Genomic DNA, 57,671 nt, shown 5'->3' on the forward strand with positions numbered 1-57,671 from the left:
GGAGCGGATTTGAACGTTGCGCAGCAACGGCCCGGAGGGTGGCGGGCAGGACGCCCGCCATAAACTGCCAGGCATCAAATCAGCAAAAAGGCCATCCATTAGGGTGGCCTTTTTGCTTTCAGTTCGTTGAAATTTAATGGATAACCTGCGACAAGAAGGCGCGTGTGCGTTCAGATTTGGGATGAGCAAAAAACTCATCCGGTGGTGCCTGTTCCACAATCTCGCCAAGATCCATAAAGATCACCCGGTCAGCTACTGTGCGGGCAAAGCCCATTTCATGGGTTACACATAGCATGGTCATGCCCGATTGTGCCAGACCTATCATGGTATCCAGCACTTCTTTTACCATTTCAGGATCTAACGCTGATGTGGGTTCATCAAATAACATGATTTTGGGTTTCATACACAGCGAGCGTGCAATGGCCACGCGCTGTTGTTGCCCGCCAGAGATTTGCCCGGGATATTTATGCGCATGTTCAGCAATGCGGACCCGCTCAAGATAGTGCATTGCCAAAGCCTCTGCCTCTTTTTTCGGCATCTTTTGCACCCAGACAGGTGCCAGCGTGCAGTTCTGCAGGACCGTCAAATGGGGAAAAAGATTAAAGTGCTGAAAGACCATGCCGACTTCTTGCCTGACGCGCTCAATATTGCGGATGTCCTCATTGAGTTCAATTCCATCCACCACAATACGTCCTTGCTGATGCTCTTCCAGATGGTTAATGCAGCGGATGGTTGTCGATTTACCCGAACCGGAAGGCCCGCATAATACGATGCGCTCTCCCTGTTTTACTTTCAGGTTGATGTTCTTCAGGACGTGAAATTGCCCGTACCATTTGTTGACGTTTTCCAGCGTAATCATCGCGTCGGTAGACGGCATTAATAATTGGCTCATAAATTCCTCAGTGCGGTGTACGCCCGGTGTTAAAACGTTTTTCCAGATGTTGGCTGTAACGCGACATACTGAAACAGAAGATCCAGTAAATCAGTGCAGCGAAAACATATCCCTCTGTCGACATCCCCAGCCACGCAGGGTCCACAGTTGCCTGCTGCACGCTACTGAAGAGATCAAATAGACCGATGATAATGACCAGACTGGTATCCTTGAACAGGGCGATAATCGTGTTAACCAGGCCAGGGATAACCAGCTTGAGGGCTTGCGGAAGAATGACCAGCCCTTGCGTTTTCCAGTACCCTAGCGCCAGTGATTCGGCGGCTTCATACTGACCTTTTGGCAGGGCTTGTAGCCCCCCGCGAACCACTTCTGCGACATAAGCCGACTGGAAAAGAATAACGCCGACCAGCGCTCGGATAAGCTTGTCGATACTGGTTCCTTCGGACATAAACAGAGGAAGCATGACCGAGGACATAAACAGAACGGTAATCAACGGCACACCGCGCCAGAACTCAATGAAAATGACGGATAAAACCCGCACGACTGGCATATGGGAACGACGTCCCAGCGCCAGTAAAATGCCCCATGGAAGCGCGCCTGCAATCCCCACGGATGCGATAATTAGCGTCAGTGTTAATCCACCCCACTGCCGGGTTTCTACGCGCTCCAGCCCGAAAAAAACCCCGTACATCAGCCACCAAACCACCACTGGATAAACGACGGCCCAGACGGCGATATAGCGGCCACGATGCGGGATTGTTTTCAAGAACATGGGAACGATAGACAGCAAACCAATTATCAGGGCCAGATTTACGCGCCAGCGCTGATCGTGGGGATAAAGTCCATACATGAATTGCCCGAAGCGTTCATGAATGAACACCCAGCAGGCTCCGGCTTTGGTGCAGTCTGCTCGGGTTGAACCGACCCAGTTGGCCTGAAAGAATACCCAGTTCAACAGTGGCGGAAGAAATGACCAAATCAGCCATATGCATAGTAGGGTGAGCAGGCTATTTGACCAACTGGAGAACAGGTTTTTACGCACCCAGAGTAGGCTGCGGCTTGCCGGATTACTGCGCTGGCGTGAGGGGTGAGACAGCAGGGCTTTTGTCATCATGGCTCCTTAGCGCTCAATCAGTGCAATACGGCGGTTATAAATATTCATCAGCAAAGAAATACTCAGACTAATGATCAGGTATACCGACATGGTGATGGCGATCGTTTCAATGGCTTGCCCTGTTTGATTGAGTACCGTGCCGGCAAACAGTGAAACCATGTCCGGATAGCCAATGGCGGCCGCAAGAGAAGAATTCTTGACGATATTCAGGTACTGGCTGGTCAGTGGGGGAATGATGACGCGTAGCGCCTGTGGGATGATTACCTGGCGTAGCGTCACCGGATTTGGCAGACCCAGCGAGCGTGCGGCTTCATGTTGGCCATAAGGAACGGCCTGAATTCCCGCCCGAATAATTTCTGCAATAAATGCCGAGGTGTACACCGAAAGCGCCAGAGTCAGTGCCGCCAGTTCGGGAATAAGCACCATACCACCACGGAAGTTAAAACCGCGAAGCGCGGGGATATCCCAGTGAAGGGCTGCGCCAAACAGCCACTGTGAAATCACCGGTAAAAGCACGATTAGCACCAGAGCCGTGGGCCAGGTCCGGCGTAGCTGACCGGTTTTGGTTTGGTGCATTCTGTTGTAGCGAAATAGCCCGATAGTGACGGTGATAGCGATAATAACAGCGGCGCAAAAAGCAAAGAAACCTTCTCCCATTTGCGGTGCCGGAATATACAGTCCCCGGTTACTCAGAAACACTAAATCCAGCGCGTTAACGGCCTGACGTGGGCCGGGCAGGTTACGTAATACGGCGAAATACCAGAAGAAGATCTGCAGCAGCGGCGGTATATTGCGGAACGTTTCGATGTAGATCGTCGAGAGTTTTCGCAATAACCAGTTATCTGACAGGCGTGCCAGTCCGAGAAAGAAACCGAGAATTGATGCGAAAACAATACACAATGCAGAAACTAACAGCGTATTGAGCAGGCCGACCACAAAGACACGACCATACGTATCGCCTTGCTCATAATCAATCAGATGCTGGACAATACCAAATCCGGCGCTGCGATCGAGAAAAGAAAACCCCGAGGTAATACCGCTATTGTTCAGGTTATTTATCGTGTTATGAATGAGATAGACCGCAATGCTGATAACCGCAATGACGGCGAGTATTTGAAATAACCAGGCGCGGACCGCAGGGTTAGAAAAGGATAACGATCCTTTTACGGTTGAGCGGCGATGGAACATAAGAAAACCTCAGTAACTATGACTCTGGGCTGAGCGCCGCAGTTGCGGCGCCCGTTACATCACTACGCGTTAGCGCACCGGTGGCGCATATTGGATGCCACCGTTATTCCAGAGGTTGTTCTGTCCACGTTTGATCTTCAGCGGACTTTCCGATCCTACGTTACGTTCAAAGATCTCCGAATAGTTACCAACCTGCTTGATAATGTTGTAGGCCCATTTGTTATCAAGCTTCAGATCCTTGCCATAATCACCTTCTTTACCCAACAGGTGAGCCATATCCGGAGTTGCTGGATTAGCCGCTTTTTCATCGACGTTTTTCGAGTTAACACCCATTTCTTCCGCATTCAGCATGGCGAACAGCGTCCAGCGAACAATGGAGAACCACTCATCGTCCCCACGACGTACGACAGGTCCCAGCGGTTCTTTAGAAATAACTTCTGGCAGGACGATCCACTCCGCAGGATTGCTCAGCTTGATGCGTAGGGCATACAGCTGAGACTGGTCGGAAGCCAGCGTATCGCAACGTCCAGATTCCAGAGCTTTGGCTGATTCATCCGAGCGGTCAAAGGTGACGGGGGTGTACTTCATATTGTTGGCTTTAAAGTAGTCGGCCACGTTCAGTTCGGTATCGGTTCCCGCCTGAATACAGACCGTTGCGCCATCCAGCTCTTTAGCGCTCTTCAGACCTGCTTTATTGTGGGTAAGAAAACCAATGCCGTCATAATACGTTACGCCAGTGAAGGACATACCCATACCGGCATCACGAGAGGAGGTCCACGTGGTATTACGAGAGAGCATGTCGACTTCACCAGACTGTAATGCAGTAAAGCGTTCCTTGGCGGTGAGCGGGGTATATTTTACTTTGCTATCATCGCCAAATACGGCGGAGGCAACGCCACGACATATATCAACATCAATACCCGAGAACTTGCCGCTTGCATCGGCATAAGAAAAGCCAGGCAAGCCGTCGCTGATCCCACATTGCACAAACCCTTTTTTCTTTACGGCATCAAGTGTTGCGCCGGCATGCGCCTGATTTGCAACAGCAAGCAGCACGCCGGCCGCAGCCAGGCTGGCGATTATCATCTTTTTCATAGAGCATCCTGTGTGGAGGAATTATTGTTATGGAAACGTTCTGAAAACGTCTTTTACCTGTCTGTGGCTTTGGCCATACTCTTTTAAGCAAAGGTAGTGCCAGTTTTTTGCGCCTGATTATTCGACGCAATATGCAGAGTGTAGACAGGAAAAAATAAATGTAGCGCCCTGAAGTGGTGCAAAATTGAAACGTAAGCCACATTTCGGCGCAAAAAATTTAAAAATCAGACAGGACGCGTGATAACGATTTCTGGCGTTAATATTAATGGCGTGAGAATAATGAAAAGAAACTGTGGTGTAACGAAAAACAGAAAAAATGCTAATTTTAAATCGTGGATGTGTGAGGGAAATCTATAATAATTTTATTATATGTCAGTCGCTATTAAGCAACGTTTTGTCTTATATGTAGATTTTATGCTTAGTGCTCAAAGCGCGGTAATAACCGCGCTTTTGAGATGATTTATTTGGTCAGGGCGACAATCCCAAGTGTCAGTCCGGCAACGGCTGCAGCACCACCGGCGATGGCTCCGGCTGTTTCCCAGTTATCCTGGGTAGTGCCTTTCATACAGGTATTGGTATGAACCAGGCGCCCCTGATCGTCGTATACAGGTACGCAAGGAGAATCGTGTGCACAGCCAGCCAGGAATGCGGTAAGCAATGCAACGGATATTAATCTTTTCATGGTGTTACCTCAAAATAAGCGTTTCGCTAATTAAGCAAAGACAAACGCTAAGCCATCTGCGAACTCGGTGATTATTTTACCACTTCTTAAAAAAGGACTGACATGAGGAATAATCTCAATTCATGTGGATTGTAAAAATAATGGATAAAAAGAAAGGTCGTAGGCGAGTTTAGAGGGATAGTTTAAATGAAATAAATGGCTATCTTACTAATAAATAAAGAGGAGCATCGTAGGTAAAAAAGGCGTCCGTAGACGCCTTTATTTTACAAATTAATCGTTGTGCCGACTAAAACGCCGTCTCACGACAACAAAGAAGACGGGGACGAAGAAGATAGCCAACAATGTTGCGGTCAGCATTCCTCCCATAACACCTGTACCGACCGCATTCTGTGCACCACTACCTGCTCCGTGACTGATAACCAGAGGCATAACCCCCAGAATAAAGGCCAGGGATGTCATCAGGATAGGACGAAGACGCATACGCGATGCCTCCAGCGTCGCTTCAATCAACCCCTTGCCTTCTTTATCCATCAGGTCTTTGGCAAACTCGACGATCAGGATGGCGTTCTTAGCCGAGAGGCCGATAGTGGTTAGTAAGCCAACCTGGAAATAAACATCGTTATTCATCCCGCGCAGTGATGCTGCTAACAATGCGCCTACAACACCGAGCGGTACAACCAGCATCACCGAGAACGGAATAGACCAGCTTTCATACAATGCGGCAAGGCAAAGGAATACTACGATTAACGAGATGGCATACAGCGCAGGCGCCTGGTTACCCGACAGCCTTTCCTGATAAGACATACCCGTCCAGTCATGACCAATACCATTCGGCAGTTTTTCCGCCAGACTTTCCATCAGCGCCATTGCTTCACCAGTGCTTCGCCCTGGTGCCGCTTCGCCCAATATTTCCATGGATGGCATACCGTTGTAACGTTCCAGTCGCGGTGAACCATAAATCCAATGTGATGCACTGAACGCAGAGAACGGAACCATTTCGCCATTGGAGCTGCGGATATACAGATTATTGATGTCCGCTGGCAGCATGCGGTATTTTGCATCCCCCTGAACGTACACTTTTTTCACACGACCGCGGTCAATAAAGTCATTGACGTAATAGCCGCCCAGTGATGCGGAGATAGTTTCGTTGATATCAGACAGCGATACCCCCAGTGCCTGTGCTTTCTCCTGATCAACATCCAGCTTAAACTGCGGAGTATCTTCCAGGCCGTTCGGGCGCACGCGGACTAACAAGTCTGGGTGTTTAGCCACCATACCCAGCAGTTGGTTACGTGCTTGCGTTAATGCCGTATGTCCCAGACCGCCCTGATCGATCAGCTCAAAATCGAAGCCGGTTGCGGTACCCAGTTCAACAATAGCCGGCATGTTGAAAGGGAAGACTAACCCATCGCGGATCTGGCTGAACGCGCGTGTGGCGCGTGCAATGACCGCTTCAACACTATTTTCCTCGCCGCTACGTTCATCCCAGGGCTTGAGGCTAACGAATGCCAGACCTGAGTTTTGCCCCTGACCGCTGAAGCTAAAACCGTTAACCGTGAAGACGCTTTCGACGTTAGCTTTCTCATTAGTCAGGTAGTACTGAGTAACCTGATCCAGTACTTTCTGGGTGCGCTCTTGCGTAGCTCCTGCCGGAAGTTGAATCATTGTCATAAACACACCCTGATCCTCCTCTGGCAGGAAGGAGGTCGGCAGGCGCATAAACAGAACCGCCATTCCGATCACGATGATCAGATAGACGACAAGGTAACGCCCTGTTTTACGCACAATACCGCTGACGCTATTAGTATAGTGATTGACGCTGTGATCGAATTTGGCATTAAACCAGCCAAAGAAACCGTTTTTTTTCTCGTGATGCTCAGCCGATACCGGCTTCAACAATGTTGCACAAAGCGCAGGAGTCAGGATCAGCGCTACCAGTACAGAAAGCGCCATGGCGGAAACGATGGTAATGGAGAACTGCCGATAGATAGCCCCAGTTGAACCACCAAAGAAGGCCATCGGGATAAATACCGCAGACAGCACCATGGCAATACCAACCAATGCCCCCTGTATTTGTGACATGGACTTTTCCGTCGCCTCTTTGGGCGGCAGATTATCTTCCATCATCACGCGTTCCACGTTTTCCACCACCACTATCGCATCATCGACCAATAGACCGATGGCGAGCACCATGCCGAACATCGTCAGGGTGTTTATCGAGTAGCCAAACGCGGCAAGTACGGCGAATGTGCCCAACAATACGACGGGGACAGCGATGGTTGGAATGAGCGTTGCCCGGATGTTTTGCAGGAACAAATACATGACCAGGAACACCAGCACAATCGCTTCAAACAGCGTTTTTACCACTTCATGAATGGAGATGGTCACAAACGGCGTCGTGTCGTACGGGTAGACCACCTTCATTCCCTGCGGGAAGAATGGTTGCAGTTCAACCAGCTTGGCTTTGATGGCGTTAGCGGTATCCAGCGCGTTTGCCCCGGTTGCCAGCTTGATTCCAAGGCCGGATGCAGGCTTACCGTTAATACGCGCCACGACGTTGTAGTTTTCCCCACCCAACTCGATGCGCGCGATGTCTTTCAGGTGAACAACCGAACCATCGCTGTTCACACGTAAAGTCACTTTTCCGAACTCTTCAGGGTCTTTCAGTCGCGTTTGCGCAATGATAGAGGCGTTCAACTGCTGGTTAGGTAATGCAGGCGTCCCCCCTAACTGACCTGCGGCAATCTGATCGTTCTGTACCTTCAACTGATTGATCACATCAACCGGCGTGAGCTGATATTTGTTCAATAAGTTTGCATCCAGCCAGATGCGCATGGCGTATTGTGCACCAAACAGCTGCACGTCACCCACGCCATTCAGACGGCTGATTGAGTCTTTAACGTTCGAAGCGACGTAGTCGGAAATGTCATCCTGTGTGGTTTGTGGGTTGTCAGAAACAAAACCCGCGACCATCAAAAAGCTGCTACTCGATTTCTCGACGCTGATCCCTTGCTGCTGAACTTCTTGCGGCAGTAACGGAGTGGCGAGCTGCAGTTTATTTTGCACCTGTACTTGCGCGATATCGGGATCGGTACCGGACTGGAAAGTCAGCGTAATAGTCACACTCCCGGCTGAGTCGCTGGTGGAGGACATATACATCAGGTTATCGATACCATTCATATTCTGTTCGATAACCTGTGTGACTGTATCCTGAACCGTCTGCGCATCTGCACCAGGATAGGTGGCAGAAATGGCGACCGCAGGAGGCGCAATGGTCGGGTACTGTGCCACGGGCAGTTGCATGATTGCCAGAGCACCCGCCATCATCAGAATGATAGCCAGTACCCAGGCAAAGATAGGACGCCTGATAAAAAAGTTAGCCATGTCCGGTTACCTTATTGGGCTTTCATGGCAGGAGTTTCGGTATCGGCGGTTGCTTTAACCTGAACGCCTGGACGTGCTTTCTGTAAACCGCTCACGATAACTTTGTCACCCGGTTGCAGGCCTTCGCTGATAAGCCATTTGTCGCCAATGGCTTGTGCGGCAACGACTGCGCGAGACTCAACCTGACTCTTGTTATTGACGACCATTACGGTGGCATCGCCGCGAGGCGTACGCGTTACCCCCTGCTGCGGAACGAGAATGGCATTTGGCTGAACACCTTCATCAATGCGTGCGCGCACAAACATGCCCGGCAACAGCGTATGCTCTGGGTTTGGGAACACGGCTCTGAGGGTGATTGATCCGGTGCTTTCATCAACCGTCACATCAGAAAACTGCAAAGAGCCTTTTAGCGGGTATGACTGACCATTTTCCATCACCAGTTCGACTGTACTGCTGGCGCTGTCTTTATGCAGACTCCCTTGTTCAACAGACTGTTTGAGGCGCATAAAGTCGTTACTGGACTGTGTTACGTCGACGTAAATGGGATCGAGCTGTTGAACGGTAGCAAGCTCTGTAGCCTGGCCATTCGTGACTAATGCGCCTTCGGTGACGTTAGATTTACCGATGCGTCCGCTAATCGGCGATGTCACTTTTGTGTAGGCCAGATTGATACGCGCGCCTTCGACCGCCGCTTTTGCCGCGATCACGGAGGCATCGGCCTGACGAGCATCAGCAATTGCCTGATCGTACTCTTGCTGGCTGATGTACTTGGTGCCAACCAATGGCACATAGCGTTTTACCGTTAAATGCGCGATTGCAGCCGCCGCTTCACTCTTCGCCAGTTCACCTTTGGCGCTGTCATAGTCGGCCTGGTAAGTCGCGGGATCGATCTGATAAAGCGACTGTCCGGCTTCAATATCGCTTCCCTCAGTGAAATTTCGTTTAAGCACTATCCCGCTGACCTGGGGACGGACTTCTGCAATTCGGAATGCCGTTGTGCGCCCGGGTAATTCGGTCGTTACGGCTAAAGGAGCCTTTTCGACGACATGGACAGTCACCTGCGGTTCTGCGGGATGAGCTTGTGTTTCTCCCTGATCGTTACAACCGGCGAGTAATGCAGCGGAGACGATGATGAATGAGGGCAGGAGTGAAAACCTGGCATTTTTCGTCATTTTAATTCCTTAAAAAACCGAACGCTCGTTATTAACCGGGTAACGCAGGGGCGATAACGCGCACAAGAGAAAATAATAGTTGGCTATCCTACAAATTATTAGCTAGCGATGTAAGTAATACTTATTTATGGGGGCGATTCACGGCACGTAAAAGCAAAAAGAGATTAATCGACTGTTGTTTCATTGAGGTGTTAATAGCAATGCTATGATGCGTATAAACACAAATTGAAATAAGCATTTGGTTTATGAATGTATTTATTGTTGGTATTTGTTTTATTTATTTGTGTGCAAAGTCAGTAATAATATTTTTTAGGGCTCGTTTAAATAAATGCTAAGTGATACATTTATTGCGTTTAGCAAATATTAGATAAGAAAGTTAATCATTCTCTACCTTACCCTTACCTCAGACAGCTGAAACCATGGCCAGAAAAACGAAAGCTGATGCCCTCAAAACGCGGCAGCACCTGATAGAAACAGCGATTGTACAGTTTGCCGCACGTGGCGTAAGCAATACGACGCTAAACGACATTGCAGATGCCGCCAGTGTGACGCGGGGGGCGCTGTATTGGCATTTTGAAAACAAGACGCAATTGTTTAATGAACTATGGTTACAACAACCGCCATTGCGCGATCTTATTCAGGACCAGCTTATTGGCCGTTGGGGAGATAATCCTTTACAGCGACTGCGTGAAAAGTTAGTTGTGGGTTTGCAATATATTGCGCAGAATCCTCGCCAGCAGGCATTAATGCAAATTTTATATCATAAATGTGAATTCCATAACGATATGATATCGGAACAGGCTATTCGTGAAAAAATTGGTATCAATCATCTGGGTATGCGCATTGCCTTGCAGAAATGTATGGATGACGGACTTATCGCAACCAGCCTTGATTTAGACGTTATAATAATTATTCTTCATGGGAGTTTTAGTGGCATTGTTAAAAACTGGCTCATTAATCCAATGAGTTATGATCTTTATAAACAAGCGCCAGTATTAGTTGATAATGTATTAAAAATGTTAAGCCCAGATGGTAGCGTAAGGCAATTAGCGCAGAGTGAGAGTCAGGTGGGGTAGTTTTAGCCGCCAGGCCTGACGGCTGCTGAAGTGGGGTTGGTGGCGCTATTCGAGGTCGACGCAGTTGACCAGCTTAAGGGGATTCACTGAGTTCATATTCCGGCACTTATCGTGCTCTGTTGTCATCAGCTCTATCCATTGGATGAGCAGCGCATCAAAAAGAAAAACGAATACTGCAAAAACAACCAGCCACCAATACTTGCGAATCATTACCAAACCCTATGTATTCATGCCTAAGCGTGCAGGGAATATACACGAAATCTGTAACCTGAAAAGCAGACTTACAATGCCTTTACTTTGTTGAAAGATCGCCGCTCTTTGCCGTCAATCGACTCTTTTTAGACAGGTTTTTTGTCTTACGTTTTTTCACCTTGGCAAGCTCAATTTCTGAAAAATGAGAACCGATACTCAGTCTTCTGAGCCCCATTTTTACGTATTCAACATTGATCTCAATCCCGACAAACTTGCGACCCAATTCCACGGCGGTGGCACCGGTGGTGAAGCTGCCGGCAAACGGATCCAGTACCCTGTCATCTGGGTTCGAGGATGCAAGAATTATACGCTCCAGGAGGGCTTTGGGTTTCTGGGTGGGGTGGTTTTCGTATTCGTCCATCAGATAGCGAACGCGTGGGAACTCCCAGACATTTCCCGGCACTTTTTTCTGATTGTATGGCTGCGGCGGGTTTTTTCTGTAGTCTATTAGCGCGCGTTGAGCCCCGGTTTTGGCTTCAACCAGAATATCGTCACGATTAAATGTGTAGTTTTTCTGATCTTTTACCATCATCAGGATCGGTTCATACATCGAACCAAAGTAATTTTTGGCCTGTACCCCTGAACTATCGTATGACCACACGATACGGCTCTTGATAGTAAAGAGCTGGCGGCATTTGAGGTCAATATACGGCATGTTCTCCGTACTGTTCATGATGTACATGGTGCCGTGCGGTTTGAGAATGCGATGGCACTCGTCGATGCACTCAAACAACCACGCCAGAAAGGCTTCCTCATCCCAGGATTCCACCATTCCGTCAAAGTCTTTCCCGATGTTATAAGGAGGGTCGGCAAAAATGAGCTCAACGCTTTCAGATGGTAGTTTTTTCAGTTCAGTTAGCGCATCACCCAGGATTATCTTTTTAGATTCATCGCCAAAATAGACAGGTTCACATCTCGCGTTCATCGCCAAAGCCTCCCGTGTGACGTCAATAAAAAAGGCGCTTCCCCATGCCGAGTAGCGCCTTTTAAAACAAACATTTCGCTGATTAGTATCAGTTCATGCCGTATTTTTTCAGTTTTTTACGCAGCGTACCACGGTTGATGCCCATCATCAGGGCAGCACGGGTCTGGTTACCGCGGGTGTATTGCATCACCATGTCCAACAGGGGCTGTTCTACTTCAGCCAGTACCAGCTCATAGAGATCGTTAACATCCTGACCATTCAATTGAGCAAAATAGTTCTTCAGTGCCTGTTTAACCGAGTCACGCAGGGGCTTTTGAGTTACCTGGTCCTGAGAGTTAACGGTAGAAACGGTCAGTACGTCAGAATTTACGCGTTGTTCGAACATAGTTCTGTCAGCTCTTTATTTCTGTTTACGCAAAATTTTCGAAGTATGCCTCCAACGCCGCCAGCTGTTCGCTGGAATCTTCAATGGCGTTGAATGTGCGCCGAAACTGGTCATCCGGAGCGTGTTCCTGGAGATACCAGGATACGTGTTTACGCGCAATTCGGTACCCTTTTGCCTGACCATAAAAGTCGTGCAGTTCCCGAACGTGCGCACAAAGCAAGCGCTTCACCTCTGCCAGAGGCAGCGGGGGCAGCAGCTCCCCAGTGTCCAGATAATGCTGGATTTCCCGAAAGATCCAGGGTCTTCCCTGAGCTGCACGTCCTATCATCAGGGCATCCGCCCCCGTATAGTCGAGTACAGCTCTGGCTTTATGCGGGTCAGTAATGTCGCCATTCGCGATAATCGGAATGGAAACTTTCTGCTTAACTGCCCGAATACTGTCGTACTCAGCATCTCCATTGAACAAACAGGCGCGGGTGCGTCCATGAATGGTCAGAGCCTGAATGCCACAATCTTCAGCCAGTTGGGCAATCTCTACGCAGTTACGGTGTTCCGGAGCCCAGCCGGTGCGAATCTTGAGTGTGACAGGAACGTCCACTGCATTGACGACCTCGGTTAGTATCGACTTCACTAAATCCGGGTACTGCAAGAGGGCTGAACCTGCGAGCTTGCGATTCACTTTTTTAGCCGGACACCCCATATTGATATCAATAATCTGGGCGCCGCTTTCCACGTTAATACGTGCGGCATCGGCCATCTCAACAGGGTCGCTACCGGCAATTTGCACCGTGCGAATTCCTGGCTCATCAACGTGCACCATCCGTAAACGAGACTTGTCACTTTCCCAAACCTGCGGGTTAGAAGACATCATCTCGGATACCGTCAATCCTGCCCCCATCTCATAGCACAGCGTCCTGAATGGTCTGTCAGTGATGCCAGCCATAGGTGCTGCGATCAGGCGATTTCTGAGCTGATATTGTCCGATGCGCATGAGTTAAGAAATGACCATACTGTGACTGCAAGGCGGCGTATATTACGCATTTTTCGCACGAGATGAAAGGCCAAACTTTGACCAATCCACTGAGGTGGATCAATGAATTGCTGACTAAGTACGCAGTTTTAAATTAAAAGCTTTAATAATCATTTAGATACGTGGTTGTGCTAATTTATCATCTGTTTATAAATTCCGAAAACTTCTCTTTTTTTATTGCGGTCAGGCTCAGAACATCAGAATAAAAAGCTGTTTTTATGAACAAACAGTGACGTTGTAATGCGATCTCGCTCTCATTTCCGCAAATCATTTTGCGAAAACGAAAGCGAGTTTGGGTTTAGCGATAGTAACGCGTGACGATTATTTTTTCTGGCCGGTAATTCGACACCACTCTTCTTTCTCGATAACCGGATCGAGCGTAAAGAGATCTGCATAGGCCTCACAGACGCTTTCCGCCTGGCTGGCAAGAATGCCAGAAAGGCCCAGTAAACCGCCCTCAACGGGCAGTACGCTGATTAACGGCGCCAGTTCACGTAATGGGCCAGCAAGGATGTTGGCGACCACCACGTCGGCTTTCATCGCTTGTGGCTGGTCTTTCGGTAGATAAAGCTCCAGACGCTCAGAAACACCATTACGCTGGGCGTTATCACGGCTGGCCTGAATCGCTTGCGGATCGATATCCACGCCAATGGCTTTCGCCGCACCTAGCTTCAGTGCTGCAATGGCGAGAATACCGGAGCCGCAGCCAAAGTCGATAACCGTTTTACCGTTAAGATCGAGACCGTCCAGCCATTGCAGGCACAGGGAAGTGGTGGGGTGCGTGCCTGTACCAAACGCCAGACCCGGGTCCAGCATCACGTTGACAGCATTCTCATCCGGGACATCGCGCCAGCTCGGGCAAATCCACAGACGTTCGCCAAAGCGCATCGGGTGGAAGTTATCCATCCATTCGCGTTCCCAGTCTTTGTCTTCGAGCTGTTCGATTTTATGCACGAAGCCTTCACCCAGCAGCGGATGCTGTTCCAGGATGGCAACAACTTCTTTCATGTCGGTTTCTGCATCGAACAAGCCGATAACGTCGGTATCACCCCACAGGCGAGTCTCGCCCGGCAGGGGTTCAAATACCGGCGTATCATGTGTATCCTGGAAAGTAATGGAAACGGAGCCCGCTTCCATCAGCGCATCGCTCAACTCTTCAGCGTTGGCACCGGTCGTGTTCAGTTTCAGTTGGATCCATGGCATGGCAAAACTCTTTATTTATCAGTAGTCAATATGGCGACTTGCGGGACGGCGGAACCGAAACGGTTGCCGATCAGGAAAGCCAGCAAGCTTATCAGTAACGAAGGCACGATCGGATGGAAGCCCAGGAACTGAACGTTAAAGGTGGCGAGTAAAGCATAAAGCACGCCGCCGACAATCATCGCGCTCAATGCGCCTGACGCGTTTGCCCGCTCCCAGTAGAGGCCCAGCACCAGCGGCCACAGGAAGACGGCTTCCAGCCCGCCAAACGCCAGCAGGTTAAGCCAGATAATCATCTCAGGCGGTTTCCAGGCTGCCAGCAGCAGTAACGCGCCGAGCAGCAGGGTAATCACGGCTGACATGCGCTTCAGCCGGGTTTCGTTTTTCAGCTGTTCCGGGCGAAGGTTCAGGTACAGATCCTTAATGATCGTAGCGGAACTTTGCAGCAATTGGGCATTGATCGTCGACATGATCGCAGCCATAGGGGCGGCGAGGAAAATCCCGGCAGCGACCGGCGGCAAGACTTTGACCATCAGCGTAGGGATAACCAGATCCGGTACCGTCAGGTCAGGGATTACCGCCCGTCCCAGAGCACCCGCCAGATGCATACCAAACATCAGGATCGCCACCACTATGGTGCCGATGATAATGCCGCGGTGTACCGCTTTACTGTCTTTATAAGAGATGCAGCGTACCGCCGTATGCGGCAGGCCAATCACGCCAAAGCATACCAGCACCCAGAATGAGGTCATAAACGTGGGTGACAAAATATCATCCGCGCCCTGCGGCGAGACCAGTTTCGGGTCGATGGTTTGCAGGGTTACCACTGCATTGCTAAGGCCACCGGCGGCATGAACGACGCCGACCAACAAAACGATAGTACCAATCAGCATTACCATGCCTTGCATGGTGTCGTTCAGTACGCTGGCGCGAAATCCGCCGAACGCTGTATACAATGCGATACTGACGCCAAAGATCAGCAGACCGGTTTCGTAAGGAATGCCCGCGGCGGTTTCCAGCAAACGTGCGCCGCCAATAAACTGTACGGTCATTGCTCCGACAAACGCGACCAGCAGGCTAAGGCTCGCCAGCCACACCAGCAGGCGGCTCTGGTAGCGCGCAAACAGCATATCGTTGAGGGTAACAGCATTATAACGACGCGCCAGAATCGCGAATTTCTTACCAAGAATCCCCAATGAGAGCCAGACGGCAGGCAACTGGATCATCGCCAGCAGCACCCATCCCAGTCCGTATTTGTAAGCGGCGCCAGGACCGCCAATAAACGAGCTGGCGCTAATGTAGGTTGCCGTTAGCGTCATCGCTAACACGACCCCGCCCATGGAACGGCTGCCAAGGAAATATTCATTCAGGAAGGTACCGGTCACTCTCTTACGCATGGCGTAAACAGAAAGACCGAAGACCACCAGAAGATAGGCGACCAGCGGTAAAATAACTTCAAGCTGCATCGTCATCCTCCAACGAAATGTCGCGATAGATAAACTTCACCATCGCCCAACACAGCACGATGAAAACCAGCGGCGTTAGCAGGCAGGCCATTTCGAACCAGTGCGGTAAGCCGGTAAAACCCAGCGTTGAATCAGGTAAGTAAGCGGTCACTAACCATGTAACCAGATATAAAAGGGTTAGCCACAGCGCCCAGCGCGCCTCTTTATGGGCCTGAACAAAACGAGCGTCCATTTTTTGTCCCTTGTGGATAAAGAAAGCGGGGATTGTACCTTATGGCACGTGCGGGAGGGGAGAAAAACAAAAGGCCGGAATTACCGGCCTTTTTGGTTAACGCACGCTTACTTTTCCTGAAGTCCGAGCTTTTTCTCCAGATAGTGGATATTGGTTCCACCGTGCTGGAAGTGCTCGTCATTCATGATACGGATCTGCAGGTCAACGTTGGTTTTGATACCGTCGATGATCAGTTCCTGCAAGGCGTTTTTCATACGGGCGATAGCGACGTCGCGGTTTTCGCCATAGCAGATCAGCTTACCGATCATTGAGTCATAGTACGGAGGTACGGTGTAGCCTGCGTAAATATGAGACTCCCAACGCACACCAAAACCACCCGGCGCGTGGAAACGCGTGATTTTACCCGGGCTTGGCAGGAAGGTGTTCGGGTCTTCGGCATTGATACGGCATTCTACCGCATGGCCTTTAACCACAACTTCGTCCTGCTTGATGGACAGCGGTTGACCCGCTGCGATGCGCAGTTGCTCTTTGATCAGGTCAACGCCGGTGATCATTTCGGTTACCGGGTGTTCAACCTGAATACGGGTGTTCATCTCAATGAAGTAGAACTCGCCGTTTTCGAACAGGAACTCGAAAGTACCCGCCCCGCGATAGCCGATATCAACACAGGCTTTGGCGCAACGCTCACCGATGTAGCGACGCAGTTCCGGAGTAATGCCCGGTGCTGGTGCTTCTTCGACAACTTTCTGGTGACGACGCTGCATGGAGCAGTCACGCTCTGCCAGATAAATTGCGTTACCCTGACCGTCTGCCAGCACCTGAATCTCAATGTGGCGTGGGTTTTCCAGGTACTTTTCCATGTAAACCATGTCGTTGTTGAAAGCCGCTTTCGCTTCCGCTTTGGTCATGGAGATGGATTGTGCCAGTTCGGCATCGCTGCGCACGACGCGCATACCGCGACCGCCGCCGCCGCCGGAGGCTTTGATGATAACCGGATAACCGATGCGTTTAGCATGAGCGCGGTTAGCGTCCATGTCATCACCCAGCGGGCCGTCAGAGCCTGGGACTGTTGGTACACCTGCTTTCTTCATCGCGGTGATTGCGGACACTTTGTCACCCATCAGGCGGATGGTGTCGGCTTTCGGGCCGATGAAGATAAAGCCGGAACGTTCTACCTGTTCAGCAAAGTTGGCGTTCTCAGAGAGGAAGCCATAACCCGGGTGAATTGCCACCGCGCCAGTGATTTCAGCAGCGCTAATGATAGCCGGGATGTTCAGATAGCTTTTTACGGATGCTGCCGGGCCAATACAGACCGTCTCATCCGCCAGCAATACGTGTTTTAAATCGCGATCCGCGCTTGAATGCACCGCGACAGTCTTGATGCCCAGTTCTTTACAGGCACGAAGAATACGCAAGGCAATCTCGCCGCGGTTGGCGATAACAATTTTATCCAACATGTTCGCCTCGTTATTCGATGACGACCAGCGGCTCGTCAAATTCTACCGGTTGACCGCTTTCTACCAGAATCGCTTTAACTACGCCGGATTTGTCGGCTTCGATCTGGTTCATCATTTTCATGGCTTCAACGATGCACAGGGTATCGCCCGCATTCACTTTCTGGCCGATTTCGATGAACGCTTTCGCATCCGGGCTCGGGGTGCGGTAGAACGTACCAACCATTGGGGAGCGTACGATGTGACCACTGATTTCCGCTGCTGCCGGAGCTTCCATACTTGGAGAGGCAGTTTGTGCGACAGCGTTAGACAGAGCTGGCTGCTGCATCACTGGTGCAGCATAAGCCTGTTGCATCATCGGAAAACTTGCAGCTGGCGCTGCACGGCTGATGCGTACAGATTCTTCGCCTTCAGAAATTTCCAGTTCGGAGATGCCTGATTCTTCAACCAGCTCGATCAGTTTTTTAATCTTACGAATATCCATGAGTGGGTTCCGTACTCTTTGTTTAGTGAGATTGTGACAAGCGTTTTACCGCCGTCTGTATAGCATTTTTATAACAGTGAGTGACAAGATGCCACGCATCTCAGGCGCTGCACTGGGTGCTGCTGCCATTAAATGAGATTGCCAGACTTGTTAGTCATTGTGCGGCTATCTTCTGCCATTTTCGGGTAAAAGACAAAATATACCTTCAATACGCGATTGTCACCCTTTCCGCGCTTTAAAAACGCTACCGGGGATAGCAAAGTCGCACATTATAACTATTTCGTAGCAATTGGCAGCTAAATACTGGTCTTATCAGGGAAGATAATCAACCGTTAACATGTAAAGAAAATCGGATCGTCCGTGTTTTGCAACGCACTGCACATAACGTGAAACTACCGCCACCACTGGCGAAACTTCTTGTAACGGCACGCTAACAGCACCGCCGCGAGCGCTGCATAAATAATCGGTTGAGGGGAGATAATTTTTACCGACCACAGATAATGTATGGGTGCCAGGATCGCCACAAGATAGACGAAGTTGTGCAGATACTGCCATTTTTTACCCAGCATTCTCTGTGCAGCTTGCGTAGACGTTAAGGTGAGGGCGAATAATATGACCCAGCTAGCAATGCCCAATGTTAAATAAGGTCGCGTAAGTAATTCCCGCCCTAATAACGCCAGATTATTAATGCCCAGCTCGAGTAACGCGTAGCTGGTTAAATGCAGCGTTGCCCAGGCGAAACACCATAGCCCTAACAGACGACGTGTGCGTATCAATAATGGCTGTTTAGCGTAGCGCGTGAGTGGAGAGACCAGCAAGGTCGCCAGCAAGAATTTCAGAGCTGTCCTACCGGTAAAGTGCTGGATATCTTTGGCCGGATCGGCGCTCAGGCCGCCGTGGTTTACCGCCCAAAATAGCCAGATAAACGGCAATAAACCGGCAAGATGCAGGCAAACTTTCAGAGCGATAATGTGCTTTGCGGTCAGACGCACTTAAAAATTCTCCTGCAAATTGAGTCCGCGATACAGTGACGCAACCTCTTCGGCATAGCCGTTAAACATCAGCGTGGGCTGACGCTGTACGTCCAGGATACCGCCTGCGCCAATAAAACGCTCAGTGGCCTGGGACCAGCGGGGGTGATCGACATGCGGATTCACGTTGGCATAAAATCCGTATTCATTGGGCGCGGCCAGATTCCAGGTTGTCGGAGGGCGTTCGCGCGTGAGTTTGATACTCACGATCGACTTAATGCCTTTAAATCCATATTTCCACGGCACAATTAAGCGAATGGGCGCGCCATTTTGTGGCGGAAGGGCCTTACCATAAACCCCCACAGTAAGCAGTGTGAGTGGGTGCATTGCTTCATCCAGACGCAGTCCTTCAACATAGGGATATTTTAGCCCGCCGCCAATAAAGCGATCTTTCTGTCCCGGCATATCATCCGGTGCGTACAGCGTTTCGAACGCGACATACTTTGCGTTACTGGTGGGTTCAACCTGCGCCAGCAGTTTATGTAACGGAAAGCCAATCCACGGCACGACCATTGACCAGGCTTCCACGCAGCGCATCCGATAAATCCGTTCTTCCAGCGGGAAACGGGCGGTCAGCGAATCGTGATCGAGGGTGAGTGGTTTTGCCACCTCGCCACTGATTTGCAACGTCCACGGATCGGTTTTCAGGCTGCCGGATCCGCTTTATCGAGACCGAACTCGTAGAAGTTGTTGTAGCCAGAAACCTTATCCGCAGGCGTTAAAGGAAGTGAATTTTGCCAGGCGGCGGGCTTACTGAAATCAAGCGGCTTACCTGCAGGTGCGGGCGGGCGGTCATTACCCTTAAACCAACTCAGAAGGTCAGCCTGTGCAGAGTGGGGTAAAGACAACGCGGCTGCGCTGATCCCTAGTGCTTTCAGCACCTGGCGACGCTGCATAAAAAAAGCCGACTCGTCAGTGACGTCGGCTTCTGTAAATGGACGTAATTTCTTCATAACAGACTCCCGGCTTACGCGTCATAACTGACAGGGGACGCGTAGTTAATATGGCAGGGAGTCTGTAGATGTGCCGCGAAATTTGGTTAATTAAGTGTAAATTTCTGCGCCAGGGCCTGTTACTTCACCTTCACCAGCGTACGGCCTTGCACCTGGTTATTGATGATGGCATCGGCGAACTTCGGCGCATCAGCCAGCGTAATTTCCGTTGCCGCCTGGGCATAGAAAGATTCCGGCAGATCCTTAACCAGACGCGCCCAGGCCTCTGCGCGGCGTGCCGGCGGGGTCATCACCGAGTCCACTCCTTGCAAACGAACGTTACGCAGAATGAATGGCATCACCGTGGTCGGCAGAGCGAAACCACCCGCCAGGCCGCAGGCGGCAACGCAGCCACCGTAGTTCATCTGCGCCAGAACTTTTGCCAGAACTTTGTCGCCAACGGTATCCACCGCGCCAGCCCACAGCTGTTTTTCTAGCGGACGGGACTCGGCAAACTCATCGCGGCCAAGAATACGGTTAGCGCCCAGGTTTTTCAGGTAGTCGTGGGTGCTTTCACGGCCCGAAACCGCCGCAACCTGATAACCCAGCTTATGCAGTAACGCAACGGCTGTGCTGCCCACGCCGCCGCTGGCGCCGGTGACGACAATTTCACCGTCTTGCGGGCGAATACCTGCATCTTCAAGCGCCATAACGCACAGCATAGCGGTAAAGCCGGCGGTACCGATGACCATGGCTTTACGCCCATCCAGTCCTTTTGGCAGCGCAACCAGCCAGTCGCCTTTCACGCGTGCGCGCTCTGCCAGTCCACCCCAATGATTTTCACCCACGCCCCAGCCGGTCAGTAACACTTCCTGACCCGCATGAAAACGGGGATCTTCGCTTGCACGCACGGTACCGGCGAAATCGATACCAGGAATCATCGGAAAATTACGAATGATTTTACCCTTGCCAGTGATAGCCAGAGCATCTTTATAGTTCAGGCTTGACCAGTGGATATCCACCGTAACATCGCCTTCAGGTAGCTGATTTTCGTCGAGGGGTTGAACGGATGCGAGGGTTTTTCCGTCCTGCTGTTCTAAGATCAAAGCCTGCATAACCTGTCCTCAATTCGTATAGTGGATTGGAAAATTAATAATGAAGACTATACTCGCTAATCAAAACATGATGCCGATTCTGCGCAATAAATTGCCAGATATACCTGATTTGGTAGTATGCCCTCACAGTTTGTATAAATTGACGGATTTTGCCTTCAGTTTTGCATTTTAGAGTCGATTTATTACTTTCAGGCCTGTTTCATAACTGTCGGAGTTAACACAAGGATGCGATTAACGACGAAATTTTCAGCTTTTGTCACGCTGCTTACTGGGTTAACGATCTTCGTGACTCTGATCGGCTGTTCGCTGAGTTTCTATAACGCTATTCAATATAAGTTCACCACGCGCGTGCAGGCGGTCGCGACGGCGATTGATACGCATCTGGTCTCCAGAGATGTCGTTGCGTTAACCCCGCAAATCGATGAGCTGATGGTTTCTGTTGATATCGTGCGCATCGAACTGTTGCAGGGCGAACACGTGGTGTATGACCATTCGCGCACCAGTAGCTACCGACCGGCAGGGACGAACAATCTCTACCGCGAGATTACCGTACCGTTGGTCAAGCATCCGGGCATGTCATTGCGTCTGGTTTATCAGGATCCGATGGGTAACTATTTCCATTCGCTACTGACCACCGCACCGCTCACGATAGCCATTGCTTTCATTATTCTGATGCTCTTTTTGTCTGTGCGCTGGCTTCAGCGCCAGCTTTCGGGTCAGGAGCTGCTGGAGATTCGTTCCACACGTATTCTGAACGGCGAACGTGGACCGAACGTGCGGGGAACGGTCTATGAATGGCCTGCGCGCACCAGCAGTGCGCTCGATATGCTGCTGACTGAAATTCAAAATGCTCGCGAGCAACGCAGCCGCCTGGATACGCTGATTCGTTCCTATGTCGCGCAGGATACAAAAACTGGGCTAAGCAACCGCCTGTTCTTTGATAACCAACTGGCCACGCTGCTGGAAGATCAGGAAAAAGTAGGCTCGCATGGCGTCGTGATGATGGTGCGCCTGCCGGACTTTACGCTGCTGCGCGATAGCTGGGGAATCACCCTCGCGGAAGAACAAATCTCGACGCTGATCAATTTGTTGTCGACTTTTATGACGCGCTATCCGGGCGCGTTGCTGGCGCGTTACCACCGTAGCGATTTTGCTATCCTGCTACCACACCGCACGTTGAAAGAGGCGGAAAGCATTGCCGGGCAGTTATTAAAAGCGGTAGATGCACTTCCGGCTAATAAAATGATCGATCGTGCCGATATGGTTCATATTGGTATTTGCGTTTGCCGCAGCGGTCAGTCGCCGGAGCAAGTGATGGATCATGCTGAAGCAGCCACGCGGAATTCGGTATTGCAGGGTGGAAATAGCTGGTCGGTCTATGATGACTCGCTGCCGGAAAAAGGTCGGGGCAACGTACGCTGGCGAACGCTGATCGAACAGATGCTCAGCCGGGGTGGGCCGAGAATTTATCAAAAGCCAGCAGTAACCCGTGAAGGGCGAGTGCACCATCGGGAGCTGATGTGCCGTATTTTTGATGGTAACGAAGAGGTCATTTCGGCGGAATATATGCCGATGGTCCTTCAATTTGGCCTGGCTGAAGAGTATGACCGTTTGCAGATAAGCCGTCTGATCCTGCTTTTGGGTTACTGGCCGCAGGAAAATCTGGCGATGCAGATAACGGTTGAATCGCTTATTCGCCCACGTTTTCAGCGCTGGCTGCGTGATACGCTGATGCAGTGCGAAAAATCATTACGCAAACGCATAATTATTGAACTTGCTGAGGCAGATGTCTGTCAACATATCAGCCGGTTACAGCCTGTCATCAGATTGATGAATGCGCTGGGCGTGCGTATTGCCGTTACGCAGGCGGGATTAACGCTGGTGAGCACCAGTTGGATTAAAGAGCTTAACGTTGAGTTATTGAAGCTGCATCCAAGTCTGGTGAGGAACATTGATAAGCGAACGGAAAATCAGCTTCTGGTTCAAAGCCTGGTGGAGGCCTGTTCGGGAACACCCACGCAGGTTTACGCTACGGGCGTACGTTCGCGTAGTGAGTGGCATACGCTGACAGAACGCGGAGTTGCGGGTGGGCAAGGGGATTTTTTTGCTGCATCACAACCACTTGACACTAACGTGAAAAAATATTCGCAAAGATACTCGGTTTAACCTGCCGTTTAATTTGTTTTCACGTAGAATAACGCGCGCTGTGCCTTCTGGGGGTGTGCTTGCCTGCTCGCCAGGTTGTAACAGCAAACATGCAGGTGAATGACCTTTGACAGGTTGCAAACAAAAGCGAGGAGTGCTGCTGATTTATTCAGCCCTGATGGACTCAGGCCGGTTTTGTAACAAAGGAAACGAACTGCACTAATTTTCACCGTAGCAGATGATTTTTGCGCCTTGTCGCTGCTGCGTGTGGTTGGTAAAGTAAGCGGATTTTGTTTTCCGCCCCAGCTTTCAGGATTATCCCTTAGTATGTTGAAAAAATTTCGTGGCATGTTTTCCAATGACCTGTCCATTGACCTGGGTACCGCGAATACCCTTATTTATGTAAAAGGACAAGGCATCGTATTGAATGAGCCTTCTGTTGTGGCCATTCGTCAGGATCGTGCCGGTTCGCCGAAAAGCGTGGCTGCAGTAGGTCATGATGCGAAGCAGATGCTGGGTCGTACGCCGGGCAATATCGCTGCAATTCGCCCAATGAAAGACGGCGTTATCGCTGACTTCTTCGTGACTGAAAAAATGCTCCAGCACTTTATCAAGCAAGTGCACAGCAATAGCTTCATGCGCCCAAGCCCGCGCGTACTGGTGTGTGTACCGGTTGGAGCAACTCAGGTTGAACGCCGTGCGATCCGTGAATCAGCTCAGGGCGCAGGTGCTCGTGAAGTCTTCCTGATCGAAGAGCCGATGGCGGCTGCGATCGGTGCGGGTCTGCCAGTTTCTGAAGCAACCGGTTCAATGGTTGTTGATATCGGTGGTGGTACCACTGAAGTTGCCGTTATCTCCCTGAACGGCGTGGTTTACTCCTCTTCTGTTCGTATTGGCGGCGACCGCTTTGATGAAGCCATCATTAATTATGTTCGTCGTAACTACGGTTCTCTGATCGGTGAAGCGACCGCAGAACGTATTAAACACGAGATCGGTTCCGCTTATCCGGGCGACGAAGTGCGCGAAATCGAAGTTCGCGGTCGTAACCTGGCTGAAGGCGTTCCGCGCGGCTTTACCCTGAACTCCAACGAGATTCTGGAAGCCCTGCAGGAACCGCTGACCGGTATCGTTAGCGCGGTAATGGTTGCACTGGAACAGTGCCCGCCGGAACTGGCGTCTGACATCTCCGAACGCGGTATGGTGCTGACCGGTGGTGGTGCGCTGCTGCGTAACCTTGACCGTCTGTTAATGGAAGAAACCGGTATTCCAGTTGTTGTTGCTGAAGATCCGCTGACCTGCGTGGCGCGCGGCGGCGGCAAGGCGCTGGAAATGATCGACATGCACGGCGGCGACCTGTTCAGCGAAGAGTAATCGGATGCAGGTTGGGTAGCCCCCGCGGGTTGCCCTTCCGCTCTGATACGAGAATACGCATAGACTATGAAGCCAATTTTTAGCCGTGGCCCTTCGCTACAGATTCGCCTTATTCTGGCGGTGCTGGTGGCGCTCGGCGTTATTATTGCCGACAGCCGCTTGGGTACGTTTAGTCAAATCCGAACGTACATGGATACCGCCGTCAGTCCTTTCTACTTTATCTCAAATGGTCCTCGTGAATTACTCGACGGCGTGTCGCAAACGCTGGCTTCGCGTGACCAACTCGAACTTGAAAACCGGGCATTGCGTCAGGAACTGCTGCTGAAAAATAGCGAACTGCTGATGCTGGGGCAATACAAACAGGAGAACGCGCGTTTGCGCGAGCTGCTGGGATCGCCATTGCGTCAGGACGAACAAAAGATGGTGACGCAAGTCATCTCAACGGTTAATGACCCTTACAGCGATCAGGTGGTGATCGACAAAGGGAGCGTTAACGGCGTCTACGAAGGTCAGCCGGTTATTAGTGACAAAGGCGTTGTGGGTCAGGTCGTGGCGGTGGCTAAACTGACGAGCCGCGTGCTGCTGATTTGCGATGCGACGCATGCGCTGCCCATTCAGGTTCTGCGTAACGATATTCGCGTGATCGCTGCGGGTAACGGCTGCACTGACGATCTTCAGCTCGAACACCTGCCGGCCAATACCGACATTCGCGTTGGCGATGTGCTGGTCACCTCGGGTCTGGGCGGACGTTTCCCTGAAGGTTATCCGGTTGCTGTTGTTTCTTCCGTTAAGCTGGACACTCAGCGCGCTTATACCGTGATTCAGGCTCGCCCAACCGCGGGCCTGCAGCGTTTGCGCTATCTGTTGCTGTTGTGGGGTGCCGATCGTAATGGCGCAAACCCGATGACGCCGGAAGAAGTACACCGCGTTGCCAATGAACGTCTGATGCAAATGATGCCGCAAGTTCTGCCAGCACCAGATGCCATGGGGCCGCCTGCGCCAGTGCCAACTCCTGCAACAGGTGTGACTCCTGCGCCTGTGGATACCACGCCGCCACAACCTGCTCCGCGTAAGCCGGGAGGACAGTAAGTGGCAAGCTATCGTAGCCAGGGACGTTGGGTTATTTGGCTCTCGTTCCTTATTGCACTGTTGCTGCAAGTCATGCCCTGGCCGGATGACATTCTGGTTTTCCGGCCAAACTGGGTACTGCTCATCTTGTTGTATTGGATCCTGGCGCTGCCGCATCGCGTAAATGTGGGCACGGGATTTGTGGTGGGTGCCATACTGGATCTCATCAGCGGCTCCACGCTTGGCGTGCGCGCATTGTCGATGAGTATCATTGCTTATCTGGTCGCGCTGAAATTCCAGCTATTCCGAAACCTCGCGCTCTGGCAACAGGCGCTGGTGGTCATGTTGTTATCACTGGTCGTGGATATTATTGTTTTCTGGGCCGAGTTTTTAGTGATCAACGTCTCTTTCAGACCTGAAGTGTTCTGGAGTAGTGTAGTGAATGGCGTGCTTTGGCCATGGCTATTCTTACTGATGCGTAAAGTCCGTCAGCAGTTTGCGGTGCAATAAGGTTGATATGAATACTCTGTATCTTGCTTCAGGTTCTCCACGTCGTCAGGAGTTGCTCGCTCAGCTTGGTGTTACGTTTGAACGGCTGATCCCTGGGATTGAAGAACAGCGGCACCCGCAGGAAAGTGCGCAGCAGTACGTTTCGCGTCTGGCGCGCGAAAAAGCGCAGGCTGGCGTAGCGCTGGCACCGCGCGATTTGCCGGTATTGGGTGCGGATACCATCGTTATCCTTAATGGCGAAGTGCTGGAAAAACCGCACGACGCTGCCCATGCCGCAGCAATGCTGCGCAAACTGTCGGGCAAGACGCATCAAGTTATGACGGCCGTGGCACTGGCCGATCGCCAGCACAGTCTGGACTGCCTGGTAGTGACGGAAGTGACATTCAGAGCACTAACCGATGAGGACATCGCGGGTTATGTTGCCAGCGGTGAACCAATGGATAAAGCAGGTGCATACGGTATTCAAGGGTTGGGTGGCTGTTTTGTCAGGAAGATAAATGGCAGCTATCACGCCGTAGTCGGCTTACCGCTGGTAGAAACGTATGAGTTGCTGACCAATTTTAACGCACTGCGTGAGAAAAGGGATAAACATGACGGCTGAATTGTTGGTAAACGTAACGCCATCGGAAACTCGGGTGGCTTACATTGATGGCGGTATTCTGCAGGAAATTCATATTGAACGTGAGGCGCGACGCGGAATCGTAGGCAATATCTACAAAGGTCGTGTGAGTCGTGTACTTCCGGGTATGCAGGCGGCTTTTGTAGATATTGGGCTGGATAAAGCCGCATTTCTTCACGCTTCTGACATCATGCCGCACACCGAATGCGTGGCGGGTGAAGAACAAAAACAGTTCACCGTACGCGACATTTCTGAACTGGTGCGCCAGGGTCAGGACCTGATGGTGCAGGTAGTAAAAGATCCGTTGGGAACGAAGGGCGCACGCCTGACGACGGACATCACGCTTCCTTCCCGTTATCTCGTTTTTATGCCGGGGGCTTCGCACGTTGGTGTATCCCAACGTATCGAAAGCGAAACGGAACGCGAACGTCTGAAAAAAGTGGTGGCGGATTACTGCGATGAGCAGGGTGGCTTCATCATTCGCACGGCGGCAGAAGGCGTATGCGAAGAGGATCTGGCCTCGGATGCTGCCTACCTGAAGCGCGTCTGGACAAAAGTCATGGAGCGTAAAAAGCGCCCGCAAACGCGCTACCAGATGTACGGTGAATTGGCACTGGCACAGCGCGTGTTGCGTGACTTTGCCGATGCGCAGCTTGACCGCATCCGCGTCGACTCCCGTCTGACCTATGAGGCGTTACTGGAATTTACGGCGGAATATATCCCCGAGATGACCAGCAAGCTGGAACATTACAGCGGACGCCAGCCTATTTTTGATCTCTTTGACGTTGAGAATGAAATCCAGCGCGCGCTGGAACGCAAAGTTGAGTTGAAGTCCGGCGGTTATCTGATCATCGATCAAACTGAAGCGATGACCACCGTCGACATCAATACCGGCGCGTTTGTTGGGCATCGTAATCTCGACGACACTATCTTTAATACTAATATTGAAGCAACGCAGGCCATTGCTCGTCAGCTGCGTCTGCGTAACCTCGGCGGCATTATCATTATCGATTTTATCGACATGAATAATGAAGATCACCGTCGCCGGGTGCTGCACTCCCTGGAGCAGGCTCTGAGCAAGGATCGCGTAAAAACCAGCATTAACGGTTTTTCACAGCTGGGCCTGGTGGAGATGACGCGCAAACGCACACGTGAAAGCGTGGAACATGTATTGTGCAACGAGTGTCCAACCTGCCATGGGCGTGGTACGGTGAAAACGGTGGAAACCGTATGTTATGAAATCATGCGCGAAATCGTGCGGGTACATCATGCATATGACTCCGATCGTTTCCTGGTTTATGCCTCTCCGGCAGTGGCTGAAACCCTGAAAGGTGAAGAGTCACATGCGCTGGCGGAGGTTGAGATCTTTGTCGGCAAACAGGTCAAAGTACAAATCGAACCGCTGTATAACCAGGAGCAGTTCGACGTCGTCATGATGTAAATCGTGTAGTGGCACCCGCGCATGTAGGCCGGATAAGGCGCAAGCGCCGTCATCCGGCAATATTCACTCAAGGGGTGTGAGTCATATTTTTTGGTAGACAAGGAGAGGTGCGTGAGGCGATTGCCGGGGATATTACTGCTCACTGGAGCCGCATTCGTTGTCATCGCAGCGCTGCTGGTCAGTGGACTGCGCCTTGCGTTACCTCATCTTGATAGCTGGCGTCCAGCCATTCTTGGCAAGATTGAATCCGCTACAGGTCTACCTGTTTCCGCCAGTCAGCTTTCTGCCAGCTGGCAAAATTTCGGTCCTACGCTTGAAGCGCGTAATATCCATGCGCAGCTAAAAGATGGGGGAGAATTTTCGGTAAAACGCGTCACGCTGGCGCTGGATGTCTGGCAAAGTTTGCTGCACATGCGTTGGCAGTTTCGCGATCTCACCTTTTGGCAACTGCAGTTGCGCACCAATACTCCTATCCAGCGTAGTGAAGGCGGAGATGGAATTGAAACCGACCATCTCAGCAATCTCTTCCTGCGTCAGTTTGATCATTTCGATCTACGCGACAGTCATATCAGCTTTATAACCCTCTCAGGTCAACGTGCTGAACTGGCGATCCCACAGCTTACCTGGCTGAACGGTAAAAATCGGCATCGCGCCGAGGGTCAGGTCAGCCTCTCCAGCCTGACCGGACAGCACGGCGTTATGCAGGTGCGTATGGATCTGCGTGATGACGAAGGGCTGTTGAATAACGGTCGGGTCTGGCTGCAGGCAGACGACATCGACGTCAAACCATGGCTGGGCAAATGGATGCAGGATAATGTCGCGCTACAAACCGCGCGTTTTAGCCTGGAAGCATGGATGACGATCAATAAAGGCGTCGTCTCCGGGGGCGATGTCTGGCTGAAAAAAGGTGGAGCAAGTTGGCTGGGTGAAAATCGTACGCACACGCTCTCCGTCGATAATCTGACAGCGCACATCAGCCGTGAAGAGGCGGGCTGGCAATTCTCTATTCCCGATACTCGTATTACCATGGATGATAAACCCTGGCCGAGCGGTGCATTAACGCTGGCATGGATCCCTGAGCAGGAAGTCGGTGGCGAGAATAACAAACGCAGCGACGAGTTACGCATTCGCGCCAGCAATCTGGAACTGGCCGGGTTAGAAGGGCTACGTCCGATGGCGTCCAGGTTATCACCAGCGTTGGGTGATATCTGGCGGGCCACGCAACCAAGTGGCAAGATCGATGTGTTGGCGCTGGATATCCCGTTACAGGCGTCAGAAAAAACCCGCTTCCTGTCATCGTGGACCGATTTGGCCTGGAAACAGTGGAAGCTGCTGCCGGGGGCAGAACATTTCTCCGGTACGCTTGCGGGCAGTGTTGAAAATGGGGCGCTCACCGCCTCCATGAAGCAAGCCAAAATGCCGTATGAAACTGTCTTCCGCGCGCCGCTGGAAATAGAGAACGGCGTAGCGACGCTAAGCTGGCTGAAAAATGATAAAGGTTTTCAGTTAGATGGGCGCAACATCGATGTTAAAGCGAAAGCGGTACGCGCGCGCGGTGGTTTTCGCTATCTGCAGCCCACTGGAGATGAACCGTGGTTAGGCATTCTGGCTGGCATTAGCACCGACGACGGCTCTCAGGCCTGGCGCTATTTCCCGGAAAACCTGATGGGCAAAGAGCTGGTTGACTACCTCAGCGGTGCTATTCAGGGCGGTGAAGCGGATAACGCCACGCTGGTGTATGGCGGTAACCCGCATCTGTTCCCGTATCTGCACAACGAAGGGCAATTTCAGGTCCTGGTGCCGCTACGTAACGCGAAATTTGCTTTCCAGCCCGACTGGCCTGCGCTAACCGATCTCAATATTGAACTGAACTTCATTAACGATGGTCTGTGGATGAAGACGGATAGCGTTAATCTGGGCGGCGTGAAGGCCAGTAATCTGACGGCCAATATCCCCGACTATGCTAAAGAAAAACTGCTGATTGATGCCGATATCAACGGGCCGGGCAAGGCGGTCGGACCTTATTTTGATGAGACGCCGTTGAAGGACTCCCTCGGCGCCACGCTTGAGCAGTTGCAGATTGACGGCGATGTGAATGCTCGCTTACATCTGGATATTCCGCTAGACGGCTCGCTGGTTACCGCCAAAGGCGATGTCAACCTGCGTAATAACAGCCTGTTTATTAAACCGCTCGACAGCACGCTGAAGAATTTGAATGGTAAATTCAGCTTTATCAACGGCGATCTGAAGAGCGAGCCGATGACGGCGAACTGGTTTAATCAGCCGCTGAACGTCGACTTCTCCACCACCGAAGGGGCGAAAGCCTATCAGGTAGCCGTGAACCTGCAAGGCGACTGGCAGCCAACCCGCATGGGGATTTTACCGGCGCAGGTCAACGATGCCTTAAGCGGTAGCATGGCGTGGAATGGCAAGGTGGGTATCGATCTTCCGTATCATGCCGGACCGACCTACGACATTGAGCTTAAAGGCGACCTGAAGAATGTAAGTAGTCACTTACCTGCTCCGCTGAATAAGGCAGCCGGTGAGGCATTACCGGTGAACGTTAAGGCCAACGGCAATCTGCGCAGTTTTGAACTGACCGGCAACGCGGGCAGTAAGAACCACTTTAACAGCCGCTGGTTGCTGAATCAGAAACTGACGCTTGACCGCGCAATCTGGACGTCGGAAAGCCGCACCGTGCCCGCGTTACCCGATCAGCAAGGCATTGAGCTTAACCTTCCCCCTATGGATGGCGCGCAATGGCTGGCGTTGTTCCAGAAAGGCGCAGCAGATAACGTTGGCACCAACGCCAACTTCCCGCAGCGCATCACGGTGCGTACGCCATCGTTATCCCTGGGCGGTCAGCAGTGGAATAACTTGAGTATCGTGTCTGAGCCTGCGAGCAATGGCTCCATCGTGCAGGCGCAGGGACGTGAAATTAATGCCACGCTGGCTATGCGCAATAATGCGCCGTGGCTGGCCAATATTAAGTATCTTTATTACAACCCCAGCGCGGCGAAAGCGTCGCCGACGAAAGCACCACTGAATAGTACTCCAGCCTCGCCGTTTTCCGCCGTGGACAACGTCAGCTTCCGCGGCTGGCCGGATGTTCAGTTACGCTGTGCCGAGTGCTGGATGTGGGGACAGAAATATGGGCGTATTGATGCCGATGTGGCGATTAAAGGCGACACGCTAACGCTGAGTAACGGTCTGTTGGATACAGGCTTTGCCAGACTGACCACCGATGGCGTGTGGGTGAACGCGCCGGGCAAAGAACGAACGTCACTGAAGGGTAAACTGAGCGGCAGTAAAATTGACTCCGCTGCCAGTTTCTTTGGTGTATCGACCCCGATTCGTAACTCTTCGTTCAACGTGGAGTATGACCTGCACTGGCGTAACCCGCCATGGGATCCAGATGAAGCTTCGCTGAATGGGATTTTGCGTACCCGGTTGGGCAAAGGTGAGCTTACTGAACTCAGCACCGGACATGCGGGGCAACTATTGCGACTGCTAAGCTTTGATGCGTTGCTGCGTAAACTGCGTTTTGATTTCAGCGACACCTTCAGCGAAGGTTTCTATTTCGACTCGATTCGCAGCACGGCCTGGATCAAAGATGGCGTGATGCATACCGATGACACGCTGGTGGACGGTCTGGAGGCAGACATTGCGATGAAAGGCTCGGTGAACCTGGTACGCCGGGAGCTGGATATGGAAGCCATTGTCGCGCCGGAAATTTCTGCCACCGTAGGCGTTGCCGCTGCGTTTGCTGTCAATCCGATTGTCGGCGCGGCGGTGTTTGCTGCCAGTAAGGTTCTGGGACCATTGTGGAGCAAAGTGTCGATTCTGCGCTATCGCATCACCGGTCCGGTCGATAAGCCGCAGATTAACGAAGTTCTGCGTCAGCCGCGCAAAGAAAGCCAGCAATAATTTGACGGGGGCGAGTAATTGCCCCAATCTCAACATAGATCCTCTACCGCAGTCCGTAGGCCGGATAAGGCGTTCACGCCGCCATCCGGCATTGAAGTGCCTGATGGCGACGCTGGCGCGTTTTATCAGGCCTACAACAGTAACTAATGAGTAGCAAAACGATGAGTCTGAACCTGGTAAGTGAACAATTGCTAGCGGCAAATGGCCTGAAACATCAGGATCTGTTTGCCATCCTGGGCCAACTGGCCGAACGCCGTCTTGATTACGGCGATCTCTATTTTCAGTCGAGCTATCACGAATCCTGGGTTTTAGAAGACCGCATCATTAAAGATGGTTCTTACAATATCGATCAGGGCGTTGGCGTGCGCGCCATCAGCGGCGAAAAAACAGGGTTTGCCTATGCAGACCAGATTAGCCTGCTGGCGCTGGAGCAGAGTGCTCATGCTGCCCGTACTATCGTGCGTGACAGCGGTGACGGCAAAGTAAAAACGCTGGGAGCTGTGGAGCATCAGGCACTTTACACCTCGGTTGATCCCCTGCAGAGCATGAGCCGCGAAGAGAAACTGGATATTCTGCGCCGCGTAGACAGCGTGGCGCGTGCCGCCGACAAGCGCGTCCAGGAAGTAACCGCCAGCCTGACCGGTGTTTATGAACTGATCCTGGTAGCAGCGATCGACGGTACGCTGGCCGCTGACGTTCGCCCGCTGGTACGCCTGTCCGTAAGCGTACAGGTGGAAGAGGACGGTAAGCGCGAGCGCGGCGCCAGCGGTGGCGGCGGTCGTTTTGGCTATGACTATTTCCTGGGCGACCTTGATGGTGAAGTTCGTGCTGACGCATGGGCGAAAGAAGCCGTACGCATGGCGTTGGTTAATCTCTCAGCGGTAGCTGCGCCTGCTGGTACGCTGCCGGTAGTACTCGGCGCTGGCTGGCCTGGCGTTCTGCTGCATGAAGCGGTCGGTCATGGTCTGGAAGGCGACTTTAACCGCCGTGGTACCTCGGTATTCAGCGGTCACATGGGTGAGCTGGTAGCGTCAGAACTGTGCACCGTTGTGGATGATGGCACAATGGCGGACCGTCGTGGCTCTGTGGCTATTGATGATGAAGGCACGCCGGGTCAGTACAACGTGCTGATCGAAAACGGTATTCTGAAAGGCTACATGCAGGACAAACTGAATGCGCGCCTGATGGGCGTTGCGCCAACGGGTAACGGTCGCCGCGAATCTTACGCGCACCTGCCGATGCCACGTATGACCAACACCTATATGCTGCCGGGGAAATCTACGCCGCAGGAAATCATCGAATCCGTTGAATACGGTATTTATGCGCCTAACTTCGGCGGCGGCCAGGTGGATATCACCTCCGGAAAATTTGTGTTCTCTACGTCTGAAGCATATCTGATTGAAAACGGTAAAGTCACCAAACCGGTGAAAGGCGCGACGCTGATTGGCTCTGGTATCGAAGCGATGCAGCAGATTTCGATGGTGGGTAACGACCTGAAACTGGATAACGGGGTTGGCGTGTGCGGTAAAGAAGGGCAGAGCCTGCCGGTGGGCGTGGGCCAGCCCACGCTGAAGGTGGATAACCTGACCGTGGGTGGCACCGCATAACATCATGATGTATGCCCGATAAGCACCAGTGCCATCGGGCATCTTTCCGGATGCGGCGTCAATGCCTTATCCGGCCTACACTTTTTTTATTTCTCTTTTCCCCGACCGTACATTCCCTGAAACAGCTGCGCTACATCGACAAAATAGTCTGTCAGATAGTTAATCACCACCTGCACCTTGAGCGGCAATTTGTCTTTTTCGGTATACAGCGCATAGACCGGACGCGGATCCGACTGGTAGCGGGGAAGCAGAATCTCCACTTCGCCACGATTGATCTCATTGATCACCCACATCAGCGGTACATAGGCAATGCCCGCGCCTGCGGCCAGCCAGCGCACCAATGTCATCGGATCGTTAGTCACAAAACGACCCTCTGGGATCAGGCGGGTGGAAATTCCTTCCGGAGCGATAAGCTCGAATTCATTATCCGGGCGCACGCTGTATTCCAGCCACGAGTGGTTGCTGAGATCGGCAGGTTTCTCTGGGGTGCCAAACTGTGCGAGATAGCTTTTCGCCGCGCAGACCACCATCGGCATAGCCCCCAAACGGCGTGAAAACAGGCTGGAGTCCTGCAACGCGCCGACGCGGATAACCACGTCCAGACCATCAGCGATTAAATCCGGGGCCGGGATGCCGGTCACCAGATTTACCGTCAATCCCGGATACTCTTTCAGCATCGTGGCGGTTAATCCGGCGAGGACATTTTGTGCCATAGTTGAAGAACAGCCAATGCGCAGAGTGCCGATGGGCGTGTTGTTAAAGGCATAGAGTTGCTCGTGAACATCCTGCGCTTCGTGCAGCATTCTCCGGCAGCCCTGATAATAAATTTTACCGGCTTCAGTTAGCCCAATGCTACGCGTGCTGCGGTTTAGCAGCTTGACTTGTAGCTCATCTTCCAGTTTTGAGACCGTCTGGCTTATCGATGAAACGCTCATTTGTAGCTGTCTTGCGGCGGCGGTGAAGGAGCCCATTTCGACAACTTTGGCGAACACCGACATACGTTTTAATCGTTCCATTGTTCACTCTGGCTTAAAAGTGATTTAGATCACATAATATAGATAACAGCATAACAGTTACGTTAATATATTATTATTCAAATAACGGCTATGTCGCTCTCGCCTGGCTCATCCTTGCCCTTCTCTGCGGTGACATACGCTAGAAAATCTATCATCTGCACTCTCTTACGTTACCAAGGTCAACATGAGTCTGTTTCCCGTTATCGTGGTGTTTGGTCTGTCCTTACCACCGATTTTTTTCGAATTACTTTTGTCACTGGCGATTTTCTGGCTGGTGCGCCGGGTGCTTGTTCCGACTGGCATCTATGATTTTGTCTGGCATCCGGCTCTGTTTAACACCGCGCTGTATTGCTGTCTGTTCTATTTAATAACGCGCCTGTTCGTTTGAGGTTGAAGTGAAAACACTAACAAGAAAACTCTCCCGCACGGCCATTACCGTGATACTGGTCATTCTGGCTTTCATCGCTATTTTCCGCGCATGGGTGTTCTACACCGAGTCGCCGTGGACGCGTGATGCGCGTTTCAGCGCCGATGTCGTCGCGATTGCGCCGGATGTTGCGGGCCTTATTACCAACGTTAACATCCATGATAACCAACTGGTGAAAAAGGATCAGATCCTGTTCACTATCGACCAGCCACGCTATAAGAAAGCCCTCGAGCAGGCCGAAGCTGACGTGGCCTATTATCAGGTACTGGCGCAGGAAAAACGCCAGGAGGCCGGTCGTCGTAACCGATTGGGCGTGCAGGCTATGTCTCGTGAAGAGATTGACCAATCAAACAACGTCCTGCAAACCGTATTACACCAGCTTGCGAAGGCGCAAGCGACCCGCGATCTGGCGAAATTAGATCTGGAACGTACCGTTATCCGCGCGCCAGCAGACGGCTGGGTGACTAACCTGAACGTCTATAGCGGCGAATTTATCACGCGCGGTTCCACGGCGGTGGCATTGGTCAAACAGCATTCTTTCTATGTGCTGGCGTATATGGAAGAAACCAAACTGGAAGGCGTCCGCCCTGGGTATCGCGCTGAAATCACCCCGCTTGGCAGTAATAATGTGCTGAAGGGCACGGTTGATAGTGTGGCGGCTGGCGTAACGAATGCCAGCAGCACGCGGGACGCCAAGGGTATGGCGACCATTGATTCCAATCTTGAATGGGTGCGCCTGGCGCAGCGTGTGCCGGTGCGAATTCGTCTTGATGAGCAGCAGGGAACCTTGTGGCCTGCCGGGACGACTGCGACCGTCGTCATTACCGGCAAGCAGGATCGCGATGCCAGCCAGGAATCTTTCTTCCGTAAAATGGCGCACCGCCTGCGCGAGTTTGGTTAATCGCGATGGGTATTTTCTCCATTGCCAACCAGCATATCCGCTTTGCGGTAAAACTGGCCTGCGCGATTGTACTGGCGCTGTTCGTTGGCTTTCACTTCCAGCTTGAGACCCCGCGCTGGGCGGTGCTGACCGCGGCCATTGTGGCTGCAGGTCCGGCCTTTGCCGCTGGCGGAGAACCTTATTCAGGTGCTATCCGCTATCGAGGCATGTTGCGTATTGTCGGGACATTTATCGGCTGTATTGCCGCCCTGATCATTATCATCAGCATGATCCGCGCCCCGCTATTGATGATCCTGGTGTGTTGTATCTGGGCCGGTTTTTGTACCTGGATCTCGTCGTTAGTGAAGATCGAAAACTCTTATGCCTGGGGGCTTTCAGGCTATACGGCGCTGATCATCGTCATTACTATCCAGGCTGAACCGCTGCTGACGCCGCAATTTGCGCTCGAACGCTGTAGTGAAATTGTGATGGGTATTGTCTGTGCCATTGTTGCCGACCTGCTCTTTTCGCCCCGTTCGGTGAAACAGGAGATTGATGTCGAACTGGATAGCCTGCTGGTGGCGCAATATCAGCTTATGCAGCTGTGCATTAAGCATGGCGACAGTGAGGAAGTGGACAAAGCCTGGGGAGATTTAGTCCGGCGTACGGCGGCGCTGGAAGGCATGCGTAGTAACCTGAATATGGAGTCCTCGCGCTGGGTGCGGGCTAACCGCAGACTCAAGGCATTGAATACGCTGTCGCTTACGCTTATCACACAATCCTGCGAAACCTATCTTATTCAGAATACCCGACCAGAACTGATCACCGATACCTTCCGCGAGTTATTCGATACGCCGGTTGAAACGGTACAGGATGTCCATAAACAGCTGAAGCGGATGCGTCGGGTGATTGCATGGACCGGTGAACGTGACACACCTGTCACAATTTACACCTGGGCCGGGGCGGCAACGCGCTATCTGTTACTTAAACGTGGAGTTGTCAGCAACACCAAAATTAGCGCTATCGAAGAAGAGATCCTGCAAGGTGAACCGGTGGTGAAAGTGGAATCTGCCGAGCGTCACCATGCGATGGTTAACTTTTGGCGCACCACGCTTTCTTGTGTGCTGGGAACCTTATTCTGGCTGTGGACCGGCTGGACATCCGGCAGCGGCGCAATGGTGATGATTGCGGTCGTCACCTCGCTGGCAATGCGTTTGCCCAACCCGCGCATGGTGGCGATAGACTTTATCTACGGTACGTTGGCGGCGTTACCGCTCGGGGCACTCTATTTCCTGGTGATTATCCCTAATACGCAGCAAAGCATGTTGTTGCTGTGCCTGAGCCTGGCAGTGCTGGGATTCTTTCTGGGGATTGAAGTACAGAAACGACGGCTGGGTTCGATGGGGGCGCTGGCCAGCACCATTAATATCATCGTGCTGGATAACCCGATGACCTTCCACTTTAGCCAGTTCCTGGACAGTGCGCTGGGGCAGATTGTTGGCTGCATGTTGGCGTTTATCGTTATTCTGCTGGTGCGTGATAACTCTCGTGACAGAACGGGTCGTGTGTTGCTCAACCAGTTTGTCTCGGCGGCGGTTTCAGCGATGACCACCAACGTGGTACGTCGTAAAGAAAACCACCTCCCGGCGCTTTATCAGCAGCTGTTTTTGCTGATGAACAAATTTCCGGGCGACCTGGCGAAGTTTCGCCTGGCGCTGACCATGATCATCGCGCATCAGCGCCTGCGCGATGCGCCGGTGCCGGTAAACGAAGATCTCTCCGCATTCCATCGCCAGCTTCGACGCACTGCCGATCGCGTGATTTCTGCAGGAAATGACGACAAGCGCCGACGCTACTTTAGCCAGTTGCTGGAAGAGCTTGAGATCTATCAGGAGAAATTAATCATCTGGCAAGCACCACCACAGGTGACCGAGCCGGTAAAACGACTCAGTGGGATGTTGCACAAATACCAGCATGCGCTGGTCAGTAATTAAGAGTTGAAAACCGACGCTAAAAGCGTCGGTTTTTTTATGGCTATACTTACCTGAAAATGCGAGAGACCCCTACATATTGGCGGTCTGTAGAGTGGCTGGCGTCGGGATGGTGGCTATAGATGAATATCTATACATTTGATTTTGACGAGATAGAAGACCAGGGTGATTTCTATCGCGAGTTTACGCGCACGTTCGGTCTCGCCAGGGAGAAGGTGGTTGATTTAGATTCTCTGTGGGAGGTGGTTATCGGGGAAGTTTTACCGTTGCCGCTGGAGATTGAATTTGTCCATTTACCGGACAAGCTGCGCAGGCGATACGGCGCGCTGATTTTACTGTTCGATGAAGCGGAAGAAGAGCTGGAAGGGCAGTTGCGTTTTAACGTTCGTCACTCAATGTAAGACATAAAAAAGCCCCCGGCAGGCGGGGGCAAGTCGTCGGACTTAGACGACGAGGGTTTATTTGTAGAGTTCTGCAGTAGCGTGCCAGTGAGCACCTTCACGGAGTTCGGTGACGCGATAGCTGCTGGCGCCTGCTTTTTCAGCCTTAGCGGCGATGGCCTGACGCATGTCCATTGGTGAACTACCGATTTGAGATACGGAGATGCTACCCATAGATTGCAGATTCTGTGCTTCTTGTGAGTTCACCTGAGTAACTGCGGCGCTTGCACCGAAGGAGAGAACAGAAAGAAGGCTTAAGGTTGCAATAGTAGTTTTGATTTTCATGATATTTACCTCGTCGAATTCTTTTATAGGGGTCTACGTTTCGTGACCCTCATCACAAAATCAAGTATACACTAATAACCTAATAAATTAATACCACGCTAATTGTTTCTATGGGTAGTAAGTGTTAAGAAATATATTTTTTATAACCAAATGGAATTAAAAAGAGCGTTTCGAACATTTTAAAATAAATAAATTAAATAAAATCAATTGGATATAGTTTTTTGCAAAATGTGCGTTTTTAAGCCTTCATATTCACTGTGTGAATGGTTTTTGACGGTTAAACGCACCATTTGTTAAATGCATAGCAGTTAAAAATAGACGGAAGGGGGTAGAAAGAGAGTGTTTTCCCCCGCCGCGAGGCGACGGGGAGGCGGTATTACAGTTCTTGTTCGAACAGTTCCAGAATGGCTTCGTACAGATCTTTTACCGTAAAACCCTTAGCTGGGGTGGTGAAGATGGTATCGTCACCGGCAATCGTACCCAGGATACCTTCCGCTTTCCCCAATGAGTCCAGCAGACGTGCAATCAACTGAGCAGCGCCAGGACTGGTATGAATAACCACGACCGCATCGTTATAGTCGATATCCAGCACCAGATTTTTCAGCGGACTGGAGGTCGTAGGCACGCCCAGCTCCGCCGGAAGACAGTACACCATTTCCATTTTCGCATTGCGGGTACGCACGGCGCCAAATTTGGTCAGCATGCGTGAAACCTTGGACTGATTGATATTATCAAAGCCCTGATCCTGCAATGCGAGGACGATTTCGCCTTGAGAGCTGAACTTTTCTTCTTTAAGCAGCGCTTTAAACGCCTTTACTAATTCTTCTTGTTTTGCCGAGCTTCGCATAAGTCACCCGTAATATGGCGGTAGAAACAACATTATTGTGCATACAGATGAATTTTTATGCAAACAATCTGCCTTGTTCAAGGCTGAAATAATGTTATGAAAGAGCGGAATTTTATCAAATTTCGTTATCAAGAAACATGCCTGTGTCACGGCTCGCAAATAAGGTTAAAAGTAAATTAAATGTTATCAAATTGATGTTGTTTTGAGAGGTGGGTAGGGTATATTGTCAGCACCTGTTGGAAAGTTGCTCTACTGTGCGGGTGGTTTTGAATTACGTAACTTAGGTTTTATTTTACGTAAGTTAAATGCATAAAAGCCAAATTTGCGTGACTACGCATTCTTGACGCGTGGTTGTTGTATTCGTTGGATTTGTGAATTAAGGTCGCCGCCGCGGAGCAATAGACATTTTGCTTATCAATATAATAAGGAGTTTAGGATGAAAGTTGCAGTCCTCGGCGCTGCTGGTGGTATCGGTCAGGCGCTAGCATTACTGTTAAAAACCCAACTGCCTTCAGGTTCAGAACTCTCCCTGTACGACATCGCTCCAGTAACACCTGGTGTGGCCGTTGATTTGAGCCATATCCCTACTGCTGTGAAAATCAAAGGCTTCAGCGGCGAAGACGCTACCCCTGCACTGGAAGGTGCTGATGTGGTACTGATCTCTGCGGGCGTCGCACGTAAACCGGGTATGGATCGTTCCGACCTGTTCAACGTCAACGCCGGTATCGTGAAGAATCTGGTGCAGCAGGTTGCTAAAACCTGTCCGAAAGCATGTATCGGTATCATCACCAACCCGGTGAACACGACCGTTGCTATCGCTGCAGAAGTCCTGAAAAAAGCAGGCGTATACGATAAGAACAAACTGTTTGGCGTGACCACGCTGGACATCATCCGCTCCAACACCTTTGTTGCGGAACTGAAAGGCAAGCAGCCTGGCGACGTTGAAGTCCCGGTTATTGGCGGCCACTCTGGCGTGACCATTCTGCCGCTGCTGTCACAAATTCCTGGCGTAAGCTTCACCGAGCAAGAAGCAGCTGACCTGACCAAACGTATCCAGAATGCGGGTACTGAAGTTGTGGAAGCTAAAGCCGGTGGCGGATCTGCAACCCTGTCTATGGGTCAGGCCGCAGCACGTTTCGGACTGTCACTGGTTCGCGCACTGAGCGGCGAAAAAGGTGTGGTTGAATGTGCTTACGTTGAAGGCGATGGCCAGTATGCTCGCTTCTTCTCTCAGCCGCTGCTGCTGGGCAAAAACGGCGTAGAAGAGCGTCAGTCTATCGGCAAGCTGAGCGCGTTTGAACAAGCTGCGCTGGAAGGTATGCTGGATACGCTGAAGAAAGATATCACTCTGGGCGAAGAGTTCGTTAAGTAACGAACTGCCCAAAAGTAAAAAACCGGAGCACTTGCTCCGGTTTTTTTATATCCGTATTAGTTGGTCGCCGGATATTCCTGAATCGTGACCTGCAGCGTCAACTGCTTGTCATCGCGCATCACGACCACGGAGATAACTGAACCTGGTCGAATCTCTGCCACCTGGTCCATCGTTTCCAGTGCAGATACCGCCGGTTTGTTATTGACCGAGATAATCAGATCGTTAACCTGAATACCTGCCTGTGCTGCCGGACCGTCCGGGGCTACTTCGTTAACCACAATCCCCTGAATTTGATCCATCCCGCCGCCCTGGGCGTGCAGTGGCGCAATTTCTCGGCCGCTGATGCCGATATAGCCGCGAATCACGCGCCCGTCACGAATCAGCTTATCCATGATTTTGGTTGCCAGTTGAAAAGGAATAGCAAAGCCGATCCCTTCCGGGGTTTCGCCATCGTTGCTCTTATCAAATGACAGGGTGTTAATACCCATCAACTCGCCCAGCGAGTTGACCAGCGCGCCGCCGGAGTTACCGTGGTTGATGGAGGCATCGGTTTGCAGGAAGTTTTGCCGTCCCGTCGGGTTCAGGCCAATACGACCGGTGGCACTGATAATCCCCTGAGTGATGGTTTGCCCGAGGTTGTACGGGTTCCCGATTGCGAGAACCACATCGCCGATGTGCGGTACGCGTTTGTTATTAATTGGAATTGTCGGCAGTCCACCAGTGGCGTTGATTTTCAGCACCGCAAGGTCGGTTAACGTATCAGACCCCACAAGCAGCGCTTCAAATACGCGACCGTCCTGCAATGCGACGATGATTTGGTCTGCATCGTTAATGACGTGCTTATTGGTAATGATATAGCCGCGCTGATCCATGATAACGCCTGAGCCGAGCGTGCGGATCTCAAGCTGGTTATGTGCTGTGCTGTTCATACTGCGGTTATAAACGTTAACGACGGCAGGTGCTGCACGGCGAACCGCCGGGTTATAGCTGGCGGGCGTTTCATCTGCACTGTCGAACTGCGGTGCGGTAAGCGTATTAATTTTGCGCAGCGAGGGCATCGCGGCCAGCAGAATAGCGCCGACGATTAAACCAATCGCGACCGAACGTAAAAGCTTCACAAACATGATGGCGGCGTCATTAATAAAGGGAACGGCTGCAGCATATCACGAGTTTACCGGACATCACACGAGGGGCTGATGTCCGGTTGCATGCGTTAACGCAGGAGCAGGTAAATACTCTCGTTACCGCGCACCACCTGCAGGGCAATGATCGACGGTTTCGCTTCCAGCACTTTACGCATTTCAGCGATCGAGTTTACGCGATCGCGGTTAACGCCAATAATAACGTCATCTTTATGCAGTCCGGCCTGTGCGGCAGGGCTGCTTTTTTCAACGTTATCAATTCTGATGCCTTTGGTACCGTCTTTTAACTGACCGTCGCTGAGCGTGGCCCCTTGCAACGCAGGCGCAATCATCTCTGCGCTGGCGGACGATGATGTGCTGGTATCGAGGGTGACTTCAACCTCCAGCGGTTTACCGTTACGTAGCAGGCCCAGTTTGACTTTGGTCCCTGGTTCGGTTGTCGCAATACGTGAACGAAGTTCGGCGAAGCTGTTAAGCGGTTTACCGTTGAGACTGGTAATGACGTCACCTGATTTCACCCCCGCTTTTGCGGAGCCGGAGTTAGGCAGAACCTCACTGACAAACGCGCCACGCTGTACGTCCAGTTTGAACGCTTTGGCGATATCGGAAGTCATCTCGGTGCCTTTGATGCCCAACAGACCGCGTTTGATTTCACCAAACTGCATCAGCTGCTGTGCCAGCGTGCGCGCCATGTTGCTCGGGATTGCAAAACCAATACCGATGCTGCCGCCACCGGGGGCCAGAATCGCGGTGTTAATACCGATCAGCTCACCGTTGAGGTTAAGCAATGCGCCGCCGGAGTTACCGCGGTTGATAGAGGCGTCAGTCTGAATAAAGTTTTCCAGACCTTCCAGGTTCAACCCACTGCGACCCAAAGCCGATACAATCCCGGAGGTGGCTGTTTGACCCAAACCGAACGGGTTACCCACAGCCACCGCGAAATCACCCACGCGGAGTTTATCAGAGTCAGCAATGGCAATTTGCGTCAGGTTGCTGGGGTGTTGAATTTGTAGCAGTGCGATATCGCTCTGATCGTCGCTGCCAATAAGCTTTGCGTCGAACTCACGACCATCATTAAGCTGAACGCTGATTTTTTGCGCCTGATTAATAACGTGGTTATTGGTCAGGACGTAGCCTTTGGCGGCATCAATAATGACACCTGAACCCAGTCCTTCAAAAGGTTGGGAAGGTTGATCGGGAAGTTCATCACCAAAAAACTTTTTGAACTCTTCCGGGACTTTCTGCCCCTGAGTGGCGGTGCCTTCGACCCTTACACTCACCACGGCTGGCAACACTTTCTCCAGCATCGGGGCGAGGCTGGGGAGCGCAGCCTGACCGGGAACCTGGCCGGGAATCGACGCAACGGCCGGGAATGGCGCCGAGAGAGTTAACCCGACACTTAACGCTAATGCACTCAACAGCTGGGTTTGTTTTTTCATGGATCCTGCTCTCGTACCTTGAGTAAACGGAAGATGATTCAAAACAGTTTGATGTTATTGAATTTTCGGTTTGGTCACAATGAGGCTAACGACTAAATAATAGCTGGGACGGGAAGAGAAGCGGAGGGCGCAATTGCTGCGCCCAATAAATTTCTTAACGATGTGCGGTTAGTCGCGCTTTGCGCCACTACGCAGCAGGCCAGATGCCCCTTCAGAATAGTCACGTGGCATCTGAACCGGCGCCTGATCGTTGCCTGCTTCAGACTCTGCCAGACGATTACGGAACGGGTTGTTTTCTGGCGACATACCCGGCAGCAGGTTGCTGGAGCTTTTCGCCATGTGCTGGTAAATCTGACGATAATCGTCCGCCATGTTATCCAGCAATTCAGCGCTGCGGGCAAAGTGGCTCACCAGTTCTTCACGGTACTCTTCCAGCTCAGCTTTATTTTTTTCCAGTTCGTACTGCAATGCCTGCTGTTGGCGTAATTTCCGATTACCAAAACGCATGGCTACAGCACCAATAATGATACCGACGACTAACCCAATTAGCGCATATTCCCAGGTCATGAACATCTCCCGTTGTCTTGTGTTTCCGTAGGGTGTTGGCTTTAGGCTCCATGCCTGCGCCTGATTATGCCACTATAACCGCTAATCCCGTAGAAGTGGAATCCCGTGTTTATATCACGTAATGTAGAACGGCCTTTTTTTCGTCAACCGTGAGCGACGGCACATCGATTCTCAAGGAATAACAATAACATCATGCAAAGCCTTTCCCCGACATCGCGTTACCTGCAAGCCCTCAACGACGGCAGTCATCAGCCCGACAATGTACAACAAGAAGCCGTGAATCGACTGGAAACAATTTTCCAGGCACTTACGACGCCAGCGCGACCTGCGCCGCAGGAGAGCGGACTGATGGCGCGTTTTGGCAAATTGCTGGGCAAGCGTGAGTCGCCGATCAACACACCGGTGCGTGGTTTATATATGTGGGGCGGAGTTGGGCGCGGAAAAACCTGGCTGATGGATCTGTTCTACCATAGTCTGCCGGGCGAACGTAAACAACGTTTGCACTTTCATCGTTTTATGCTGCGTGTGCATGAAGAGCTTACTGCCTTACAGGGGCAGAGCGATCCGCTGGAAATCATCGCCGATCGCTTTAAGGCCGAAACGGACGTGCTGTGCTTTGACGAATTTTTTGTTTCTGATATTACCGACGCCATGCTACTCGGCGGCCTGATGAAGGCACTGTTTGCCCGTGGCATTACGCTGGTGGCGACCTCCAATATTCCGCCAGACGAGCTGTATCGCAACGGTTTACAACGCGCGCGTTTTCTTCCTGCCATTGATGCTATCAAACAGCATTGCGACATCATGAATGTTGATGCTGGCGTCGATTATCGTCTGCGCACCTTAACGCAGGCGCATTTGTGGCTGTCGCCACTGAATGAGGAAACCCGCCAACAGATGGATAAACTCTGGCTGGCATTAGCGGGAACCAAAGGTGAACATGCGCCGACGCTGGTGATCAATCATCGTCCGATGCAGACGCTGGCCGTCGAAAACCAAACGCTGGCGGTGTCATTTACCACGCTCTGTGTCGATGCGCGTAGCCAGCATGACTACATTGCGCTGTCGCGTTTGTTTCACACGGTACTGTTGTCTGATGTGCCGGTCATGACTCCGCTGATGGAGAGTGAAGCGCGGCGCTTTATCGCATTGGTGGATGAGTTCTACGAACGCCACGTCAAGCTGGTGGTCAGCGCGGCATCGCCACTCTATGAAATTTATCAGGGCGAGCGTCTGAAGTTTGAATTTCAGCGCTGTTTGTCGCGTTTGCAGGAGATGCAAAGCGAAGAGTATCTGAAGCGGGAACATTTAGCCGGTTAAACCTGCCGCAAATCACATAAAGGGGTCGATCTTTGACCCTGACTTCTCTATAATCTTGCGACCCCACGTTACGAGAGAGTTTTTTTCCCAAAACTTTCTATGCGCCGGCATAGGCTATTCGAAGGGGTAGGTTTGCTGGACAATGTCGTGTGAACCTCAACTGACAAAACGTTTGGGTGTTCACCAACGTGTAACTTATTTATTTGGGTAAGCTTTTAATGAAAACTTTTACAGCTAAACCAGAAACCGTAAAACGCGACTGGTATGTTGTTGACGCGACCGGTAAAACTCTGGGCCGTCTGGCTTCCGAACTGGCTCTGCGCCTGCGCGGTAAGCACAAAGCGGAATACACTCCGCACGTAGATACCGGTGATTACATCATCGTTCTGAACGCTGACAAAGTTGCTGTAACCGGCAACAAGCGTACTGACAAAGTGTACTATCACCACACCGGCCACATCGGTGGTATCAAACAAGCGACCTTTGAAGAGATGATTGCTCGCCGTCCTGAGCGTGTGCTTGAAATCGCGGTTAAAGGCATGCTGCCAAAAGGCCCGCTGGGTCGTGCTATGTTCCGTAAACTGAAAGTTTACGCTGGCAACGAGCACAACCACGCGGCACAGCAACCGCAAGTTCTTGACATCTAATCGGGATTATAGGCAATGGCTGAAAATCAATACTACGGCACTGGTCGCCGCAAAAGTTCCGCAGCTCGCGTTTTCATCAAACCGGGCAGTGGTAAAATCGTAATCAACCAACGTTCTCTGGAACAGTACTTCGGTCGTGAAACTGCCCGCATGGTAGTTCGTCAGCCGCTGGAACTGGTCGACATGGTTGAGAAACTGGATCTGTACATCACTGTTAAAGGTGGTGGTATCTCTGGTCAGGCTGGTGCGATCCGTCACGGTATCACCCGCGCTCTGATGGAGTACGACGAGTCCCTGCGTGGCGAACTGCGTAAAGCTGGCTTCGTTACCCGTGATGCTCGTCAGGTTGAACGTAAGAAAGTCGGTCTGCGTAAAGCACGTCGTCGTCCTCAGTTCTCCAAACGTTAATTGTACTCTGCTTCGGCAGACGACAATTTGCGAAAAAACCCGCTTTGGCGGGTTTTTTTATCGTTATTTTTCGCCTCAGATCCACGGTAATCCGCTGATTGCCACCTCTTTTTCCCCCATTTCAAGAATCGACTCACCACAAAGGTCACAAAATCTGGTAAACTATCATCCAATTTTCTGCCCAAATGTCCGGTATCGTTCATTTTTTGTTTGTATTTTGAACAGCAATGACTTTCCCGAGTCTGGGTGACATCACTTCTGGCTGGCCACTGAGTGGCTGGTAGCAGTAAAAATTCTGAATATACCTGGAGGTTTTCATGGCTGTCGCTGCCAACAAACGTTCGGTAATGACGCTGTTTTCTGGTCCTACTGACATCTATAGCCATCAGGTCCGCATTGTGCTGGCTGAGAAAGGTGTTAGTTTCGAGATTGAGCACGTGGAAAAGGACAATCCACCTCAGGATCTGATCGACCTCAACCCGAATCAGAGCGTACCGACACTGGTGGATCGTGAGCTGACCCTGTGGGAATCTCGCATCATTATGGAATACCTGGATGAGCGCTTCCCGCATCCGCCGCTGATGCCGGTTTACCCGGTTGCGCGTGGTGAAAGCCGCCTGTACATGCAGCGTATTGAAAAAGACTGGTACACGCTGATGAATGTCATCGTGAACGGTTCTGCATCTGAAGCCGAAGTCGCGCGTAAGCGTCTGCGCGAAGAACTGCTGGCAATTGCGCCAGTATTTGGCCAGAAACCTTACTTCCTGAGCGATGAGTTCAGCCTGGTAGACTGTTACCTGGCGCCGCTGCTGTGGCGTTTACCGCAGCTGGGTATTGAATTCAACGGTGCAGGTTCGAAAGAACTGAAAGGGTACATGACTCGCGTCTTCGAACGTGACTCTTTCCTGGCTTCTCTGACTGAGCCTGAACGTGAAATGCGTCTGGGCCGGGGTTAACCTGTATGGATTTGCCACAGCTAACACCACGCCGTCCGTATCTGCTGCGCGCATTCTATGAGTGGTTGCTAGACAACCAGCTCACGCCGCATCTGGTGGTGGATGTGACGCTCCAGGACGTGCAGGTTCCAATGGAATATGCGCGTGACGGGCAAATTGTTCTGAATATTGCACCGCGTGCGGTGGGCAACCTGGAACTGGCTAACGATGAAGTGCGCTTTAACGCGCGCTTCGGTGGTGTGCCGCGTCAGGTGTCTGTGCCGTTGGCTGCTGTTCTGGCAATTTATGCACGTGAAAATGGCGCTGGTACGATGTTCGAACCGGAAGCCGCCTACGATGAAGATGTCGCCAGCTTAAATGATGACGACAACGACGCGTCTGGTTTTGAGAGTGAAACAGTCATGTCGGTCATTGATGGCGATAAGCCTGACAATGGCGACGACAACGATCCTGATGACACTCCGCCGCCACCTCGCGGTGGGCGTCCAGCGCTGCGCGTAGTGAAATAAATAGTGAAATAAAAAAACAGGCCCTTTCGGGCCTGTTCTGTTTTCTGGCTTCGGGATCAGTAAAACAGCGCGATGGTGGCTACCATATTCACCACAAATCCTACTGCCATCGGGATTGCTGTACGTTTTACTACTTCAAAGGGCGACACGCCGGCAATACCTGATGTCACGACAATTACAGCGGTTATGGGTGACACCGCGCGGGCAAGCGTAGTGGCAAAATGCATCGGCATAATCATCACTACTGCAGGAATATGCAGCCCGGCGGCAATATCCGGAATGAGGCTGGCAAAAGACATAAACGGTGCGTTGCCTGACCCCATGACAATCGCACAGGCGGCGATGACCATCGCCATGATGATCATCACGCCAATGCCGCCAAGACCGGAATGCTCTGCGCCTTTTATTACGGCGTCGACAGTCCCGATAGTCGTCAACCCTTTCGCAAAGATTTCACCGGCGACCACCAGCGTGACAACGTTGGCAAACTGCGTCCCCATGCCGTCAAAAAAAGCCTGCACATCATCCATCGTTTCGCGCAGATTATGTTTATGCAGGAATTCAACAAACATAGTCAGCGTCATGCTCATCAACATCACCACCACCAGATTCAACTCTGCTTTCATTAGCCCCATTTGCGCAAGGGCAAGCGAGCCCAGCATCAGGATCAGCGGCATGACGGGTAGAATGGCGTAATAGAGCGGAGGTACGTTTTCCAGCGTCTTTTGTTCAGCAAATCCGTTGCTTTCCTGTGCGGCTTTTTTATCAAACTGACGCTGAACGAAAAAATGCGCAATGGCGACGGCGACAATGACACACGACGCGACGGGCAACTGGTATTGAAAGAAATAAGTGGCGATTTTCATACCCGCGACCTGCGCGGCAAAAATAGAGTTGGTTTCCAGAATGCCCCATTCAATCGACATCGAAGTGGCAATGACCGCAACAGCGGATAAACGGCTCACGCCAAGACTGACCAGCGTTGGGAATAGCGTCACCATCAGCAACATACCTAACCCGGATGCGCTGGTAATAAATTGCGCCATGATCTGACCAATCACATAGGTGGCGGCAAGCACAACATAGGGTGAGCGGATTAGCTTGAGCGGGCGGCTTAACAGGCTAACCATCGCTCTGCTGGCTCCCATTCTGTCCATATAACGGGCATAACCACCCACCGCCATGATTGATAAACCCAGTCCGGCCGCGCGGTTGGAGAGCATACGCAAAATTTCGTTGTAAATATCGACCAGTAGATAGCCACTGCTCTTATCGTCAGCGACCAACACGCCGTAGCCCAGCCAGACGCCGCAGATCATCAGGAAGATCCCGGCGGCGGCCAGCACGACCTGCGGTTTGTAGTTTTTGAGGATCAAGTAACCCATCGTTAATAAAACGATGACAGAGATAATGATGCCGAACATTGTTTCACTCCATGCCAGAGAAGAAGATAAATCCGGTAATAACGCTGTTATCCCAACGGATGTTATATTTTTCTGGGCATTTTTTATGGAGTGAATATCTTATTTTTAATTCAAGGGTTTAATTATTTATCGTTATAAAATAGATGGTTATGATAAATTATCACGTTAATGTTCATAAATTTCATGAAGATGATATAACTCTATTAAATTAAAAATAGGCGGAAGATACTCGCTTAAAATAATATTGCTGTTACGTATATTATCAATAAGCCAGCGGGGGCGGATCGACCATCATTTCACCCTGCTTTCGATCCTGTGTTAGGATAAACCCGCTGTTGTTTGTCACCACGACTTAGCTGAATGGACCCTATGAACGCATTTGATTCGCAAGCTGAAGACTCTCCATCCACCATTGGCCGTAGCTTACGCAATCGCCCGCTGGCGCGTAAAAAACTGTCTGAAATGGTTGAGGAAGAACTGGAGCAGATGATTCGTCGTCGGGAATTTGGCGAGGGCGAACAGTTGCCGTCTGAACGGGAGCTGATGGCCTTCTTTAACGTGGGCCGTCCTTCTGTACGAGAAGCGCTGGCCGCGTTAAAACGCAAAGGTCTGGTACAAATCAACAACGGCGAGCGCGCCCGCGTTTCGCGTCCTTCAGCTGATACCATCATCAGCGAGCTGTCTGGTATGGCGAAAGATTTCCTCGCACATCCCGGCGGCATTGCCCACTTCGAGCAGTTGCGACTGTTCTTTGAATCAAGCCTGGTTCGATACGCCGCCGAACATGCGACAGATGAGCAAATCGACAGGCTGGCGAAAGCGTTGGAGATCAACAGCCAGTCGCTCGATGACAATACGTTGTTCATCCGTTCGGACGTTGATTTTCACCGCGTACTGGCGGAGATCCCGGGCAATCCCATCTTTATGGCGATCCATGTTGCGCTGTTAGACTGGTTAATTGCTGCCCGTCCGGCCGTTGCCGATCAAGAATTGTATGAACACAATAACGTGAGTTATCAGCAGCATATCGCTATTGTCGATGCGATTCGTCAGCGCGATCCTGAAGAAGCAGACCGTGCACTGCAAGAACATCTCAATAGCGTTTCCGCAACCTGGCACGCCTTCAGCAAAAGTAAAAAATTGCGTAAGTAATCGCGATCCTGACGATCTTTTAAACCCAAAATCATTCAAGTTGCATCAAGGCGGCAAGAGAGCGAGTCCCCTGGAGCATAGATAACTATGTGACAGGGGTGAGCGAACGCAGCCAACGCAGAGGCGGCTCGAAGGATGAAGTGTTTAGTGAGGTAGATCGCACTATAAGCGTTCTCTATTGTATTGCTGCTTATTTGATCTGGTATAACAGGTATAAAGGTATGCAGTCAGATAACACTAATCATCGTCAGAGGTCGTTATGGCAAGAAATTTAAAAGGCGTAATGCCAGCGTTGTTAACTCCATTCGATAACCAACAGAAACTGGACATCGAGAGCCTGCGCCGTCTGGTGCGTTTCAACATTGGTCAGGGGATCGATGGGCTGTATGTCGGTGGCTCAACGGGTGAGGCTTTTGTCCAGAACCGCGCTGAAAGAGAGCAGGTTCTGGAAATTGTTGCTGAAGAAGCAAAAGGCAAGGTGACGCTGATCGCCCATGTTGGCACGGTGAGCACCGAAGAGAGTCAACAGCTGGCGAGCGCTGCGCATCGATACGGATTTGATGCGGTTTCGGCCGTCACGCCGTTTTACTATCCGTTCAGCTTTGAAGAGCACTGCGATCACTACCGCGCAATTATCGATTCCGCCGATGGCTTACCGATGGTGGTCTATAACATCCCGGCACTGAGCGGCGTAAAACTGACGCTGGATCAGATCAACACGCTGGTGACGTTGCCGGGCGTTGGCGCACTGAAGCAAACTTCTGGCGATCTCTATCAGATGGAACAGATCCGCCGCGCTCATCCCGATCTGGTGCTTTATAACGGTTATGACGAGATCTTCGCTTCTGGACTGCTAGCAGGCGCAGATGGTGGTATCGGTAGCACTTACAACATCATGGGATGGCGTTATCAGGGAATTGTGAAAGCGCTCAAAGAAGGTGACATTCGCACGGCGCAAAAGCTGCAAACCGAGTGCAATAAGGTTATCGATCTGCTTATTAAGGTTGGCGTGTTCCGCGGCCTGAAAACAGTACTGCACTATATGGATGTGGTTTCTATTCCACTGTGCCGTAAACCCTTTGCTCCGGTAGATGAACGCTATCTGCCGGAACTGAAAGCGCTGGCAAACCAACTGCTGGCGGAAAAGGCGTAATCGTGGGTCGCCGGGGGCGCTTCGCTTGCCCGGCCTGGATTTTTCGACCGTAAGCCGGGTAAGGCAAAGCCACCACCCGGCACAACAACAAAGATCGTCGGGAGAGTAAAATGAGTACTTCTACCCAGAGCATCCCGTGGTATCGCCATCTCAATCGGGCACAATGGCGGGCATTTTCCGCCGCCTGGCTGGGATATTTGCTTGATGGTTTCGATTTTGTGTTAATCGCCCTGGTGCTGACAGAAGTGCAGGGCGAATTCGGACTGACGACGGTGCAGGCCGCCAGCCTGATCTCGGCCGCCTTTATCTCCCGTTGGTTTGGCGGGTTAGTGCTGGGGGCAATGGGCGACCGTTACGGACGCCGTCTGGCAATGGTCACCAGCATCATTCTGTTCTCCGTGGGGACGCTGGCCTGCGGCTTCGCGCCGGGCTACACCACCATGTTTATCGCCCGTCTGGTTATCGGTATGGGAATGGCGGGTGAGTACGGCTCCAGTGCAACCTATGTTATTGAAAGTTGGCCTAAACACCTGCGAAATAAAGCCAGTGGCTTCCTGATTTCCGGTTTCTCTGTTGGCGCGGTGATCGCCGCGCAGGTCTACAGCCTGGTGGTTCCGGTCTGGGGGTGGCGCGCGCTGTTCTTCATCGGCATCCTGCCAATTATCTTCGCCCTCTGGCTGCGTAAAAATATTCCGGAAGCGGAAGACTGGAAAGAGAAACACGAAGGCAAAGCGCCAGTGCGCACGATGGTGGATATTCTCTACCGGGGCGAGCATCGGGTAATTAATATTCTGATGACGATCGCCGCTGCAACCGCGCTGTGGTTCTGCTTTGCTGGCGACCTGCAAAATGCGGCTATCGTGGCGGTCCTCGGCCTGATATGTGCGTTTATTTTCATTAGCTTTATGGTGCAAAGCAGCGGGAAGCGCTGGCCGACGGGCGTCATGCTGATGGTGGTCGTACTATTCGCCTTCCTCTATTCATGGCCCATTCAGGCGCTGCTGCCAACCTATCTGAAAACCGAGCTGGCCTATGATCCGCACACGGTTGCCAATGTCCTGTTCTTTAGCGGATTTGGCGCGGCGGTCGGTTGTTGCGTCGGCGGTTTTCTTGGCGACTGGCTGGGTACGCGTAAAGCCTATGTCTGCAGTTTGCTGGCCTCGCAGTTTCTGATTATTCCGGTGTTTGCGATAGGCGGTTCAAACGTCTGGGTACTGGGTTTGCTGCTGTTTTTCCAGCAAATGCTCGGCCAGGGGATCTCCGGGATCTTACCAAAATTGATTGGCGGCTATTTCGATACCGACCAGCGTGCGGCGGGCCTGGGCTTCACCTATAACGTGGGCGCACTGGGTGGGGCTCTGGCACCGATCATCGGCGCGCTGATTGCCCAACGTCTGGATCTGGGCACCGCGCTGGGATCGCTCTCTTTCGGCCTGACATTTGTGGTGATCCTGCTGATTGGTCTCGATATGCCGTCCCGCGTACAGCGCTGGCTGCGTCCTGAAGCGTTACGTACGCATGATGCCATTGATGGTCGACCGTTCAGCGGGGCTGTGCCGTTCGGCGGTGACAAAAGCACCATGGTGAAATCCAAAAGTTAATCCCATTGCCCGGTGTTGAACCGGGCAATTAGCGAAAGGGAAGAAGTATGTCGTTACTTGAGCAACGGGATAAAAAGCGTATCACCGCGATGCAGAAGGCGGTGTCATGACCACATTGGCAATGGATATCGGCGGTACCAAACTGGCTGCCGCGCTGTTAGACAGTAATCTGCAAATTCGCGAGCGGCGTGAATTGCCGACGCCCGCCAGCAAAACGCCGGAGGCGCTGCGCGCTGCGCTACAAGCACTGGTTGCACCGCTACAGGGGCGTGCTAATCGGGTGGCGATCGCCTCGACGGGGATTATCCGTGAGGGGGCTTTACTGGCGCTGAACCCGCATAACCTTGGCGGGTTGATGCATTTTCCGCTAACACAAACGCTGGAACAAATCACCGGCCTGCCGACGCTGGCAGTCAATGACGCACAGGCGGCGGCCTGGGCGGAATACCACGCTATGGCAGATGAGATAAGCGACATGGTGTTTATCACCGTGTCGACAGGCGTCGGCGGCGGCGTGATCAGCAGCGGCAAGTTACTCACCGGGTCTGGTGGTCTGGCTGGGCACTTAGGACATACGCTGGCGGATCCCAATGGACCGGCCTGCGGCTGCGGACGTGTGGGCTGCGTCGAGGCGATTGCTTCCGGTCGAGGGATCGCGGCTGCAGCCGAAGGTACGCTTGCTGGATGCGACGCCAAAACCATTTTTAGCCGCGCCGGGCAAGGAGATGAGCAGGCAAGCAGGTTGATCCATCGCTCGGCGCGTACTTTGGCAAGGCTTATCGGCGATGTGAAGGCCACGACCGATTGCCAGATTGTGGTGATTGGCGGCAGCGTTGGGCTGGCTGAAGGATATCTGGCGCTGGTTGAACATTATCTGGCACAAGAGCCCTTGGCCTATCACGTGGAATTACTGGCGGCGCATTACCGCCATGACGCTGGATTACTGGGGGCCGCGCTGTTGGCCCAGGGAGAATGATGATGATATCAGATGAGTTGCGTTCACTGCCTTCTGCCGGATTACATCCGGTCTTACAGCAGGCATTAACGCTTGCCATTGCGGCGAATCCGCAGGAGAAAACGCCAGGGCGCTACGCGTTGCAGGGCGATACTATTTTTATGAATGTCATGCAGTTTGCGACGCAGAGCCCAGAGCAAAAGAAAGCGGAACTGCATCAGCAGTACATTGATATTCAGGTGCTGTTGTCCGGCGAAGAACGCATTCTGTTCGGGATGACCGATTCTGCTCGCCAGTGCGATGAGATGCATGTTGAGGATGACTATCAGCTGTGCAGCGAGATTGCCGATGAGCAGGCGATCGTACTGAAACCGGGAAGATTTGCGATTTTTATGCCGGGCGAGCCGCATAAACCGGGCTGTATGGTGGGGGGGCCGGGGGAAATCAAAAAGGTCGTGATCAAGGTGCGCGCCAGCTTATTACAAGCCTGACGATGAGAGACCGTGTCGGATGGCAAGGCTTGTGCCATCCGACACTGGATAGAACAACTTAGCGCTTAAACGTCACCGCTTCCGGCTGCGCCAGATGCAGCGTGGTCTGGCTTGGCACTGTCTCAGCAATGACTCGCCCGTGACGAATGGAATAACGTGCAGGCGTCTGGCGACGAACTGCGTCAAACCCATTTTCTGCCGCTAAAATCACCAGATTTCCGGAGTTTCCCACGTTCAGACCGTAATCCTGCAGGTGCAGGGTTTTCGCACTGTGGGTGGTAACCAGGTTCAGCCCATCGTTGATTTGTCCGTATCCCATCAGCTGACACACATGTAATCCCATATGCAGTACCTGCAGCATATTGGCGGTGCCCAGCGGATACCACGGGTCGAAGACGTCATCATGGCCGAAGCAGACGTTGATCTCCGCTTCCAGCATCTCTTTGACGCGCGTTACGCCGCGACGTTTAGGATACGTATCAAAGCGCCCTTGCAGGTGAATATTTACCAGTGGGTTCGCGACAAAGTTAATGCCGGACATTTTCAACAGGCGAAAGAGGCGGGAAGCATACGCGCCGTTATAGGAATGCATTGCCGTGGTATGGCTGGCGGTCACGCGTTCGCCCATATTGTCACGATGCGCCAGCGCCGCGACGGTTTCAACAAAGCGTGACTGCTCATCGTCAATTTCGTCGCAGTGCACATCGATAAGCCGATCGTATTTCTGCGCCAGAGCGAAAATTTTGTGCAGAGACTCAACGCCATATTCACGCGTAAATTCAAAGTGGGGGATCGCGCCAATGACGTCTGCGCCCAAACGCACGGCTTCCTCTAATAGCGCTTCACCGTTGGGGTAAGAAAGAATGCCCTCTTGCGGGAAGGCGACAATTTGCAGCTCTACCCACGGCGCGACTTCTTGCTTCACCTCCAGCATGGCTTTCAGTGCAGTCAGCGTCGGATCGGAAACGTCAACGTGCGTGCGGACATACTGGATGCCGTTGGCCATCTGCCACTTCAGCGTCTGCATGGCGCGCGCTTTGACGTCTTCGTGCGTGAGCATTGCCTTACGTTCGGCCCAACGCTCAATGCCTTCAAATAACGTACCAGACTGGTTCCAGCTCGGCTCGCCTGCGGTTTGCGTGGTGTCCAGATGGATATGTGGCTCAACGAACGGTGGAATGGCCAGGCCGCCTTCGGCATCAAGCACTTCGCCCTGCGGTAACGTGGCGGTGTCCTGTGGCTCAATCCGGCTGAAGCGCCCGTTTTCAATCGTGAGCTGCCACAATCCTTCGCGTCCCTGTAAACGTGCCTGACGAAGGGTGATGTTATTATTCTGCATGGCTGACCTCTGGTGATTTAGCAAGGCTGCGATTAAAAAGTGGATTCAGCAGGATATAGCTGAATACGCCGCCAAGTACGGCGTTGACGGGCACAATACCGGGAATATAGTGACCTGCGGCAATGCCCAATGCAACGGACAGGATCGCTATCCAGTTTACGGAAATAAATTGCGCTTTGCTGAAGTCGGCATAGCGACGATGGTTCAGCAGATAGTCGGCGATGATCACCCCGCCAATCGGGGGAATTGCTGCCGACAGAAAAGTCAGCCAACCGACAAAGTTATTGTAAAGCCATAGCGCGCACAATGTGCCGATAATACCGTTAGCCACCGACAGCGTACGGCTGGAAAGGCCGGTAATATTGGCAAATCCCAGACCTGAGGCATACAGCGCATTGTCGTTAGTCGTCCAGATGTTCAGACCGAGCACTACAATCGCGGGCAGCAGCAGTCCCTGGGCAATCATCACGTCAGAGATATCCGCCTGTCCAACGGCAGCCGCGCCCGCAGCGCCGAAGATGAACATCAAGGAGTTGCCAAGGAAAAACGCCACCATGGCAATCAGCACCGCGCCTTTGGCGTTGCGACCAAAGCGAACGAAGTCGGCGGTTAATGTTCCTGCGCTGACAAACGAACCGACCACCAGCGCCAGGGCGGTGGAGAAATTCAGCGGCGTCTGCGGCACTATCGCTTTTAAATGGTCTAAACCGCCGACATCACTCACCGCCAGCCAGACGGAGTAGCTGCCAAGAACGACGATGGCAGGCACGGCGATGATAGATAAAACGGTCAGCGCCGAGATGCCAAAAAAGATGGTCAGGGTCATCAACAGACCAGAAACCGCAATCAGGATATTGACGTCAATTCCCGTCGCTTTGCCCACCGGGATAGCAAACATAGCCACACCCACGCCAAACCAGCCTACCTGCGTACCGCCTAACAACAGTGAAGGAAGCCATGAACCTTTCAAACCAAATGAGTAACGCGCCAGAAGGTGGGTTGAGAGCCCTGTTTTTGCGCCGATAAAACCGAGAAATGCAGTGTAAATACCGAGGAGAAGATTACCGAAGAGAACTGCCAGGAAGAAATCATTATAGGAAAGACCGGTACCGAGTGTGCCACCGGTCCACATACTGGCGGAAAAAAATGTAAGCCCCAACATGACAAATGTTAGTGGAACCACGCCTTTCCGCGCCGCCAGAGGGACGGGGCCTTGGCTATAATTGTTGTCCTGCGACACAACGCCTCCATGAATTTTGCCCAAAAAATCCGCCGCATAATATACAGTTCTCAGAATAAAGCAAACGATTACGTATAATCTTTACATGGTTATTATTTATGGTGTTGATGATTGCGTTGATTTTCCTTGGTCGACAGTTAACCCGCGTCTGTGAGTTGAGTTCCCAGCATGGTTTGTGAACGAATGAGCTCGTCTGCAAGTAATTTTTCATCAGGTAGCTGTACTTTGTACTCGCTCGCCTGGATGGTATTCGGTAGGCCGTTCAACGCGTAG

General features: G+C 51.9%; 53 protein-coding genes and 1 pseudogene (1 of these 54 running past the window's edge). 24 read left to right on the forward strand and 30 right to left on the reverse strand.

Annotated features, from left to right (window positions below; genetic code table 11):
* Positions 1 to 133 precede the first annotated feature (133 nt).
* The 7 genes from OGV85_RS17720 to OGV85_RS17750 form a co-directional block, all read right to left on the reverse strand.
* Entirely contained in the window at positions 134 to 892 is a 759-nt protein-coding gene (locus tag OGV85_RS17720; protein WP_061548630.1) for an amino acid ABC transporter ATP-binding protein, read from the reverse strand.
* A gap of 7 nt (positions 893 to 899) precedes the next feature.
* Positions 900 to 2,003 (reverse strand): amino acid ABC transporter permease, encoded by a 1,104-nt coding sequence (locus OGV85_RS17725; protein WP_061548629.1) that lies wholly within the window; start codon positions 2,001 to 2,003, stop codon positions 900 to 902.
* Between the two features lie 9 nt (positions 2,004 to 2,012).
* Positions 2,013 to 3,194, reverse strand: a complete 1,182-nt coding sequence (locus OGV85_RS17730) for an amino acid ABC transporter permease (protein WP_003025297.1) — start codon at positions 3,192 to 3,194, stop codon at positions 2,013 to 2,015.
* Between the two features lie 69 nt (positions 3,195 to 3,263).
* Complete coding sequence (locus tag OGV85_RS17735) at positions 3,264 to 4,289, reverse strand: amino acid ABC transporter substrate-binding protein (RefSeq protein ID WP_057064879.1); 1,026 nt, start codon at positions 4,287 to 4,289, stop codon at positions 3,264 to 3,266.
* 460 nt (positions 4,290 to 4,749) lie between these two features.
* Positions 4,750 to 4,971, reverse strand: a complete 222-nt coding sequence (locus tag OGV85_RS17740; protein WP_003025292.1) for a lipoprotein — start codon at positions 4,969 to 4,971, stop codon at positions 4,750 to 4,752.
* Between the two features lie 270 nt (positions 4,972 to 5,241).
* The gene (locus OGV85_RS17745; RefSeq protein ID WP_061548628.1) at positions 5,242 to 8,355 is read right to left on the reverse strand and encodes an efflux RND transporter permease subunit; all 3,114 of its coding nucleotides are present in this window, start codon (positions 8,353 to 8,355) and stop codon (positions 5,242 to 5,244) included.
* An 11-nt stretch (positions 8,356 to 8,366) separates the two neighbouring features.
* The gene (locus OGV85_RS17750; protein ID WP_061548627.1) at positions 8,367 to 9,527 is read right to left on the reverse strand and encodes an efflux RND transporter periplasmic adaptor subunit; all 1,161 of its coding nucleotides are present in this window, start codon (positions 9,525 to 9,527) and stop codon (positions 8,367 to 8,369) included.
* Positions 9,528 to 9,946: 419 nt separating this feature from the next.
* Between OGV85_RS17750 and envR the strand changes: the two genes are divergently transcribed.
* On the forward strand, positions 9,947 to 10,603 hold the full coding sequence (gene envR / locus OGV85_RS17755; protein WP_003025283.1) for an acrEF/envCD operon transcriptional regulator: 657 nt from the start codon (positions 9,947 to 9,949) through the stop codon (positions 10,601 to 10,603).
* Positions 10,604 to 10,648: 45 nt separating this feature from the next.
* Here envR and OGV85_RS17760 read toward each other — a convergent pair whose 3' ends face one another.
* The 12 genes and pseudogenes from OGV85_RS17760 to acuI all read right to left on the reverse strand — a co-directional run bounded on the left by OGV85_RS17760 (position 10,649) and on the right by acuI (position 21,109).
* Positions 10,649 to 10,813 (reverse strand): DUF2556 family protein, encoded by a 165-nt coding sequence (locus tag OGV85_RS17760; protein ID WP_003025279.1) that lies wholly within the window; start codon positions 10,811 to 10,813, stop codon positions 10,649 to 10,651.
* Positions 10,814 to 10,895: 82 nt separating this feature from the next.
* The gene (gene yhdJ / locus OGV85_RS17765; protein ID WP_061548626.1) at positions 10,896 to 11,780 is read right to left on the reverse strand and encodes an adenine-specific DNA-methyltransferase; all 885 of its coding nucleotides are present in this window, start codon (positions 11,778 to 11,780) and stop codon (positions 10,896 to 10,898) included.
* 88 nt (positions 11,781 to 11,868) lie between these two features.
* Entirely contained in the window at positions 11,869 to 12,165 is a 297-nt protein-coding gene (gene fis / locus OGV85_RS17770) for a DNA-binding transcriptional regulator Fis (protein WP_000462905.1), read from the reverse strand.
* A 25-nt stretch (positions 12,166 to 12,190) separates the two neighbouring features.
* Positions 12,191 to 13,156 (reverse strand): tRNA dihydrouridine synthase DusB, encoded by a 966-nt coding sequence (dusB, locus tag OGV85_RS17775; protein WP_003025224.1) that lies wholly within the window; start codon positions 13,154 to 13,156, stop codon positions 12,191 to 12,193.
* A gap of 360 nt (positions 13,157 to 13,516) precedes the next feature.
* On the reverse strand, positions 13,517 to 14,398 hold the full coding sequence (gene prmA / locus OGV85_RS17780; RefSeq protein ID WP_061548613.1) for a 50S ribosomal protein L11 methyltransferase: 882 nt from the start codon (positions 14,396 to 14,398) through the stop codon (positions 13,517 to 13,519).
* A gap of 11 nt (positions 14,399 to 14,409) precedes the next feature.
* Positions 14,410 to 15,861 (reverse strand): sodium/pantothenate symporter, encoded by a 1,452-nt coding sequence (gene panF / locus OGV85_RS17785; RefSeq protein ID WP_060854933.1) that lies wholly within the window; start codon positions 15,859 to 15,861, stop codon positions 14,410 to 14,412.
* Positions 15,851 to 16,093 (reverse strand): YhdT family protein, encoded by a 243-nt coding sequence (locus OGV85_RS17790; RefSeq protein ID WP_003025216.1) that lies wholly within the window; start codon positions 16,091 to 16,093, stop codon positions 15,851 to 15,853. The genes panF and OGV85_RS17790 overlap by 11 nt, the downstream gene beginning before the upstream one ends.
* A gap of 107 nt (positions 16,094 to 16,200) precedes the next feature.
* The gene (gene accC, locus OGV85_RS17795) at positions 16,201 to 17,550 is read right to left on the reverse strand and encodes an acetyl-CoA carboxylase biotin carboxylase subunit (RefSeq protein WP_003025213.1); all 1,350 of its coding nucleotides are present in this window, start codon (positions 17,548 to 17,550) and stop codon (positions 16,201 to 16,203) included.
* 10 nt (positions 17,551 to 17,560) lie between these two features.
* Complete coding sequence (accB, locus tag OGV85_RS17800) at positions 17,561 to 18,031, reverse strand: acetyl-CoA carboxylase biotin carboxyl carrier protein (RefSeq protein ID WP_003025210.1); 471 nt, start codon at positions 18,029 to 18,031, stop codon at positions 17,561 to 17,563.
* 392 nt (positions 18,032 to 18,423) lie between these two features.
* The gene (msrQ, locus tag OGV85_RS17805) at positions 18,424 to 19,023 is read right to left on the reverse strand and encodes a protein-methionine-sulfoxide reductase heme-binding subunit MsrQ (RefSeq protein WP_061548612.1); all 600 of its coding nucleotides are present in this window, start codon (positions 19,021 to 19,023) and stop codon (positions 18,424 to 18,426) included.
* A pseudogene (msrP, locus tag OGV85_RS17810) lies at positions 19,024 to 20,015 on the reverse strand (protein-methionine-sulfoxide reductase catalytic subunit MsrP).
* A 119-nt stretch (positions 20,016 to 20,134) separates the two neighbouring features.
* The gene (gene acuI / locus OGV85_RS17815; RefSeq protein ID WP_003025204.1) at positions 20,135 to 21,109 is read right to left on the reverse strand and encodes an acrylyl-CoA reductase (NADPH); all 975 of its coding nucleotides are present in this window, start codon (positions 21,107 to 21,109) and stop codon (positions 20,135 to 20,137) included.
* A gap of 225 nt (positions 21,110 to 21,334) precedes the next feature.
* On the opposite strand from acuI, the gene csrD reads away from it, so the two are divergent.
* Positions 21,335 to 23,275, forward strand: a complete 1,941-nt coding sequence (gene csrD / locus OGV85_RS17820) for an RNase E specificity factor CsrD (RefSeq protein WP_003025202.1) — start codon at positions 21,335 to 21,337, stop codon at positions 23,273 to 23,275.
* 8 nt (positions 23,276 to 23,283) lie between these two features.
* Here csrD and OGV85_RS17825 read toward each other — a convergent pair whose 3' ends face one another.
* Positions 23,284 to 23,604 (reverse strand): hypothetical protein, encoded by a 321-nt coding sequence (locus OGV85_RS17825; protein ID WP_153752135.1) that lies wholly within the window; start codon positions 23,602 to 23,604, stop codon positions 23,284 to 23,286.
* Between OGV85_RS17825 and mreB the strand changes: the two genes are divergently transcribed.
* The 7 genes from mreB to tldD all read left to right on the forward strand — a co-directional run bounded on the left by mreB (position 23,582) and on the right by tldD (position 33,797).
* Complete coding sequence (gene mreB / locus OGV85_RS17830; protein WP_000913396.1) at positions 23,582 to 24,625, forward strand: rod shape-determining protein MreB; 1,044 nt, start codon at positions 23,582 to 23,584, stop codon at positions 24,623 to 24,625. The two genes, OGV85_RS17825 and mreB, sit on opposite strands and share 23 nt — an antisense overlap.
* A 66-nt stretch (positions 24,626 to 24,691) precedes the next feature.
* Entirely contained in the window at positions 24,692 to 25,714 is a 1,023-nt protein-coding gene (gene mreC / locus OGV85_RS17835; protein WP_003025198.1) for a rod shape-determining protein MreC, read from the forward strand.
* On the forward strand, positions 25,715 to 26,203 hold the full coding sequence (gene mreD, locus OGV85_RS17840) for a rod shape-determining protein MreD (protein WP_003025196.1): 489 nt from the start codon (positions 25,715 to 25,717) through the stop codon (positions 26,201 to 26,203).
* 7 nt (positions 26,204 to 26,210) lie between these two features.
* A complete protein-coding gene (locus OGV85_RS17845) occupies positions 26,211 to 26,804 on the forward strand; it encodes a Maf family protein (RefSeq protein WP_061548611.1) in 594 nt (197 codons plus the stop codon).
* Complete coding sequence (gene rng, locus OGV85_RS17850) at positions 26,794 to 28,263, forward strand: ribonuclease G (protein ID WP_003025190.1); 1,470 nt, start codon at positions 26,794 to 26,796, stop codon at positions 28,261 to 28,263. Before OGV85_RS17845 ends, rng begins: the two co-directional genes overlap by 11 nt.
* Positions 28,264 to 28,374: 111 nt before the next feature.
* Positions 28,375 to 32,190, forward strand: a complete 3,816-nt coding sequence (yhdP, locus tag OGV85_RS17855; RefSeq protein ID WP_032950330.1) for an AsmA2 domain-containing protein YhdP — start codon at positions 28,375 to 28,377, stop codon at positions 32,188 to 32,190.
* Positions 32,191 to 32,351: 161 nt separating this feature from the next.
* Positions 32,352 to 33,797 carry a metalloprotease TldD gene (gene tldD / locus OGV85_RS17860; RefSeq protein WP_061548610.1) on the forward strand — a complete coding sequence of 482 codons (1,446 nt, stop codon included), beginning with the start codon at positions 32,352 to 32,354 and terminating at the stop codon, positions 33,795 to 33,797.
* An 86-nt stretch (positions 33,798 to 33,883) separates the two neighbouring features.
* Here the strand turns inward: tldD and aaeR are convergent, their stop codons facing one another.
* On the reverse strand, positions 33,884 to 34,813 hold the full coding sequence (gene aaeR, locus OGV85_RS17865) for an HTH-type transcriptional activator AaeR (protein WP_003839896.1): 930 nt from the start codon (positions 34,811 to 34,813) through the stop codon (positions 33,884 to 33,886).
* A gap of 184 nt (positions 34,814 to 34,997) precedes the next feature.
* Here aaeR and aaeX point away from each other — a divergent pair, with 184 nt between their 5' ends.
* The 4 genes from aaeX (at position 34,998) to OGV85_RS17885 (ending at position 38,512) form a co-directional block, all read left to right on the forward strand.
* Positions 34,998 to 35,201 (forward strand): p-hydroxybenzoic acid efflux pump operon protein AaeX, encoded by a 204-nt coding sequence (gene aaeX / locus OGV85_RS17870; RefSeq protein WP_061548609.1) that lies wholly within the window; start codon positions 34,998 to 35,000, stop codon positions 35,199 to 35,201.
* Between the two features lie 7 nt (positions 35,202 to 35,208).
* A complete protein-coding gene (gene aaeA / locus OGV85_RS17875; protein WP_003025174.1) occupies positions 35,209 to 36,141 on the forward strand; it encodes a p-hydroxybenzoic acid efflux pump subunit AaeA in 933 nt (310 codons plus the stop codon).
* A gap of 5 nt (positions 36,142 to 36,146) precedes the next feature.
* On the forward strand, positions 36,147 to 38,114 hold the full coding sequence (aaeB, locus tag OGV85_RS17880) for a p-hydroxybenzoic acid efflux pump subunit AaeB (protein WP_003025171.1): 1,968 nt from the start codon (positions 36,147 to 36,149) through the stop codon (positions 38,112 to 38,114).
* Positions 38,115 to 38,233: 119 nt separating this feature from the next.
* A complete protein-coding gene (locus OGV85_RS17885) occupies positions 38,234 to 38,512 on the forward strand; it encodes a barstar family protein (RefSeq protein ID WP_003025168.1) in 279 nt (92 codons plus the stop codon).
* 57 nt (positions 38,513 to 38,569) lie between these two features.
* On the opposite strand, the gene yhcN is transcribed toward OGV85_RS17885, so the two are convergent.
* Both yhcN and argR read right to left on the reverse strand, forming a co-directional pair.
* Positions 38,570 to 38,836, reverse strand: coding sequence for a peroxide/acid stress response protein YhcN (gene yhcN / locus OGV85_RS17890; protein ID WP_003025165.1), 267 nt, complete (start codon positions 38,834 to 38,836; stop codon positions 38,570 to 38,572).
* Positions 38,837 to 39,212: 376 nt separating this feature from the next.
* The gene (gene argR, locus OGV85_RS17895; protein WP_003025162.1) at positions 39,213 to 39,683 is read right to left on the reverse strand and encodes a transcriptional regulator ArgR; all 471 of its coding nucleotides are present in this window, start codon (positions 39,681 to 39,683) and stop codon (positions 39,213 to 39,215) included.
* A 436-nt stretch (positions 39,684 to 40,119) separates the two neighbouring features.
* Here argR and mdh point away from each other — a divergent pair, with 436 nt between their 5' ends.
* The gene (mdh, locus tag OGV85_RS17900) at positions 40,120 to 41,055 is read left to right on the forward strand and encodes a malate dehydrogenase (RefSeq protein ID WP_003025158.1); all 936 of its coding nucleotides are present in this window, start codon (positions 40,120 to 40,122) and stop codon (positions 41,053 to 41,055) included.
* A 56-nt stretch (positions 41,056 to 41,111) separates the two neighbouring features.
* Here the strand turns inward: mdh and degS are convergent, their stop codons facing one another.
* The 3 genes from degS to zapG all read right to left on the reverse strand — a co-directional run bounded on the left by degS (position 41,112) and on the right by zapG (position 44,203).
* The gene (gene degS, locus OGV85_RS17905) at positions 41,112 to 42,179 is read right to left on the reverse strand and encodes an outer membrane-stress sensor serine endopeptidase DegS (protein ID WP_003025154.1); all 1,068 of its coding nucleotides are present in this window, start codon (positions 42,177 to 42,179) and stop codon (positions 41,112 to 41,114) included.
* Between the two features lie 89 nt (positions 42,180 to 42,268).
* Positions 42,269 to 43,636 carry a serine endoprotease DegQ gene (gene degQ, locus OGV85_RS17910; RefSeq protein ID WP_003025151.1) on the reverse strand — a complete coding sequence of 456 codons (1,368 nt, stop codon included), beginning with the start codon at positions 43,634 to 43,636 and terminating at the stop codon, positions 42,269 to 42,271.
* A gap of 168 nt (positions 43,637 to 43,804) precedes the next feature.
* Positions 43,805 to 44,203, reverse strand: a complete 399-nt coding sequence (gene zapG, locus OGV85_RS17915) for a Z-ring associated protein ZapG (protein ID WP_003025147.1) — start codon at positions 44,201 to 44,203, stop codon at positions 43,805 to 43,807.
* Between the two features lie 192 nt (positions 44,204 to 44,395).
* Between zapG and zapE the strand changes: the two genes are divergently transcribed.
* The 5 genes from zapE to sspB all read left to right on the forward strand — a co-directional run bounded on the left by zapE (position 44,396) and on the right by sspB (position 48,043).
* Positions 44,396 to 45,523, forward strand: coding sequence for a cell division protein ZapE (zapE, locus tag OGV85_RS17920; protein WP_057063936.1), 1,128 nt, complete (start codon positions 44,396 to 44,398; stop codon positions 45,521 to 45,523).
* A gap of 218 nt (positions 45,524 to 45,741) precedes the next feature.
* Positions 45,742 to 46,170, forward strand: coding sequence for a 50S ribosomal protein L13 (gene rplM, locus OGV85_RS17925; RefSeq protein WP_003025141.1), 429 nt, complete (start codon positions 45,742 to 45,744; stop codon positions 46,168 to 46,170).
* Positions 46,171 to 46,185: 15 nt separating this feature from the next.
* Positions 46,186 to 46,578 (forward strand): 30S ribosomal protein S9, encoded by a 393-nt coding sequence (gene rpsI / locus OGV85_RS17930; protein ID WP_003025138.1) that lies wholly within the window; start codon positions 46,186 to 46,188, stop codon positions 46,576 to 46,578.
* 317 nt (positions 46,579 to 46,895) lie between these two features.
* A complete protein-coding gene (gene sspA, locus OGV85_RS17935) occupies positions 46,896 to 47,534 on the forward strand; it encodes a stringent starvation protein SspA (protein ID WP_003025132.1) in 639 nt (212 codons plus the stop codon).
* A 5-nt stretch (positions 47,535 to 47,539) separates the two neighbouring features.
* Entirely contained in the window at positions 47,540 to 48,043 is a 504-nt protein-coding gene (gene sspB, locus OGV85_RS17940) for a ClpXP protease specificity-enhancing factor (RefSeq protein WP_003025130.1), read from the forward strand.
* A gap of 56 nt (positions 48,044 to 48,099) precedes the next feature.
* On the opposite strand, the gene dcuC is transcribed toward sspB, so the two are convergent.
* On the reverse strand, positions 48,100 to 49,467 hold the full coding sequence (gene dcuC / locus OGV85_RS17945) for an anaerobic C4-dicarboxylate transporter DcuC (protein ID WP_061548608.1): 1,368 nt from the start codon (positions 49,465 to 49,467) through the stop codon (positions 48,100 to 48,102).
* Positions 49,468 to 49,827: 360 nt separating this feature from the next.
* Between dcuC and nanR the strand changes: the two genes are divergently transcribed.
* The 5 genes from nanR to nanQ all read left to right on the forward strand — a co-directional run bounded on the left by nanR (position 49,828) and on the right by nanQ (position 54,819).
* Positions 49,828 to 50,619, forward strand: a complete 792-nt coding sequence (gene nanR / locus OGV85_RS17950; protein ID WP_003844825.1) for a transcriptional regulator NanR — start codon at positions 49,828 to 49,830, stop codon at positions 50,617 to 50,619.
* A 259-nt stretch (positions 50,620 to 50,878) separates the two neighbouring features.
* A complete protein-coding gene (nanA, locus tag OGV85_RS17955) occupies positions 50,879 to 51,772 on the forward strand; it encodes an N-acetylneuraminate lyase (protein WP_003839909.1) in 894 nt (297 codons plus the stop codon).
* A 110-nt stretch (positions 51,773 to 51,882) separates the two neighbouring features.
* Positions 51,883 to 53,373, forward strand: coding sequence for an MFS transporter (locus tag OGV85_RS17960; protein WP_061548607.1), 1,491 nt, complete (start codon positions 51,883 to 51,885; stop codon positions 53,371 to 53,373).
* Between the two features lie 106 nt (positions 53,374 to 53,479).
* The gene (nanK, locus tag OGV85_RS17965) at positions 53,480 to 54,349 is read left to right on the forward strand and encodes an N-acetylmannosamine kinase (RefSeq protein WP_060854936.1); all 870 of its coding nucleotides are present in this window, start codon (positions 53,480 to 53,482) and stop codon (positions 54,347 to 54,349) included.
* 2 nt (positions 54,350 to 54,351) lie between these two features.
* On the forward strand, positions 54,352 to 54,819 hold the full coding sequence (nanQ, locus tag OGV85_RS17970; protein ID WP_003025108.1) for an N-acetylneuraminate anomerase: 468 nt from the start codon (positions 54,352 to 54,354) through the stop codon (positions 54,817 to 54,819).
* A gap of 58 nt (positions 54,820 to 54,877) precedes the next feature.
* Here the strand turns inward: nanQ and OGV85_RS17975 are convergent, their stop codons facing one another.
* The 3 genes from OGV85_RS17975 to OGV85_RS17985 all read right to left on the reverse strand — a co-directional run.
* Positions 54,878 to 56,158 carry a cytosine deaminase gene (locus OGV85_RS17975; protein WP_003025105.1) on the reverse strand — a complete coding sequence of 427 codons (1,281 nt, stop codon included), beginning with the start codon at positions 56,156 to 56,158 and terminating at the stop codon, positions 54,878 to 54,880.
* Positions 56,148 to 57,398 carry a cytosine permease gene (gene codB / locus OGV85_RS17980; RefSeq protein WP_003844832.1) on the reverse strand — a complete coding sequence of 417 codons (1,251 nt, stop codon included), beginning with the start codon at positions 57,396 to 57,398 and terminating at the stop codon, positions 56,148 to 56,150. The genes OGV85_RS17975 and codB overlap by 11 nt, the downstream gene beginning before the upstream one ends.
* A gap of 137 nt (positions 57,399 to 57,535) precedes the next feature.
* Positions 57,536 to 57,671, reverse strand: the final stretch of a protein-coding gene (locus tag OGV85_RS17985; RefSeq protein ID WP_061548605.1) for a PDDEXK nuclease domain-containing protein. It continues 947 nt past the right edge of the window; the window shows 136 of its 1,083 coding nt (coding positions 948-1,083); the start codon falls outside the window, past its right edge — the gene reads right to left on this strand; the stop codon is at positions 57,536 to 57,538.

Source organism: Citrobacter sp. Cf132, assembly GCF_030333885.1.
GTDB lineage: Bacteria > Pseudomonadota > Gammaproteobacteria > Enterobacterales > Enterobacteriaceae > Citrobacter > Citrobacter freundii.

Coding starts and splice junctions, on each gene's coding strand:
- OGV85_RS17720 (WP_061548630.1), bottom strand. CDS start 892: ATGAGCCAATTATTAATGCCGTCTACCGACGCGATGATTACGCTGGAA.
- OGV85_RS17725 (WP_061548629.1), bottom strand. CDS start 2,003: ATGACAAAAGCCCTGCTGTCTCACCCCTCACGCCAGCGCAGTAATCCG.
- OGV85_RS17730 (WP_003025297.1), bottom strand. CDS start 3,194: ATGTTCCATCGCCGCTCAACCGTAAAAGGATCGTTATCCTTTTCTAAC.
- OGV85_RS17735 (WP_057064879.1), bottom strand. CDS start 4,289: ATGAAAAAGATGATAATCGCCAGCCTGGCTGCGGCCGGCGTGCTGCTT.
- OGV85_RS17740 (WP_003025292.1), bottom strand. CDS start 4,971: ATGAAAAGATTAATATCCGTTGCATTGCTTACCGCATTCCTGGCTGGC.
- OGV85_RS17745 (WP_061548628.1), bottom strand. CDS start 8,355: ATGGCTAACTTTTTTATCAGGCGTCCTATCTTTGCCTGGGTACTGGCT.
- OGV85_RS17750 (WP_061548627.1), bottom strand. CDS start 9,527: ATGACGAAAAATGCCAGGTTTTCACTCCTGCCCTCATTCATCATCGTC.
- envR (WP_003025283.1), top strand. CDS start 9,947: ATGGCCAGAAAAACGAAAGCTGATGCCCTCAAAACGCGGCAGCACCTG.
- OGV85_RS17760 (WP_003025279.1), bottom strand. CDS start 10,813: ATGATTCGCAAGTATTGGTGGCTGGTTGTTTTTGCAGTATTCGTTTTT.
- yhdJ (WP_061548626.1), bottom strand. CDS start 11,780: ATGAACGCGAGATGTGAACCTGTCTATTTTGGCGATGAATCTAAAAAG.
- fis (WP_000462905.1), bottom strand. CDS start 12,165: ATGTTCGAACAACGCGTAAATTCTGACGTACTGACCGTTTCTACCGTT.
- dusB (WP_003025224.1), bottom strand. CDS start 13,156: ATGCGCATCGGACAATATCAGCTCAGAAATCGCCTGATCGCAGCACCT.
- prmA (WP_061548613.1), bottom strand. CDS start 14,398: ATGCCATGGATCCAACTGAAACTGAACACGACCGGTGCCAACGCTGAA.
- panF (WP_060854933.1), bottom strand. CDS start 15,861: ATGCAGCTTGAAGTTATTTTACCGCTGGTCGCCTATCTTCTGGTGGTC.
- OGV85_RS17790 (WP_003025216.1), bottom strand. CDS start 16,093: ATGGACGCTCGTTTTGTTCAGGCCCATAAAGAGGCGCGCTGGGCGCTG.
- accC (WP_003025213.1), bottom strand. CDS start 17,550: ATGTTGGATAAAATTGTTATCGCCAACCGCGGCGAGATTGCCTTGCGT.
- accB (WP_003025210.1), bottom strand. CDS start 18,031: ATGGATATTCGTAAGATTAAAAAACTGATCGAGCTGGTTGAAGAATCA.
- acuI (WP_003025204.1), bottom strand. CDS start 21,109: ATGCAGGCTTTGATCTTAGAACAGCAGGACGGAAAAACCCTCGCATCC.
- csrD (WP_003025202.1), top strand. CDS start 21,335: ATGCGATTAACGACGAAATTTTCAGCTTTTGTCACGCTGCTTACTGGG.
- mreB (WP_000913396.1), top strand. CDS start 23,582: ATGTTGAAAAAATTTCGTGGCATGTTTTCCAATGACCTGTCCATTGAC.
- OGV85_RS17825 (WP_153752135.1), bottom strand. CDS start 23,604: ATGCCACGAAATTTTTTCAACATACTAAGGGATAATCCTGAAAGCTGG.
- mreC (WP_003025198.1), top strand. CDS start 24,692: ATGAAGCCAATTTTTAGCCGTGGCCCTTCGCTACAGATTCGCCTTATT.
- OGV85_RS17845 (WP_061548611.1), top strand. CDS start 26,211: ATGAATACTCTGTATCTTGCTTCAGGTTCTCCACGTCGTCAGGAGTTG.
- rng (WP_003025190.1), top strand. CDS start 26,794: ATGACGGCTGAATTGTTGGTAAACGTAACGCCATCGGAAACTCGGGTG.
- tldD (WP_061548610.1), top strand. CDS start 32,352: ATGAGTCTGAACCTGGTAAGTGAACAATTGCTAGCGGCAAATGGCCTG.
- aaeR (WP_003839896.1), bottom strand. CDS start 34,813: ATGGAACGATTAAAACGTATGTCGGTGTTCGCCAAAGTTGTCGAAATG.
- aaeX (WP_061548609.1), top strand. CDS start 34,998: ATGAGTCTGTTTCCCGTTATCGTGGTGTTTGGTCTGTCCTTACCACCG.
- aaeB (WP_003025171.1), top strand. CDS start 36,147: ATGGGTATTTTCTCCATTGCCAACCAGCATATCCGCTTTGCGGTAAAA.
- OGV85_RS17885 (WP_003025168.1), top strand. CDS start 38,234: ATGAATATCTATACATTTGATTTTGACGAGATAGAAGACCAGGGTGAT.
- yhcN (WP_003025165.1), bottom strand. CDS start 38,836: ATGAAAATCAAAACTACTATTGCAACCTTAAGCCTTCTTTCTGTTCTC.
- argR (WP_003025162.1), bottom strand. CDS start 39,683: ATGCGAAGCTCGGCAAAACAAGAAGAATTAGTAAAGGCGTTTAAAGCG.
- mdh (WP_003025158.1), top strand. CDS start 40,120: ATGAAAGTTGCAGTCCTCGGCGCTGCTGGTGGTATCGGTCAGGCGCTA.
- degS (WP_003025154.1), bottom strand. CDS start 42,179: ATGTTTGTGAAGCTTTTACGTTCGGTCGCGATTGGTTTAATCGTCGGC.
- degQ (WP_003025151.1), bottom strand. CDS start 43,636: ATGAAAAAACAAACCCAGCTGTTGAGTGCATTAGCGTTAAGTGTCGGG.
- zapG (WP_003025147.1), bottom strand. CDS start 44,203: ATGACCTGGGAATATGCGCTAATTGGGTTAGTCGTCGGTATCATTATT.
- zapE (WP_057063936.1), top strand. CDS start 44,396: ATGCAAAGCCTTTCCCCGACATCGCGTTACCTGCAAGCCCTCAACGAC.
- rplM (WP_003025141.1), top strand. CDS start 45,742: ATGAAAACTTTTACAGCTAAACCAGAAACCGTAAAACGCGACTGGTAT.
- rpsI (WP_003025138.1), top strand. CDS start 46,186: ATGGCTGAAAATCAATACTACGGCACTGGTCGCCGCAAAAGTTCCGCA.
- sspA (WP_003025132.1), top strand. CDS start 46,896: ATGGCTGTCGCTGCCAACAAACGTTCGGTAATGACGCTGTTTTCTGGT.
- sspB (WP_003025130.1), top strand. CDS start 47,540: ATGGATTTGCCACAGCTAACACCACGCCGTCCGTATCTGCTGCGCGCA.
- dcuC (WP_061548608.1), bottom strand. CDS start 49,467: ATGTTCGGCATCATTATCTCTGTCATCGTTTTATTAACGATGGGTTAC.
- nanR (WP_003844825.1), top strand. CDS start 49,828: ATGGACCCTATGAACGCATTTGATTCGCAAGCTGAAGACTCTCCATCC.
- nanA (WP_003839909.1), top strand. CDS start 50,879: ATGGCAAGAAATTTAAAAGGCGTAATGCCAGCGTTGTTAACTCCATTC.
- OGV85_RS17960 (WP_061548607.1), top strand. CDS start 51,883: ATGAGTACTTCTACCCAGAGCATCCCGTGGTATCGCCATCTCAATCGG.
- nanK (WP_060854936.1), top strand. CDS start 53,480: ATGACCACATTGGCAATGGATATCGGCGGTACCAAACTGGCTGCCGCG.
- nanQ (WP_003025108.1), top strand. CDS start 54,352: ATGATATCAGATGAGTTGCGTTCACTGCCTTCTGCCGGATTACATCCG.
- OGV85_RS17975 (WP_003025105.1), bottom strand. CDS start 56,158: ATGCAGAATAATAACATCACCCTTCGTCAGGCACGTTTACAGGGACGC.